The 56,154-nt window shown below is 73.3% G+C and carries 52 protein-coding genes (2 of these 52 only partly in view); 15 read left to right on the forward strand and 37 right to left on the reverse strand.

What is annotated here, in order from left to right:
- The 3 genes from ABZ249_RS20495 to ABZ249_RS20505 all read right to left on the reverse strand — a co-directional run.
- On the reverse strand, positions 1-75 hold the start of the coding sequence (locus ABZ249_RS20495) for a DUF4956 domain-containing protein (protein WP_355265221.1). The gene continues 612 nt to the left of window position 1, outside the view; the window shows 75 of its 687 coding nt (coding positions 1-75); it begins with the start codon at positions 73-75; its stop codon lies off the left edge, out of view.
- Positions 72-926, reverse strand: a complete 855-nt coding sequence (locus ABZ249_RS20500; protein WP_355265224.1) for a polyphosphate polymerase domain-containing protein — start codon at positions 924-926, stop codon at positions 72-74. The genes ABZ249_RS20495 and ABZ249_RS20500 overlap by 4 nt, the downstream gene beginning before the upstream one ends.
- A gap of 171 nt (positions 927-1,097) precedes the next feature.
- Positions 1,098-1,721, reverse strand: a complete 624-nt coding sequence (locus ABZ249_RS20505) for a TetR/AcrR family transcriptional regulator (protein WP_220560325.1) — start codon at positions 1,719-1,721, stop codon at positions 1,098-1,100.
- A gap of 62 nt (positions 1,722-1,783) precedes the next feature.
- Between ABZ249_RS20505 and ABZ249_RS20510 the strand changes: the two genes are divergently transcribed.
- Positions 1,784-3,190 carry a serine hydrolase domain-containing protein gene (locus ABZ249_RS20510; protein WP_355265228.1) on the forward strand — a complete coding sequence of 469 codons (1,407 nt, stop codon included), beginning with the start codon at positions 1,784-1,786 and terminating at the stop codon, positions 3,188-3,190.
- Here ABZ249_RS20510 and ABZ249_RS20515 read toward each other — a convergent pair.
- From ABZ249_RS20515 to ABZ249_RS20535, 5 genes are all read right to left on the reverse strand, one after another.
- Positions 3,141-3,902: an SDR family oxidoreductase gene (locus tag ABZ249_RS20515; RefSeq protein ID WP_355265231.1), complete on the reverse strand. Its 762-nt coding sequence runs from the start codon at positions 3,900-3,902 to the stop codon at positions 3,141-3,143. The genes ABZ249_RS20510 and ABZ249_RS20515 overlap by 50 nt on opposite strands.
- Before the next feature lie 78 nt (positions 3,903-3,980).
- Positions 3,981-4,745, reverse strand: coding sequence for an enoyl-ACP reductase FabI (fabI, locus tag ABZ249_RS20520; RefSeq protein WP_220560320.1), 765 nt, complete (start codon positions 4,743-4,745; stop codon positions 3,981-3,983).
- 54 nt (positions 4,746-4,799) lie between these two features.
- On the reverse strand, positions 4,800-5,504 hold the full coding sequence (locus ABZ249_RS20525) for a beta-ketoacyl-ACP reductase (protein WP_220560319.1): 705 nt from the start codon (positions 5,502-5,504) through the stop codon (positions 4,800-4,802).
- A 184-nt stretch (positions 5,505-5,688) separates the two neighbouring features.
- Positions 5,689-6,348: a response regulator transcription factor gene (locus tag ABZ249_RS20530; protein WP_220560318.1), complete on the reverse strand. Its 660-nt coding sequence runs from the start codon at positions 6,346-6,348 to the stop codon at positions 5,689-5,691.
- Complete coding sequence (locus tag ABZ249_RS20535; protein WP_355265236.1) at positions 6,345-7,613, reverse strand: histidine kinase; 1,269 nt, start codon at positions 7,611-7,613, stop codon at positions 6,345-6,347. Before ABZ249_RS20535 ends, ABZ249_RS20530 begins: the two co-directional genes overlap by 4 nt.
- Before the next feature lie 358 nt (positions 7,614-7,971).
- Here ABZ249_RS20535 and ABZ249_RS20540 point away from each other — a divergent pair, with 358 nt between their 5' ends.
- The 3 genes from ABZ249_RS20540 to ABZ249_RS20550 all read left to right on the forward strand — a co-directional run bounded on the left by ABZ249_RS20540 (position 7,972) and on the right by ABZ249_RS20550 (position 13,142).
- The gene (locus ABZ249_RS20540) at positions 7,972-8,742 is read left to right on the forward strand and encodes an ABC transporter ATP-binding protein (protein ID WP_255646463.1); all 771 of its coding nucleotides are present in this window, start codon (positions 7,972-7,974) and stop codon (positions 8,740-8,742) included.
- Between the two features lie 4 nt (positions 8,743-8,746).
- Positions 8,747-11,437 carry an FtsX-like permease family protein gene (locus ABZ249_RS20545; protein WP_355265239.1) on the forward strand — a complete coding sequence of 897 codons (2,691 nt, stop codon included), beginning with the start codon at positions 8,747-8,749 and terminating at the stop codon, positions 11,435-11,437.
- 100 nt (positions 11,438-11,537) lie between these two features.
- Positions 11,538-13,142, forward strand: coding sequence for an MFS transporter (locus ABZ249_RS20550; RefSeq protein ID WP_355265242.1), 1,605 nt, complete (start codon positions 11,538-11,540; stop codon positions 13,140-13,142).
- A 31-nt stretch (positions 13,143-13,173) separates the two neighbouring features.
- On the opposite strand, the gene ABZ249_RS20555 is transcribed toward ABZ249_RS20550, so the two are convergent.
- The 4 genes from ABZ249_RS20555 to ABZ249_RS20570 form a co-directional block, all read right to left on the reverse strand.
- On the reverse strand, positions 13,174-13,593 hold the full coding sequence (locus tag ABZ249_RS20555; protein ID WP_220560314.1) for a hypothetical protein: 420 nt from the start codon (positions 13,591-13,593) through the stop codon (positions 13,174-13,176).
- Positions 13,594-13,760: 167 nt separating this feature from the next.
- Positions 13,761-14,579 (reverse strand): polyprenol monophosphomannose synthase, encoded by an 819-nt coding sequence (locus ABZ249_RS20560; protein ID WP_220560312.1) that lies wholly within the window; start codon positions 14,577-14,579, stop codon positions 13,761-13,763.
- 117 nt (positions 14,580-14,696) lie between these two features.
- Positions 14,697-15,503 carry a DeoR/GlpR family DNA-binding transcription regulator gene (locus ABZ249_RS20565; protein WP_355265247.1) on the reverse strand — a complete coding sequence of 269 codons (807 nt, stop codon included), beginning with the start codon at positions 15,501-15,503 and terminating at the stop codon, positions 14,697-14,699.
- Positions 15,504-15,556: 53 nt separating this feature from the next.
- The gene (locus ABZ249_RS20570) at positions 15,557-15,724 is read right to left on the reverse strand and encodes a hypothetical protein (protein WP_220565935.1); all 168 of its coding nucleotides are present in this window, start codon (positions 15,722-15,724) and stop codon (positions 15,557-15,559) included.
- Between the two features lie 104 nt (positions 15,725-15,828).
- Here ABZ249_RS20570 and ABZ249_RS20575 point away from each other — a divergent pair, with 104 nt between their 5' ends.
- Entirely contained in the window at positions 15,829-16,590 is a 762-nt protein-coding gene (locus ABZ249_RS20575) for a 4'-phosphopantetheinyl transferase superfamily protein (protein WP_220560310.1), read from the forward strand.
- A gap of 36 nt (positions 16,591-16,626) precedes the next feature.
- Here ABZ249_RS20575 and ABZ249_RS20580 read toward each other — a convergent pair whose 3' ends face one another.
- On the reverse strand, positions 16,627-17,781 hold the full coding sequence (locus tag ABZ249_RS20580) for an acyl-CoA dehydrogenase family protein (protein WP_355265252.1): 1,155 nt from the start codon (positions 17,779-17,781) through the stop codon (positions 16,627-16,629).
- Positions 17,782-18,297: 516 nt separating this feature from the next.
- Here ABZ249_RS20580 and ABZ249_RS20585 point away from each other — a divergent pair.
- Positions 18,298-19,203, forward strand: coding sequence for a LysR family transcriptional regulator (locus tag ABZ249_RS20585; protein WP_355265255.1), 906 nt, complete (start codon positions 18,298-18,300; stop codon positions 19,201-19,203).
- Between the two features lie 6 nt (positions 19,204-19,209).
- Here the strand turns inward: ABZ249_RS20585 and ABZ249_RS20590 are convergent, their stop codons facing one another.
- On the reverse strand, positions 19,210-19,338 hold the full coding sequence (locus ABZ249_RS20590; protein ID WP_355265258.1) for a hypothetical protein: 129 nt from the start codon (positions 19,336-19,338) through the stop codon (positions 19,210-19,212).
- A gap of 394 nt (positions 19,339-19,732) precedes the next feature.
- On the opposite strand from ABZ249_RS20590, the gene ABZ249_RS20595 reads away from it, so the two are divergent.
- Positions 19,733-21,058: an ABC transporter substrate-binding protein gene (locus tag ABZ249_RS20595; protein ID WP_355265261.1), complete on the forward strand. Its 1,326-nt coding sequence runs from the start codon at positions 19,733-19,735 to the stop codon at positions 21,056-21,058.
- Between the two features lie 60 nt (positions 21,059-21,118).
- Here the strand turns inward: ABZ249_RS20595 and ABZ249_RS20600 are convergent, their stop codons facing one another.
- The 6 genes from ABZ249_RS20600 to ABZ249_RS20625 all read right to left on the reverse strand — a co-directional run bounded on the left by ABZ249_RS20600 (position 21,119) and on the right by ABZ249_RS20625 (position 28,244).
- Complete coding sequence (locus ABZ249_RS20600) at positions 21,119-21,763, reverse strand: VTT domain-containing protein (protein ID WP_355265264.1); 645 nt, start codon at positions 21,761-21,763, stop codon at positions 21,119-21,121.
- Positions 21,764-21,792: 29 nt separating this feature from the next.
- Positions 21,793-22,968: an AI-2E family transporter gene (locus ABZ249_RS20605; protein ID WP_355265267.1), complete on the reverse strand. Its 1,176-nt coding sequence runs from the start codon at positions 22,966-22,968 to the stop codon at positions 21,793-21,795.
- Positions 22,965-24,302, reverse strand: coding sequence for a HAMP domain-containing sensor histidine kinase (locus ABZ249_RS20610; protein WP_355265270.1), 1,338 nt, complete (start codon positions 24,300-24,302; stop codon positions 22,965-22,967). The genes ABZ249_RS20605 and ABZ249_RS20610 overlap by 4 nt, the downstream gene beginning before the upstream one ends.
- Positions 24,303-24,509: 207 nt before the next feature.
- Complete coding sequence (locus ABZ249_RS20615) at positions 24,510-25,301, reverse strand: TIGR03943 family protein (RefSeq protein WP_355265273.1); 792 nt, start codon at positions 25,299-25,301, stop codon at positions 24,510-24,512.
- Positions 25,298-26,365 (reverse strand): permease, encoded by a 1,068-nt coding sequence (locus tag ABZ249_RS20620; protein ID WP_355265275.1) that lies wholly within the window; start codon positions 26,363-26,365, stop codon positions 25,298-25,300. The genes ABZ249_RS20615 and ABZ249_RS20620 overlap by 4 nt, the downstream gene beginning before the upstream one ends.
- Before the next feature lie 328 nt (positions 26,366-26,693).
- Complete coding sequence (locus ABZ249_RS20625) at positions 26,694-28,244, reverse strand: alanine/glycine:cation symporter family protein (RefSeq protein ID WP_355265278.1); 1,551 nt, start codon at positions 28,242-28,244, stop codon at positions 26,694-26,696.
- Positions 28,245-28,461: 217 nt separating this feature from the next.
- On the opposite strand from ABZ249_RS20625, the gene ABZ249_RS20630 reads away from it, so the two are divergent.
- Positions 28,462-29,775, forward strand: a complete 1,314-nt coding sequence (locus tag ABZ249_RS20630; protein WP_355265281.1) for an MFS transporter — start codon at positions 28,462-28,464, stop codon at positions 29,773-29,775.
- An 85-nt stretch (positions 29,776-29,860) separates the two neighbouring features.
- Here the strand turns inward: ABZ249_RS20630 and ABZ249_RS20635 are convergent, their stop codons facing one another.
- The 6 genes from ABZ249_RS20635 to ABZ249_RS20660 all read right to left on the reverse strand — a co-directional run bounded on the left by ABZ249_RS20635 (position 29,861) and on the right by ABZ249_RS20660 (position 36,988).
- Positions 29,861-31,555: a DEAD/DEAH box helicase gene (locus ABZ249_RS20635; protein WP_355265284.1), complete on the reverse strand. Its 1,695-nt coding sequence runs from the start codon at positions 31,553-31,555 to the stop codon at positions 29,861-29,863.
- 347 nt (positions 31,556-31,902) lie between these two features.
- Positions 31,903-32,739, reverse strand: a complete 837-nt coding sequence (locus ABZ249_RS20640) for an enoyl-CoA hydratase/isomerase family protein (RefSeq protein ID WP_220560272.1) — start codon at positions 32,737-32,739, stop codon at positions 31,903-31,905.
- Positions 32,740-32,806: 67 nt separating this feature from the next.
- Positions 32,807-33,013, reverse strand: coding sequence for a helix-turn-helix domain-containing protein (locus ABZ249_RS20645; RefSeq protein ID WP_220560271.1), 207 nt, complete (start codon positions 33,011-33,013; stop codon positions 32,807-32,809).
- 230 nt (positions 33,014-33,243) lie between these two features.
- Positions 33,244-34,842 carry an ABC-F family ATP-binding cassette domain-containing protein gene (locus tag ABZ249_RS20650; protein WP_355265288.1) on the reverse strand — a complete coding sequence of 533 codons (1,599 nt, stop codon included), beginning with the start codon at positions 34,840-34,842 and terminating at the stop codon, positions 33,244-33,246.
- Positions 34,843-35,056: 214 nt separating this feature from the next.
- Positions 35,057-36,454 carry an AI-2E family transporter gene (locus tag ABZ249_RS20655; RefSeq protein ID WP_355265291.1) on the reverse strand — a complete coding sequence of 466 codons (1,398 nt, stop codon included), beginning with the start codon at positions 36,452-36,454 and terminating at the stop codon, positions 35,057-35,059.
- Between the two features lie 126 nt (positions 36,455-36,580).
- Entirely contained in the window at positions 36,581-36,988 is a 408-nt protein-coding gene (locus ABZ249_RS20660; RefSeq protein ID WP_355265293.1) for a YccF domain-containing protein, read from the reverse strand.
- Between the two features lie 876 nt (positions 36,989-37,864).
- Here ABZ249_RS20660 and ABZ249_RS20665 point away from each other — a divergent pair.
- On the forward strand, positions 37,865-38,164 hold the full coding sequence (locus ABZ249_RS20665) for a WhiB family transcriptional regulator (protein WP_017588640.1): 300 nt from the start codon (positions 37,865-37,867) through the stop codon (positions 38,162-38,164).
- A 141-nt stretch (positions 38,165-38,305) separates the two neighbouring features.
- On the opposite strand, the gene ABZ249_RS20670 is transcribed toward ABZ249_RS20665, so the two are convergent.
- Complete coding sequence (locus tag ABZ249_RS20670; protein ID WP_355265296.1) at positions 38,306-39,613, reverse strand: phosphoribosyltransferase family protein; 1,308 nt, start codon at positions 39,611-39,613, stop codon at positions 38,306-38,308.
- A gap of 128 nt (positions 39,614-39,741) precedes the next feature.
- Positions 39,742-40,302, reverse strand: a complete 561-nt coding sequence (locus ABZ249_RS20675) for a GNAT family N-acetyltransferase (RefSeq protein WP_220560266.1) — start codon at positions 40,300-40,302, stop codon at positions 39,742-39,744.
- A 308-nt stretch (positions 40,303-40,610) separates the two neighbouring features.
- Between ABZ249_RS20675 and ABZ249_RS20680 the strand changes: the two genes are divergently transcribed.
- Positions 40,611-41,804, forward strand: coding sequence for an MFS transporter (locus ABZ249_RS20680; protein WP_355265299.1), 1,194 nt, complete (start codon positions 40,611-40,613; stop codon positions 41,802-41,804).
- Positions 41,805-41,933: 129 nt separating this feature from the next.
- On the opposite strand, the gene ABZ249_RS20685 is transcribed toward ABZ249_RS20680, so the two are convergent.
- The 6 genes from ABZ249_RS20685 to ABZ249_RS20710 form a co-directional block, all read right to left on the reverse strand.
- A complete protein-coding gene (locus ABZ249_RS20685) occupies positions 41,934-42,731 on the reverse strand; it encodes a hypothetical protein (RefSeq protein WP_355265302.1) in 798 nt (265 codons plus the stop codon).
- 30 nt (positions 42,732-42,761) lie between these two features.
- On the reverse strand, positions 42,762-44,204 hold the full coding sequence (locus ABZ249_RS20690; RefSeq protein ID WP_355265305.1) for a hypothetical protein: 1,443 nt from the start codon (positions 44,202-44,204) through the stop codon (positions 42,762-42,764).
- Between the two features lie 373 nt (positions 44,205-44,577).
- Positions 44,578-45,396 (reverse strand): hypothetical protein, encoded by an 819-nt coding sequence (locus ABZ249_RS20695; protein ID WP_355265307.1) that lies wholly within the window; start codon positions 45,394-45,396, stop codon positions 44,578-44,580.
- On the reverse strand, positions 45,393-46,154 hold the full coding sequence (locus ABZ249_RS20700; RefSeq protein ID WP_355265310.1) for a hypothetical protein: 762 nt from the start codon (positions 46,152-46,154) through the stop codon (positions 45,393-45,395). The genes ABZ249_RS20695 and ABZ249_RS20700 overlap by 4 nt, the downstream gene beginning before the upstream one ends.
- Positions 46,151-46,978, reverse strand: a complete 828-nt coding sequence (locus tag ABZ249_RS20705) for a hypothetical protein (RefSeq protein WP_355265313.1) — start codon at positions 46,976-46,978, stop codon at positions 46,151-46,153. The genes ABZ249_RS20700 and ABZ249_RS20705 overlap by 4 nt, the downstream gene beginning before the upstream one ends.
- A 207-nt stretch (positions 46,979-47,185) precedes the next feature.
- The gene (locus ABZ249_RS20710) at positions 47,186-48,196 is read right to left on the reverse strand and encodes a YihY/virulence factor BrkB family protein (protein ID WP_355265316.1); all 1,011 of its coding nucleotides are present in this window, start codon (positions 48,194-48,196) and stop codon (positions 47,186-47,188) included.
- A gap of 491 nt (positions 48,197-48,687) precedes the next feature.
- Between ABZ249_RS20710 and ABZ249_RS20715 the strand changes: the two genes are divergently transcribed.
- From ABZ249_RS20715 to ABZ249_RS20735, 5 genes are all read left to right on the forward strand, one after another.
- A complete protein-coding gene (locus ABZ249_RS20715) occupies positions 48,688-50,385 on the forward strand; it encodes a nitrite/sulfite reductase (RefSeq protein ID WP_355265318.1) in 1,698 nt (565 codons plus the stop codon).
- A gap of 234 nt (positions 50,386-50,619) precedes the next feature.
- Complete coding sequence (locus ABZ249_RS20720) at positions 50,620-50,814, forward strand: hypothetical protein (RefSeq protein ID WP_255646456.1); 195 nt, start codon at positions 50,620-50,622, stop codon at positions 50,812-50,814.
- A gap of 2 nt (positions 50,815-50,816) precedes the next feature.
- The gene (locus ABZ249_RS20725) at positions 50,817-51,518 is read left to right on the forward strand and encodes a phosphoadenylyl-sulfate reductase (RefSeq protein ID WP_355265322.1); all 702 of its coding nucleotides are present in this window, start codon (positions 50,817-50,819) and stop codon (positions 51,516-51,518) included.
- Positions 51,515-52,357 carry a CbiX/SirB N-terminal domain-containing protein gene (locus ABZ249_RS20730; protein WP_355265325.1) on the forward strand — a complete coding sequence of 281 codons (843 nt, stop codon included), beginning with the start codon at positions 51,515-51,517 and terminating at the stop codon, positions 52,355-52,357. Before ABZ249_RS20725 ends, ABZ249_RS20730 begins: the two co-directional genes overlap by 4 nt.
- 171 nt (positions 52,358-52,528) lie before the next feature.
- Positions 52,529-52,954, forward strand: coding sequence for an Hsp20/alpha crystallin family protein (locus ABZ249_RS20735; RefSeq protein ID WP_355265328.1), 426 nt, complete (start codon positions 52,529-52,531; stop codon positions 52,952-52,954).
- 69 nt (positions 52,955-53,023) lie between these two features.
- Here ABZ249_RS20735 and ABZ249_RS20740 read toward each other — a convergent pair whose 3' ends face one another.
- The 3 genes from ABZ249_RS20740 to ABZ249_RS20750 form a co-directional block, all read right to left on the reverse strand.
- The gene (locus ABZ249_RS20740; RefSeq protein WP_355265331.1) at positions 53,024-53,347 is read right to left on the reverse strand and encodes a DUF5713 family protein; all 324 of its coding nucleotides are present in this window, start codon (positions 53,345-53,347) and stop codon (positions 53,024-53,026) included.
- 105 nt (positions 53,348-53,452) lie between these two features.
- Positions 53,453-54,649, reverse strand: a complete 1,197-nt coding sequence (locus tag ABZ249_RS20745; RefSeq protein WP_355265334.1) for an MFS transporter — start codon at positions 54,647-54,649, stop codon at positions 53,453-53,455.
- 1,213 nt (positions 54,650-55,862) lie between these two features.
- Positions 55,863-56,154 carry the 3' portion of a VOC family protein gene (locus tag ABZ249_RS20750; protein WP_355265337.1) on the reverse strand. 77 nt of this gene lie beyond the right edge of the window, so 292 of the gene's 369 nt are visible here — the last part of the coding sequence; its start codon lies off the right edge, out of view; its stop codon occupies positions 55,863-55,865.

The raw sequence follows: 56,154 nt of genomic DNA on the forward strand, positions 1-56,154 counted from the left end.
CAGGCCCATGGCGAGGGCGACGTCCATGACGCTGAACGTCCCGGACAGGTCGGTGAGGGAGAAGTCGAGGTTCATCGGGCGGGCTCCGGAGCGGTGCGGTGGTCGGCGGTCAGCGGTCGGGCCTCGGCAGCGGCGTCGCCGTCGGGCAGGTGGAACACGGAGCGCGGGGCGCGGCCGCAGGCCTCGACGCTCTGGCAGTACTTGGAGATGCGCTGGACCTGCAGGTCCATGCGGGCGGCCAGGTCGGTCACCCAGGAGGGGGCGCGCTCGTTGACCTTGACCTCCAGCACCGCCAGGTCGGGGCGGATGATGTACCGGTTCTCGGCCGGGACCCGCAGGTCGAAGTCGCGGTCGCGGCCGCGCACCCGGTGGTCGAGGGTGACGCGCAGCCCCAGGTCGGCGTCGACGCCGACGTAGGGTTCGCGGCGGTAGCCGGTCATGGCGACGGGGCGCAGGTCCAGCCGGTGGACCAGGTCCAGGACCTCGTCCACGAACGCCGGGTCGGCGTCGGGGTGGGCGACGCGGATCCGCCGGTCGCACAGGCCGCGGGCCAGGTGGTAGGGCAGGATGACCCGGCGCTTCTGGGTGACCCGGTTGACGCGCTGCTTGATCTCGACCGACACCGGGGTGTCCTCGGGGGCGTCCCCGAGTTCGCCGTAGCGGCGGATGCGGAGCTTGCGGCGGAAGCGCAGCCCCTCGATCTTCTCCCAGTAGAAGCGCAGGCGGTCGGTGTCGTAGTACAGGCTCCAGACCGCGTAGCCGTCGTCCCCGGCGTACGGATCGCGCCGCATGCGGGCGCCCAGCTCGGCGCGCACGCCGGCCAGCCGGGAGCGCGGTACCAGGTACTTGAGCTCGTAGCGGTTGAAGGCGTGCAGCCTGCTCGGTGCACGGAGGCGGTCGCCCGCCGAGGTCGTGTCCGTCGGCACGGTCGGTGTCCCCTCTCGGTTCGTTCGGTGACGACTCGAGGAACGGAACACGACGGGGCGGGGACCTTCCCGGGAGTTTCCTGGGAGTTCGCTGGGAACCGGGGAGTCCGCCCAGGTGGGAGGGCGGGTGCGGACCGGGGTTGGAATCGGGTGAGAGGGGTCCGGGCGCGGTCAGCCGGTGTACTGGCGGCACTCCCCGGTGAAGACCGCGTCGATCTCGGCGCGCAGGACGGCCAGGGCGCGGTCCCGCTCGCCGGGGTCGCGGTACAGGGCGGTCGCCAGGCCCTCGGTCGCGGCGGCCAGGCGGGCGGCGGCCAGGGCGGGGTCGGCGGCGGGGTCGACCTCGCCGCACTCGAAGCCGTTGGTGACCGCGCGGGCGATCTCGGCGCGCATGGTGGCGGCGGTGCGGGCGTCCACCTCGGCCAGGCGGGGGTTCTCCAGGGCGCGGCCCGCGAAGGTACGGGTGACGCGGAACTCGGCCCGGCGGCGCCCGTCCAGGGGCAGGTACTCGGCCAGGGCTGCGGCCAGGACGTCGGCGATGGAGCGCTCGTGCCGGACGCCCCCCGCGATCACGTCCGCGACCCGGGCGGCGACGGCGGCGCCCACCCGCTCGAAGGCGTGCAGGAGCATGTCGTCCTTGGCCGGGAAGTAGTGCTGGACCAGGCCGACGGAGATGCCCGCGCGGTCGGCGGTGCGGGCGACGGTGACCGCCGCCAGGCCGCCGGAGGCGATGAGGTCGGTCACGGCGTCCGCGATCTGGGCACGGCGCTGGTCGTGGTCTGCGGTTCGTGGCACGGGTTGACCGTATCAGCATACGGCTATAACAATATGCTCATACGGTTATCGAAAGGACGCCGATGCGCCTCCCCCTCGCCCTGCTGCTCACACTGACCCCCCTTCCACCCGCCGAGGCCGCGGACACCGGGGCCATGGACGCCCGCGCCGAGGCGCACGCCGCCGCGGTCGGCGTCCCCGGGCTGGCCTACGCCGTGGTCGGACCCGGGGGCGTGGAGCACGCCTTCCACACCGGCGTCGACGGCGCCGGGGAACCGGTGGACGCCGATACCGCCTTCCTGTGGGGGTCGGTCGCCAAACCCGTCACGGCCACCGCCGCCCTCGTCCTGGCCGAGGAGGGGAGGCTGGACCCCGACGCGCCGGTGGGCGACCACCTGCCCGCCTTCGAGGGGCGCGACATCACCGTCCGCCACCTGATGACGCACACCTCCGGGATCCCCGAACGCGCCGCCTTCGCGGTGGCGGACCACTACGGGCCGGACGCGATGGGCCTCGACGAGCGGGTGGAGCACCTGGCCGGGGTCGCGGCCGCGGAGCCCGGCACGCACGCCTACTCCAGCGCCAACCACCTGCTGCTCGGCGCCGTGATCGAGGAGGTCACCGGGGACCTGCACGGCCACCTGCGGGAGGCGGTGCTGGAGCCCGCCGGGATGGACGGCGCGTTCACCGACGCGGAGGAGGCCCGGGCCGCCGGACTCACCCCCGGCCACCGCTTCCTGTGGGGCGCGCCGGTGGCGGGCGCCGACGCCGGGAAGGTGGACGACGAGGGCGTCGCCTTCGGCTACCTCGGCGGGACACTGGACGACCTGGCCGCGTTCGCCCGCCTCCAGCTGGACCCCGATCCGCCGCTGCTGGACGCGCAGACCCTGGCGGGGATGCGCGAGGGCGTCGTCCCGGTGCCCGGGTCGGCGCAGACCTACGGGCTGAGCTGGCGGGAGACCGAGCTGTCGGGCACCGGGGAGCCGGTCGTGTTCCACGGCGGGGCCACCCCGGGGTACGCCGCGATCGTGGTGCTGCTGCCCGAACGCGACCGTGCGGTGGTGGTCGCCCAGAACGCCTACGCGATCGCCGCCGACGGGGAGATCCAGCGGATCGCCTTCGACCTGGCCCGGATGCTCTCGGGCACCCCGGTGGAGGAGCCCGCCGCCGCGTGGATCCCCCCGGCCGCGGCCTGGGGCGCGACCGCCGCGGCCCTGGGGCTGGGCGCGGCGGCCGTGCGGCCGGGCCGGGGCCGGACCCGCACCGCCCTGGGCGCCGTCGGCGTGCTCGCCGCCGTCGCCTCGGCCGCGCTGCTCTCCTACCTCGGGCCGCGCAGCTCGCTGCTGTGGATCCCCGACCTCGCCCTGGCCGTGGCGGCCGGGGGCCTGCTGGGCGCGGTCCTGGCCGTGCGGGGCTTGGCGCCCCTCCTGCGGGGCGGGGTCAGACCCGGTCCAGGAAGCCGCCGTCCACGACGAGGTTCTGGCCGGTGACGAAGGCCGCCGCCGGCGACGCGAGGAAGGCGACCGCGCGGGCCACCTCCTCCGGGCGGCCCAGCCGCCCGAAGGGGATGCGCGAGCGGATGCCCTCGTAGAAGTCCGGGTCCTCCTCCCGGCGGCGGGCCCAGCCGCCGCCGGGGAACTCGATCGGCCCCGGTGAGACGGTGTTGACCCGTACCCCCTGCGGCGCCCAGGCGCGGGCCAGGGAGGAGGCGTGGTGGTTCAGGGCCGCCTTGACCGCCCCGTAGGAGCGGGCCCCGGCGGGCGGGGTGACGTGCAGCGCCGAGGTGGTGGAGATCAGCACCGCCGCCCCGCCCCGGGCCGAGGCCGCCAGGTGGGGCTCCGCCGCCTCGGTCAGCCGCAGGAACGGCACGAGGTCGGTGTCGAAGGCCCGCTCCCACTGGTCGGGGGTGGGCGCGCTGCCGCCGGAGACGTTGGAGACCAGCACGTCCAGCCCGCCGAGGTCGGCGGCCGCGTCGGCCACGAAGGCGGTCAGCGCGTCGTGGTCGCGGACGTCCAGGGGCAGGGCGTACACCTTGACGCCCTTGGAGCTCAGCTCCCCCGCCGCCTCCGCCAGGGGCACCCCGTCCCGGGCGCACAGCGCCAGGTCGGCGCCCTCGTCCGCGAACACCTCGGCGATGGCCCGGCCGATCCCCCGGCTGGCCCCCGTCACCAAGACCTTGGCGCCCGACAGTCCCAGATCCATGTCCGCGTCCCTCCCTCTGCGACGAGTACGGCCGGCCCCCGGGGAGCGGGGACCGACCGCGTCAACCTAGCAGGGCGCTCAGGCCCCGGTGGAGTGGAACCCGCCGTCCACGTGGACGATCTCGCCGGTGGTGGCCGGGAACCAGTCCGACAGCAGGGCCACGACGGCCTTGGCCGCGGGCTCGGGGTCGCTCACGTCCCAGCCCAGCGGGGCGCGCTCGGGCCAGTGCTTGGCCAGCTCCTCGAACCCGGGGATGCTGCGCGCGGCCATGGTGCTCAGCGGGCCGGCCGAGACCAGGTTCACCCGGATGTTCTGGTCGCCGACGTAGCGGGCCAGGTAGCGGGCGGTGGAGGTGAGCGCGGACTTGGCCACGCCCATCCAGTCGTAGATCGGGTAGGAGACGCTGTTGTCGAAGTCCAGCGCCACCACCGAGCCGCCGTTCTTCATGAGCGGTGTCAGCGAGGTGGTCAGCGACTTCAGCGAGAACGTCGAGGTGTGCATCGCGGTGGCCACGTCCGACCACTGCGTGTTGAGGAAGTTGCCGCCCAGGGCGTCCTGCGGGGTGAACCCGATGGAGTGGACGATGCCGTCCAGGCCGTCGACGTGCTCGCTCACACGCGCGGCCAGGGTCCCCAGCTGCTCGTCGTCGGTGACGTCCAGCTCCAGGACCGGCGGCGGCTCGGGCAGGCGCTTGGCGATGCGCTCCACCAGGCTCAGGCGGCCGTAGCCGGTCAGGACGACCGTGGCGCCCTGCTCCTGGGCCAGGCGGGCGACGTGGAAGGCGATGGAGGAGTCGGTGAGCACCCCGGTGACGAGGATGCGCTTACCTTCGAGAAGTCCCATGGTGTCGGGTTGTCCGTCCTGTTTCTGGTCTGCTGTGCGGTGGGCCGGGTCGGCTCAGTGGCCCATGCCCATGCCGCCGTCGACGGGGATGACCGCGCCGCTGATGTAGGCGCCGCCGGGCCCGGCGAGGAAGGACACCGTGCGTGCGATGTCCTCCGTGGTGCCGTAGCGGCCCAGGGGGATGTTCTTCTTGATCTCGGCCTGGCGCTCCTCCGGCAGGGCGCCGGTCATGTCGGTCTCGATGAACCCGGGCGCGACCACGTTGACCGTGATGTTGCGCGAGCCCAGCTCGCGGGCGAGCGAGCGGCCGAAGCCGACGAGCCCGGCCTTGGAGGCGGCGTAGTTGGCCTGGCCGCCGGAGCCGAGCAGGCCCACCACCGAGGAGATGAGGATGATCCGTCCCGAGCGCTTGCGCATCATGCCGCGGACGGCGCGCTTGGCGACGCGGAAGGAACCGGTGAGGTTGGTGTCGAGCACCGACGAGAAGTCGTCCTCGCTCATGAGGGCCAGGAGCTGGTCCTTGGTGATCCCGGCGTTGGCGACGAGGACCTCGACGGGTCCCTGCGCCTCCTCGACCTCCTTGAACGCGGCGTCGACCTGGGCGGAGTCGGTGATGTCGCAGCGCACGCCCAGGAACCCCTCCGGGGGCTCGCCGGACCGGTAGGTCACGGCCACGTCGTCGCCGCCGGCGGCCAGTTCACGGGCGATGGCCAGGCCGATTCCGCGGTTGCCGCCGGTGACCAGTACCGAGCGGGACATAGAGGGCTCCTTGTTCTACCCGCGGCCGCCGGGGCGGCCACGGCACGTGACGGGGTCGGGGATCGCAATGCAGCGTACCGAGGTCGCGGGGGGTGGTCGCAATGCGGCCGGGTACAGGACTCCTCCCCGGCTTCCTGTGGGGTTCCGACATGCCGGACCGGCCGGGGTGAGGCGGGTCACGCCGTCAGGCCCACCCGGCGTCGTGGGCGAGGATGGCCGCCTGGACGCGGTTGGACATGCCGAGCTTGGCGAGGATGCGGCTGACGTGCGCCTTGACGGTGGCCTCCCGCATGCCCAGGGCGCGCCCCGCCTCGGCGTTGGACATGCCCTGGGCGACGGCGACCAGGACGGCGCGCTCGCGTTCGCTCAGCACCTCCAGGCGCCGCTCGGCGCTGGCCCGGCCCTCGGCGGAGTCGGCCGGGGCCGGAGCGGCGAACCGCTCCAGCATGCGCTTGGTGACACTGGGCGAGAGCATGGCGTTGCCCTCGTGCACGGTGCGCACCGCGGCGATGAGGTCGCGCGGCGGGGTGTCCTTGAGCAGGAAGCCGACCGCCCCGGCGCGCAGCGCGCCGTGCACGTACTCGTCCAGGTCGAAGGTGGTGAGCAGCACCACGTGCGGCGGGTCGGGCAGAGCGGCCAGCCGGGCGGCGGCGGTGAGGCCGTCCACGCCGGGCATGCGGATGTCGAGCAGGACCACGTCGGGGGCCAGCTCCTCGGTGAGGCGGATCGCCTCGGCCCCGTCGCCGCCCTCGCCGACCACCTCGATGTCGGGCGCGGAGTCCAGGATCATCCGCAGTCCGGACCGGACCAGTTGTTCGTCGTCGATCAGAACAGTGCGGATCACGGAACGGCCTCCTCGGCGCCTGCGGGTGTGTCGGTCGGCACGATAGCGCGCAACCGCCAGCCGCCGTCCGGGCACACACCGGCGGTGAGGTCCCCGCCCGCCAGCACGACGCGTTCGCGCAGGCCGGTGAGGCCGAACCCGCTGCGCGGCGCGGGCGCCCCGGCCCCGGCCGGGGCCGGGCCGTTGGCGACCTCCACCTCCATCCGGTCCGGGGCCCGGTGCAGGAGCACCGTGACGCGGGCCCCCTGGGCGTGCTTGGCGGCGTTGGTGAGCCCCTCCTGGACGATGCGGTAGACGGTGCGCTGCACGGATCCGGGGACGGGCCGGTCCCCGCCGGTCTCGGTGAGCCCGATCTCCATCCCGGCGGCGCGCCACTCCCGGACCAGGCGGTCCAGGTCGGACAGCACGGGCTGGGGCGCTGTGGGCGCGGCCGCGCCCTCCTCGCGCAGCACGCCGAGGATGCCGCGCAGCTCGGTCAGGGCCTCGCGGCCGGTGGTGCGGATGACCCCGGCGGTCTCGATGGTGCGCGGGTCGTCGGAGGAGACCTCCAGGCCGCCCGCGTGCAGGACCATGAGGCTGACCCGGTGGGCGACCACGTCGTGCATCTCGCGGGCGATGCGGGTGCGCTCGGCGGTGATGGCCTGGTCGGCGAGCAGGTGCTGTTCGCGCTCCAGGCGCTCGGCGCGCTCGTGGAGGCGGTCGATGAGCTGGCGCCGGGTGCCCACCCACAGGCCCATGACCGTGGGGGTGATCAGGAACCCGGTGATGAGGAAGAAGTACCCCAGGAAGACCGCCTGGTAGGAGGCGGTCACGGCCAGGCTCAGCGCGACCAGCCAGGCCACCAGGACACGGCGGTCGGAGAAGTAGACGGCGTAGGAGTACAGGGCGATGGCCGCCGGGACGAAGTTGCCGAACAGCAGCAGGATCACGAGCGCGCTGGCCAGCAGCCACCGCGGGTCGGTGCGGCGCAGCAGCACCATGGCGGCGGCCCACAGCACCGGGGCGCCGTAGAACACGAACCCGGCGAGGAGGGTCGCGAAGGCGTTGACCGGTGCCAGGGAGTTCAGGAGGAACACGAACGTGCCGCCCAGGATCCCGATGCTCCCCGAGGAGCCCGAGGACAGCTGGAACATGGCGCTGAACGGCAGCGGCGCCAGGGCGTAGAACCAGTCGGCGAAGACGAGCCTGCGCTCCCACCACCAGCGGCCGTTGCGCCGGCCCAGGGCGCCCAGCGCCCTGCCCGACTCCTTCACCCACTTCCACATGCTGCGGAGTCTACGGCGGGGCGCCCGGCGGTCCGGCGGGCGCGCGGGCGCGGCGCCGACTCGGGGGAGGACCGCCGCCTTTCGATGTCCTCGCAGTTCAGAGCGGATGAAAGCGGGCCTCCGTCACCTTCGGTGCCCGGGGGACAACCGACGAAAGTCGGGGGGCCGACAGGACGAAGGGGTCGGTCCGCCCCCGCGCCTCCTTCCTTTGGACGAGGGGGGAAACCGTCCTGGGGGCCGAGGTTCCGGGCTTTTCCCGGACCTAGCGTTGAGATCACCGGCGGCGCCGCCGGGCGGGACCCGTCCCGTCCGGTGCGCCCCGGTCCATCGTCACCGCACATCGTCTGGAGCAGTTCCCGTGAACGCACCCGCAGTGGATCCCCTCTCCTCCCCCGTGGCCCCGCCCCCGGTGGTGGTGGCCCGGGGTCTGACCAAGGTCTACGACACCGGGGAGACCCGCGTGCACGCCCTGGACGGGGTCGACGTGGAGTTCCACCGGGGCGCGTTCACCGCGATCATGGGCCCCTCGGGCTCGGGCAAGTCGACCCTCATGCACTGCCTGGCCGGGCTGGACGTGGCCACCTCCGGCAGCGTGCACCTGGGCCGGACGCAGATCACCGGGCTGCGCGACGCCGAGCTGACCCTGCTGCGCCGCGACCGCATCGGGTTCATCTTCCAGTCGTTCAACCTGCTGCCGATGCTCACCGCCGAGCAGAACATCCTGCTGCCCTCCCAGATCGCCAAGCGCAAGGTGGACCGGGAGCGGTTCGACCGCATCATCGGGGTGGTCGGGCTGCGCGAGCGGCTGCACCACCTGCCGGCCAAGCTCTCCGGCGGCCAGCAGCAGCGCGTGGCCGTGGCCCGCGCCCTGCTCAACGCCCCGGAGGTGGTCTACGCCGACGAGCCGACCGGCAACCTGGACTCGCGCTCGGGCGCCGAGGTGCTGGAGTTCCTGCGCGCCTCCGCCAAGGAGCTGCACCAGACCATCGTCATGGTCACCCACGACCCGGTCGCCGCCTCCTACGCCGACCGGGTGGTGTTCCTGCGCGACGGCCGCCTCGTGGACGAGGTGACCGAGCCCACCGCCGAACTGGTCTCCCAGCGGCTGCTCAAGCTGGAAGAGGCCTGATCCGATGCTGCGCACCACACTGGCCGGGCTGCGCCTGCACAAGTCCCGGTACGTCACGACCGTGCTGGCGATCATGCTCGGCGTCATGTTCACCACCGGCACCATGGTCTTCGCCGACACCCTGGAGGCCGGGTACGAGAAGACCGTCATGGGCTCGGCCACCTCGGTCGACGCCATCGCCGTCCCGGCGGAGGGGGGCGAGGAGGAGCCCGCTCCCCTGACCGAGGAGGCCCTGACCGAGATCCGCGCGCTCCCGCAGGTCGCGGGGGCCGACGGCCTGGCGGAGGGGCAGGTCGTCCTGCTCGACTCCGAGGGCCGCGCGTCCGGCTTCGTGCCGCCCGCGGCGGTGTCCTTCGGCGAGCACACCCGGTTCTCCGCCGAGGAGGGCGACCTGCCCGCCGGCGGCGACGAGATCGCCCTGGCCGTCTCCACCGCCGAACAGCTCGGGTTCGGGGTCGGCGACACCGTGACCGTCCTCGACCCGGACCAGGAGAAGCGGGAGTTCACCCTCACCGGCCTGGTCGAGTTCGGCGCCGACCCCCGGTACAGCTACAGCGGCGTGGTGGTCTTCGACCACGCGACCCTGGGCGGGATGACCGCGGCCGAGGGGTACGTCGAGATCGACGCCGTGGCCGCCGAGGGCTACACCGACCGGCAGGTCGCCGACGCGGTCGCCGGGGTCCTGGGGGCCGACGCCGAGGTGCTGACCGGCGAGGAGTTCGGGGTGGCCCTGGCCGAGGAGTCCGGCGCCGACACCGCGATGCTGCGCGTCGTGCTGCTGCTCTTCTCCTTCATCGCCATGTTCGTGGCCGGCATCGTCATCTACAACACCTTCGCCATCCTCATCGCCCAGCGCCAGCGCGAGCTGGCCCTGCTGCGGTGCGTGGGCGCCAAGCGCTCCCAGGTGTTCCGGTCCATGCTGGCCGAATCCCTGATCGTGGGCCTGGTCGCGTCCGCCCTGGGGGTCCTGGCGGGCATCGGCATCGGGATGGCCGGGGCCACCTTCGGGGGCCCGCTGCTGGGCATGGACGGAGCCGCGCTCACCGTCACGCCCCTGGCCGTGGCCACCGGCATGGTCCTGGGCACCGTGGTGACCGTGTTCTCCGCCCTGGTCCCCGCCACCCGGGCCACCCGGGTGGCGCCGCTGGCGGCGCTGCGCACCAGCGCCACCGCCGCCGGGCTGGAGAAGGGCACCGGCTGGGTGCGTGTGGTCCTGGGCCTGCTCGCCTTCGCCGCGTCCGCGGCCCTGGTCGCGGTCAGCCAGCTCGCCGGCCCGAACCAGCTGGGCCCGGTCATCGTCACCGGCTCCGCGCTGATCGCGTTCCTGGGGGTCGTGGTCCTGGGGCCGCTGCTGGTGCGCGGGATCGTGAACGTGGTGGGCCTGCCGCTGCGCCGGGTGGGGGTGCCGAGCATGCTGGCGGTGGACAACTCCGTGCGCAACCCGCGCCGGGCCGCCACCGCGATGATCGCGCTGACCGTGGGCGCCACGCTCATCACGGGCTACTCGGTGGTGAGCGCCTCCACGGAGACGACCCTGACCAAGATGCTGGACGAGCAGTTCCCGGTGGACTACCAGATCATGGCCCAGATGGGCACCGAGGCGGTCCCGGCCGCCGAGGACGCCCCCGCCGAGGGGACGGGCGAGGAGGCCGCCCCCGCGGAGGCCGCCCCCGCCGAGGGAGCCCCCGCCGAGGGGACCGCCGAGGAGCAGCCGGGGACGGACCCGGCCGCCACGGCGGCGGACTCCGAGGTCGAGGGCCTGGCCCTGCCCCTGGACCCGGGCATCCCGGCCGAGGTGCGGGACGCGCTCGGCGAGCAGGACGAGCTGGAGCGGGTGATCGCCGACCGCAACGTGTACGTGGAGCTCGGCGGGGACCAGAGCATGCCGGTCACCACGTACATCAACGGCCGGATCGGCGTCGACCTGACCGCGGACACCGTCGAGGGCGACCTCACCGACCTCGGCCCCGGCAGGGTCGTGGTGTCCGAGGGCTACGCCGACGGGGCGCGGGTGGGCGACACCTTCACCGTCCCGGGCCTGTGGGGCGCCGACGACCTGGAGCTCGACATCGTCGCGATCACCGAGAACGGGGGCGGCCTGACGGGCGCCACCGTCGACCCGGAGGACTTCGCCGCCGCCTACCCCGAGGTCCGGGAGGACCGGACGCTGTACGTGGTCGCCGACGCCGACGCCGAGGCCGACCGGGTGCGGGACGCCGTCCTGAGCTCCGTGGAGGACCACCCGACCCTCCAGGTCATGTCCGTGGCCGAGATGAAGGAGCAGTTCACCGGCATCCTCGACATCGCCTTCTACACGGTGGCGGCGATGCTGGGGCTGGCGATCATCATCGCGGTGTTCGGCATCGCCAACACCATGGCCCTGTCGGTGCTGGAGCGCACCCGCGAGTCGGCGCTGCTGCGGGCGCTGGGCCTGACCAAGGCCCAGCTGCGGCGGATGCTCAGCGTCGAGGCGGTACTGCTGTGCCTCATCGGCGCCGGTATCGGCATCGTGTTCGGGGTGCTGTTCGGCTGGGCGGCCGCGGACTCGGTGCTGCCGAACATGGTGTTCGCCGTCCCCTCCGGCCAGATCGCGGTGTTCATCGCGGTGTCGGTGCTGGCCGGGCTGGTCGCCGCGGTGCTGCCCGCACGCCGCGCCGCGGGCACCTCGATCACCGGGGCGCTGGCGAGCGAGTAAACACCGCCCACATCCGGCGTCAACACACGGAACGGAAGTGCTCGGGCCCCCGCCCACGGCGGGGGCCCGCGTCGTACCGTGGGGCCGGGGGGTGGGGCCGATGGGCGGTTCGACGGCGAGGCCGGTCGCGGCGGGGGGTGTGGCCTGGGGTTCGCCCGAGGCCCGGTGGATGCTCACCGCCACGGTGCTCGGCTCCGGGATGGCGTTCCTGGACTCGACGGTCGTGACGGTGGCGCTGCCCGCCATCGAGGGAGACCTGCGGACCGGGCTGTCCGGGCTCCAGTGGATCGTCAACGGGTACATGGTGACGCTGTCCGCGCTCATCCTGCTCAGCGGGTCGCTGTCGGACCGGTTCGGCCGGGTGCGGCTGTTCGTCTGGGGTGTGGCGGTGTTCGCGGTGGCGTCGGCCCTGTGCACGTTCGCCCCGACGCTGGAGTGGCTGGTGGCGGGCCGGATCGTGCAGGGGGTGGGCGGCGCGCTGCTGACCCCGGGCAGCCTGGCCATCCTCCAGGCGGGGTTCCGGGAGCAGGACCGGGCCCGGGCGATCGGCGCCTGGTCGGGGCTGACCGGGGTGGCCTCCGCGATCGGCCCGTTCGTCGGCGGGTGGCTGGTGCAGATCGGCGACTGGCGGCTCATCTTCCTCATCAACCTGCCGCTGGCGGCGGTCGTGCTGGCCATCGCGTGGTTCAAGGTGCCCGAGTCGCGCGACCCCGAGGCGGCGCGGCGGCTCGACTACCCGGGGGCGCTGCTGGGTGTGGTGGCGCTGGGCGGCACCACCTACGCGCTCATCCAGTGGGGCGCGGCGGGCGCCACCCCGGCGGTGTGGACGGGCGCGGCCGTCGGCGTGCTCGCCCTGGTGCTGTTCCTGGTGGTGGAGTCGCGGGTCGCCGACCCGATGCTGCCGCTGGGGATGTTCGCCTCCCGGGGGTTCAGCGCGACCAACGCGGCGACCGTGCTCGTCTACGGTGCGCTGGGGCCGCTGTTCTTCCTGCTGGTGATCTACCTCCAGGAGGTCGCCGGCTACCCGCCGATCGCGGCCGGGGCCGCCTCGCTGCCCATCACCGTGCTGATGCTGGCGCTGTCGGCCCGGTCCGGGAAGCTGGCCGCGCGGATCGGCCCGCGCCCCCAGCTGGTCGCCGGTCCGCTGCTGGTGGGGGCCGGCCTGTGGCTGCTCTCGCGGATCGGCACCGACGCCCCCTACCTCACCGACGTGCTGCCCGGGGTGCTGCTGGTCGCGCTGGGGCTGTCCACCACGGTGGCGCCGCTGACCGCGACCGTGCTGGCGTCGGTGCCGGAACGGCACGCGGGCCTGGCGTCGGGGGTGAACAACACGTTCGCGCGCGGCGCCCAGCTGATCGGCGTGGCCGCGGTCCCGGCCCTGGCGGGGATCGCCGCGGGCGGGGAGGCCGGGGGCGCCGCCGACACCGGGTCCCTGGCCTCCGGGTTCGGGACCGCGATGCTCATCCTGGCCGGGCTGTGCGCGGCGGCCGCGCTGTGCGCGCTGCTGCTGCCGCGGGGGCGGACGCCCGGCGCCTCCGGGGCCGCCGCAGGCGGCCCGTCGGCCGAGGAGGCCGCCGCGGCGCCCGCGGGCGCCGAGGAGCGGCCGCTGCGGTTCTGCGGGGTGGCGGGGCCGCCGTTGCGCTCCTGCCCGGGCTCCGCCGCGGGGCGGACCCAGGACGGCCCGCCTCCCGGACAGGGCGGCTGACGGCCCCGCGGCCCCTCGCGTCGGCGCCGGGTCAGGCGTCCGGCGCCCCGGTGTCCCTGGGGTCCTCGGCGTCGGGGACGTAGGCGTCCGTGTCCTCGGTGCGGTCGCCGCGGCCGTCGGGCGAGTCCGCCGGGTGCCCCTCCGTCCGGCCGCCCCCGGCGTCGCGGACGGCCGCCCCCGGCGCGTCCTCGTCCACCGAGTCGTCGTCCTCGACCCGCAGGGCGTCCTCCTCCGCGGAGGGGGCCTCCACGTCCCAGCTCTGGCGGGGCAGGACGTCGCTCCGCTCGTCGGCCACCGCGCGGTCGATCCCGCGCTCGCCGCGGCTGTCGTCGTCCTCGAACTCGTAGCCCTCGATGTCGTAGTCGTTCTCGACCCGCCGTTCGCGCTCCTCGATCAGGCTGCGCTCCGGGTCGTCCCCCATGTCGGTGTCCACGTCGTACGGCTCGGTCATCGTCTCCCCCGTCCGTGGTCGGCCTCTCCGCGGATCGCGTCCGCCCCGGCGGCCGGGCCGGCGCCGGCGCCGTGCGACCGATCCGCCGTGGGATCCCTCCTACCCCCGCGGCACCGGGATCATCACAGGCCGGGGCGAGGTTTTACGGGAGGCGGGGACGGCGCCGGTCAGCGGCGCGAGTTCTCGGCGCGGCGCAGCCGCAGCGGGCGCAGGGCCGCCTCCAGGGCGACGGCGCCGTCCAGCTTGCTCTCGCCCACGGCCCTCTCCTCGAAGTGGATGGGGATCTCGACGATCTTCTGCCCCCGGCGGAAGGCCCGGTAGTGCATCTCCACCTGGAAGGCGTAGCCGGTGCTCTCGATGCCAGGCAGGTCGAGCACCTCCAGGGCGGAGGCCCGCCACACCTTGAAGCCCGCGGTGACGTCGCGGACCGGGATGGCCAGCACCGTCTTGACGTAGGCGTTGGCCCACCCGCTGAGCAGGCGGCGGCGCAGCCCCCACTGCTCGGACAGGCTGCCGCCGGGCACGTAGCGGCTGCCGATGACGACCCCGGCGTTGGTCGCCAGCAGGGTGCCCAGCAGCTGGGGGAGGTAGCCGACGGGGTGGCTGAGGTCGGCGTCCATCTGCGCGACGTACTCGGCGCCGTCCTCCAGGGCCCGGGTCATCCCGGCCACGTAGGCGCGGCCCAGCCCGTCCTTGGCCGTGCGGTGCACCACCGAGACCCGGCCGGGGAACTCCAGGGCGAGCTTGTCGGCGATCTCCCCGGTGCCGTCGGGCGAGTTGTCGTCCACGACCACGGCCCGGAGCCCGGGCAGGTCGAGGGACATGAGCTGCCGGACCAGCACCGGCAGGTTCTCCGCCTCCTCGTAGGTGGGCACGACCACCGTCAGCGCGGCCCGGGACCAGGGCTCGGGCAGGGCGACCGGCTCGGGGGTGACGCGCACCGGCGCGGACGGGGGGTGCTCCGGGGGCGTCGCTGAGGAGGGCATGCGCGGAAGGCTCCTGAGGGTCGGTCGGCGTCGGGTGCGTCCAGGATCACCCATCGGGCACGGAACGCACAATGGGCGTGAACGGTAGGGTACGCCCTTTGCGGGCGCAAGCGGGGCTCACTGCCCCCGTTCACGTGCCACGACGGCGACGTGGACCAGGGCCCCGGTCTCCTCCAGGGTCATCAGGACCTCGGGATCGGAGCTACTGTCCGTGACCAGGTGGGCGATCTCCTCGGGCGGGACGGTGGCGACCATGGTGTCGGCTCCGATCTTGGTGTGGTCGGCCAGGACCACGGTCTCCTCGGCGCAGTCGGCCAGGGCGGCGTCCACGCCCGCGACGGCGGGGTTGGGGGTGCTCAGCCCGCGCTCGGCGCTCACCCCGTTGCCCGACAGGAAGGCGCGGGTGACGCGCAGCCCCTTGAGGCTCTGCTCGGCGGCGGCGCCGACCAGGGCCCGGGCGGGCCCGTAGAGGGTGCCGCCGGTGACCACGACCTCGACGCCGGTCGAGCCGGCCAGGGCCTCGGCGACCCGCAGCGAGTTGGTGACGACGGTGATGTCCGAGCGGGAGGCCAGCTCCCGGGCCAGGGCCTCGGTGGTGGTACCGGGGCCGATGGTGACGGCGTCGCCCGGGCGGACCAGCCGGGCCGCGGAGGCGGCGATGGCGGCCTTCTCCGCGGCGGCCTGGCCGCTGCGGCCGGTGTAGCTCTGCTCGTGGCCGATGCGCCCGGGCAGGGCCACTCCCCCGCGGCGGCGGTCGACCAGCCCCTCGGTCTCCAGGGCGCGCACGTCGCGGCGGACGGTGACCTCGGAGGCGTGCACCTTGACGGCGATGTCGCGCAGGGACATCGTGCCGTTGGCGCGCACGAGTTCGAGAATGCGCTCCCGGCGTTCGGCGGCGAACGCCGGACGGTTCTCCTCGACCATGGACCTGACCTTCCGTGCTCCGGGCTGGGGCACGGGCGGTGCCCGTGCCCGGTCTAGAGTACGGACCGGCCGGCGACCGGGCGCTCCTCCTCGGCCTCCTCGGCGTCGAGGGGCGTGTCGATACGGTCGGGGTCCTCGGTCAGGAGGGTCGCGATGATGACCGCGGTGAGGGCCACCAGTCCGACGAGCGCTCCGGCTCCGAACAACATCACAACGGACATCTCCGGCCTCCCCAGGGGACGGGCTGACCTGTCCTTTACCCGATTCCCGGTTCGGACCCCCCTCACACCACCGAACACCGTGCGACCGGGTCCACAATGGGGGCATGACTCTCCCTCCTCTGGCGCCCGAGGTCTGGTGGGCGCACACGTCCTCGGCCGCGGACCGGCTCTCGGACCTGTTGGACGAGCGTGAACGGGCCCGGGGCGACCGGTTCCTGCACCGGGCCGACCGGGACCGGCACCTGCTGGCCCGGGCGATGTCCCGGCTGGCGCTGGCGGAGCGGGCGGGCTGCGACCCGCGGGAGGTGGCCTTCGAGCTGCGCTGCCGCTCCTGTGACGAGAAGGAGCGCGCCGGGGCGGAGCGGGACGCCGAGCCGCACGGCAAGCCGCACCCGACCGGCCCGGCCGGCGGGTGGGAGATCTCGGTGAGCCACTCGGGCGAGTGGGTGGTGCTGGTGGTCTCCGAGGGCGTCCCGGTGGGCGTGGACGTGGAGCGGGTGTCGGCCTCGCGCGACCTGGGCGGGCTGGCGGCCTACACGCTGTCCGACACCGAGCGCGAGGCGTGGGAGGGGCTGTCGGAGGCCGAGCGCACGGGGGCGTTCTTCGGCTACTGGGCGCGCAAGGAGGCGCTGCTCAAGGCCACCGGCCTGGGGCTGGCCGGGGGCCTGCGCCGGGTGACGGTGAGTCCGCCGCACACCGGCGCGCGGCTGCTGGAGTGGACGGGGGGCGGCGACCCGGAGGCGGCGTGGCTGACCGACCTGGACCGGGGCGAGGAGTACCGGGCGGCGCTGGCGGTGCTCACCGACCGCCCGGTGGAGCCGGTGCTGCACCCCCCGTCGGCCGTCCGGGACCTGCTGCGCCGTTGAACCGCCGCCGCGGGCGGCCGCGGCGGCGGTGGCGGCTCAGGCGCGGCGGGCGAGGTGGCGGCTGATCACCAGGCGCTGGATCTGGTTGGTGCCCTCGACGATCTGGAGGACCTTGGCCTCGCGCATGTAGCGCTCGACCGGGAAGTCGCGGGTGTAGCCGTAGCCGCCGAAGACCTGGACGGCGTCGGTGGTGACCCTCATGGCGGTGTCGGTGGCCATGAGCTTGGCCATGGCGGCCTGCTCGGAGAAGGCCAGGCCGGCGTCGCGGCGGCGGGCGGCGGCCAGGTACAGCTCGCGGGAGGCGGCGACCTGGGTGGCCATGTCGGCGAGCATGAAGCCGACCCCCTGGAAGTCGCCGATGGCGGAGCCGAACTGGCGGCGCTCCCGGGAGTAGGCCAGGGCGGCGTCGAGTGCGGCCTGGGCGACGCCCACCGCACAGGCGGCGATGCCCAGGCGGCCGGAGTCCAGGGCCGACAGGGCGATGCCGAACCCCTTGCCCTCCTCTCCGATGAGGGCGTCGGCACCGACGCGGACGCCGTCGAAGAGGACCCCGGAGGTGGTGGAGGAGCGCATGCCCATCTTGCGTTCGGGCGCGGCCGCCGACAGGCCCGGGGCGCCGGCCGGGACGTGCAGGCAGCTGATGCCGCGGGCCCCGGAGTCCGGGGCGCCGGTGCGGGCGAACAGGGTGTAGTGGTCGGCCTCGCCGCCGTGGGTGATCCACGCCTTGGCGCCGTTGACCAGGTAGCCGTCACCGTCGCGTTCGGCGCGGGTGGTCATGGCCGCGGCGTCGGAGCCGGAGGCGGTCTCCGACAGGCAGTAGGCGCCCAGCCGGTCGCCGCCGAGCATGGCGGGCAGGTGCTCGGCCTTCTGGGCGTCGGAGCCGAAGGACGCCAGGGGGTAGCAGGACAGGGTGTGGACGCTGACGCCCAGGCCGACGGCGAGCCAGCCGCGGGCCAGCTCCTCCACGACCTGGAGGTAGACCTCGTAGGGCTGGCCCGAGCCGCCGTACTCCTCGTCGTAGGGCAGGCCGAGCAGTCCGGCCGCCCCCAGGGTGCGGAACAGGTCGCGGGGGAAGGCGCCCTCCTCCTCGTCCCGGGCGGCGCGCGGGGCGAGCTCCTTGTCCACGAGTTCCCGGGTCAGCTCCAGGAGCTGTTCCGCCTCGGGCGTGGGCAGCATGCGTTCGACCGCCATGAGTCCTCTCCACCGGTTCCTCGCCATTCCCCGGGATCTTCCGCGGGAATGTAGTAGGACGTCCAACTATATAGTGACGCACGGCACCATATCCCATGGCGACACCCACTCCGGGAGGCGCCCCTTGGACACCGGGGCCCCGGGGACCGAGGGGGCTGCACGGGGTGTTCCGCCGCGGCCGCCCGCGGAGGGCATCTGTACAGCGGCGCCCGGAACGCCTAGATTCCACGCCATGTCCCCTTGCAGACACCCACGGCGGAACGGCGGCCCCCGGCCCGCCGGCGCGCCCGTGTCCGCAGCCCGCGCCCGGCACGCACCGGAGCCCCGCCGGGACGCGTTGTACAGTCGACAGTGGCCGATGGGCGGCGCGGGCGGAACGGGAGACCGCGGCACGGCGCCCGGGAGGGGTCCGGCGGGCGCGTCCCCGCGCGCCCGCGGCGGACACGCCCCACACGCCCCCGACCGGCCCGGAGCAGCACCCCGACCACCGTCCGACGGCCGGCCCAGGAGGCCCTGATGGATCTCGAACTCCGCCATCTGCGCACCATCTGCCTCCTGGCCGACACCGGAAGCGTCACCAAGGCGGCCGCCGCGCTCTCCACCTCCCAGCCCGCGCTGACCACCCAGCTCCAGCGGATCGAGCGCGAGGTGGGCGGCGCGCTGTTCCACCGGGGCCGCTCGGGGGTGCGCCCGACGGAGCTGGGCGAGTTCGTGCTGGTGCGCGCCCGCGCGGTCCTGCTGTCCATGGACGACCTGCTGCACGACATCACCGCGCGGGGGGCCTCGCCCACCACGCTGCGCGTGGGCGGGGTGGGGCCGCTGGCGATCGACCTGGCGGCGCGGCTGCCGGAGATCTTCCCGAACGTGCCCGCCCACGTGCGCACCGAGTACTCCCCCAAGCTGGTCACCGACCTGGTCCGGGCCGGGCGCCTGGACCTGGGCACCACCATCGACTACGTGGACCGGGACCTGTCCACGGACGGCCCGCTGTCGTGGGCGATGCTGGCGGTGGAACCGCTGCACGTGGCCCTGTGGGCCGACCACCCGCTGGCGGACAAGCCGACGGTGGCCCTGAGCGACCTGGCGGACTGTCCCTGGGCGCTGACCCCGCCGGACGGCACCGGCTGGCCGGAGTGCTTCTACCTGGCCTGCCAGCGCGCCGGGTTCACCCCGCAGGTGCCCTACCGGCTCTACGAGCGCTCGGAGATCCGCGACCTGGTCGCCCGGCGCCGGGCGATCGCCCCCTGCCAGTCGGACTTCGACACCGGGGAGGACGTGGTGGTCCGCCGGCTGGAGGGCGAGCCCATACAGCTGCGCCACCTGCTGGTCTGGCGGCGCGACGGCGCGGTCAGCGGCTCCTCCGACGACATCGCGCGGCTGGCCCGCGAGATCCTGGGCCGGGCGCGCCCGGCCCAGGGCTGACGGGGGTCAGGACGCCCGGGGGCGGACGCGCGGGCGCCGCAGCCAGGGGGCGACCGCCCACAGGCCCGGTCCCGCCCCCGCCGCGAGGACCAGGGCGGTGACGACCCACTCCCCCGAGCCGTTCGGATGGACCACCCGGGTCCGGGCGCGACCGGCCGCCCCTCGGCGCGGCCCCCGCCGGGCCGGCCGGTCGCGGAGGGCCGACAGGCGGCGCGGACCGGTGGGCGCGGGTGCGCCGCGGCCCCGGGTGCGCCACGCGCGACGCACGGGGTGATCGCAGGGGAACTCAGGGGGTCCACGTCGGTTCGGGACGGCCGACTGTGGACAGCGGCAACATCACGAGTTCACTCAAACACCATCCGCAACATCTCGAACCTGTTACCAGTGGTCTCACACACGCGTATGGTGTTTACTCACGGGTAACGTACCGGCCAGTAGGTATCCCTGTCGGGCCCGGCAACGGCCTCGTTCCCCCCTTGGGCCACTCACACCCGCTCCGTGAAGGCACAACGAAGTCCAGGACAGCACCATGCGACCATTGAGAACGATCGCCACGGCACTGGCCGTCGCGGTACTCGCCACCTCCTGCGCGGAGGGGGCGTCCTCGGACCAGGCGGCCGAGGAACTCGCAGCCCAGACCCGAGGGGTCACCGACGACGCGATCGTCATCGGCACGCACCAACCGCTCACCGGACCGGCCTCCCCCGGTTTCCGGCACGTGTCCACCGGCGCCCGCGCCGTGTTCAACTACATCAACGACAACGGCGGCATCCACGGGCGCCGGATCGAGTACCAGGTACAGGACGACTCCTTCGACCCGTCCAAGACCGTCGAGGCCGCCCGCACCCTGATCGAGGACCAGGAGATCTTCGCGATGCTCGGCGGGCTGGGCACGCCCACCCACGAGGCCGTCATCGCCGAGATCAACGAGGCCGGCGTGCCCGACCTCTTCGTCTCCTCCGGCGCCCTGGCGTGGGACCAGCCGGACGTCTACCCCTACAGCTACGGCTTCCAGGTGGACTACTCCCGGGAGGCCAAGATCCAGGGGAGGTACATCGCCGAGAACTTCCCCGGCGACGACGTCGGCCTCCTCTACCAGAACGACGACGTCGGCCCCTCCTCCCAGGCGGGGCTGGAGCAGTACCTCACCGACGAGATCGTCGCCTGGGAGTCCTACGACCCCGGGGCCCCCGAACTCGCCGGCCAGATCGCCTCCCTGAAGGAGAGCGATGCGGAGGTCGTCGTGTGCCACTGCATCCCGGCCTTCCTGGGCCTGGCGATCCTGGAGGCCACCGCCATCGGCTACGACCCGCAGTGGATCGCGCCCAGTTTCGGCGGTGACGTGGAGATCGTGACCTCCCTCATCGAGGAGTACGCCCAGGGCACCCCCGCCGAGGACGTCCCGCCGGAGACGTTCCTGGACGGGCTGATCATCACCGCGTTCCTGCCGATGGCGGCCCAGCGCGACGACCCGTGGACCGAGTTCTTTCTGGAGATCCACGAGGAGTACAACGCCGACACCCCGTTCACCGACACCACGGTCTACGGCATGGTGCAGGCGGTCCTGCTCGCCCAGGTGCTCATGGAGACCGGGCCCGACCTGACCCGCTCGTCCCTGATCGAGACCCTCAACTCGCACGAGTGGACCGGGCCGGGGCTGGTGCCCTTCGCCGCCTCCGAGACCGACCACAGCGGCTACGGCGGTGTCATGGTGGTCCGGCACAACGCCGGCGAGAGCCCGGAGATCCTCCAGGAGCCGATGGTCACCGACAGCGACGGCGGGGAGATCCTCCCGTTCGACATGGAGCGGCCCACTCCCGACGAGGTCGCGATCTTCGGCGGCGAGGGCTCCTGACCCGCCGCGCGCCGGGCGCGGGAGGGGGCCCGGTGCCCTTCCCCCGCGCCCGCCGGGCCGTCAGGCCTCCCCCGCCCGCGGCCCGCGGTGGGCGCGCACCCACCACAGCAGCCCCAGCAGGGCCGCCAGCGCGATCCCGCCGACCGCCGCGGGCAGCCCCAGGTCCGCTCCCCCGGACCCGAGCAGCACCATCGCGGCGGTCGCCGGGACGCCGCCCACCAGCGTGCCCAGGGCGAACGGCCCGACCCGCATCCGGGTGAGGCCGCACCCGTAGTTGACCACCTGGTACGGGACCACCGGCAGCAGCCGCAGCTGGAGCACGGCCTTGAGCGCGTGCTCCCCGGCCACGGCGTCCAGCCGCGCACGCGCGCCCGCGGGCAGCAGCCCGGCCACGGCGTCCCCGGCGACGTACCGGGCGACCGCGAACTGCGCCAGCGCCGCGGCCACCCCGCCGGCCAGGGCCAGCGGCAGCCCCGCCGCGAGCCCGAAGAGCAGCCCCGCGGCGAGGTTCAGCGCGGGCCGGGGCACCAGCGCGAAGACCGCCACCGTGTACAGCACCACGTAGGCGACGGGGGCGGCCGGTCCGGACGCCTCGATCCAGGCGCGCACCTGCTCTGGCTCGGGCCCGTAGACCAGGGCGGCGACCAGCGCCGCCGCCCACACCACCACGAGTACCGCCCGCACCCGCACCCCTCGTCCGTCCACCCGGGCAGCCTACGCGGCGCCCGGGCCGCTCAGGCCTCCTCCAGCCGGGGGAACACCACCTTGTTGAGGACGATCGTCAGCGACGCGGCGACCGGGATCGCCAGCAGCGCCCCCACCAGGCCCATCATGGCGCCGCCGACCAGGGCCGCGGTGATGTTGGCGGTCGGCGAGACGTGCACGGCCCGGCGCATGACCCGGGGGGAGATCACGTAGCTCTCGATCTGCTGGTAGACGAGGAAGAAGGCCAGGGTGAACAGCCCCAGCCAGGGGTCCACCACCACCATGGCCAGCGAGGCCGCCAGCGCGCCGATGGTGGTGCCCACCAGCGGGATGAGCGCCGTCACGCCCACCACCAGGGCCAGGGTCAGCGCGTAGGCGGATCCGACCGCCCACAGGAACAGGAACGCCACCAGCCCGGTGATCGCCGCCACCACCAGCTGGCCGGCGATGAACGCGCCGATGCGCAGCACGATCTCGTCGCCGATCTCGCGCACCCCGTCGCGCCGCGAGCGGGGCACCAGCCGGTAGCAGACGTCGAGGATGCCGTGCAGCGACGCCATGAAGAACAGGGTGAGGATGAAGATCGTGAACGAGGCCACCAGGGAGTCGACGACCACCTGCCCCACCCCGACCAGGCCGCCGAACAGCTGCCGCCCCACGTCGGGGTCGACGACCGCCCCCTGCAGCTTGTCCAGCAGGTCGTAGCGCTCGTTCAGGTCGGCGAAGAAGGGGTTCTCCTGGAGGTCGCCGATCATCGCGGGCAGCCCGGCGGCCAGGCCGGCGATCTGCGCGCTCAGCGGCGGGACGATCGCCCACACGAACACGGCGGCGAACGCCACCAGGGCCAGGCACACGGTGACGATGGCCGCCCACCGCGGCATGCGGGCGCGGACGTGCAGGAACTCGATCATCGGATTGAGCCCGACGGCGAGGAAGAGCGCCACCAGGATGTAGACGAGCACCCCGCGCACGCCCACCAGTGCCTGCACCATCAGCCAGGCGACGAGCACGCCCAGGGCCCCGACGAACCCGATCCGGAAGTAGGCCGGGCGCCGGGCCGGGGGTCCCGGACGGTCCTCCGCCGCCGTCTGCGGCTCCTCCCGGGCCGTGTGCTCTTCCCGTCCGGCCCCCTCCCCCCGCGGCCCCCTCCCCTCGCGCGGTCCGCCCCTGCCGCCGTTCGGCTCCGTCGACGCTCCGTCGCTCATGCCGTCTCCGCCCCCTTCTCCGCTGGAACGCGCAGGGTGAACAGCGCACCGCCGAGCAGGTCGCTGCGACCGGCCACCAGGGTGCCCCCGTAGGCCTTGGCGATCTCCCGGGAGATGGCCAGTCCCAGGCCGCTGCCCTCGGGGTCCAGGTCGCGCGACTCGCGCAGCCGGGCGAACCGCTCGAAGATCCGCTCGCGGTCGGCCTCGGGGACCCCGGACCCGTCGTCGTGCACCTCCACCACCGCGTATCCGTCCTCGTCGAGGTCGACGACGATGTCGATCCGCTCGTGGGCGTGGCGCTCGGCGTTGGCGACCAGGTTGGTCAGCAGCCGGGTCACCCGCAGCCGGTCCATGCACACCGGGACCTCGACCGGGGCGCGGACGTGCAGGTCGGCCACCTCCTGGCGGTCCCCGAACTCCTTCCGCACCAGGGCGGCGAGGTCGAAGGGCTCGCGGGAGGCCGCCAGGTCCGATCCCATGCGGGCGAGTTCGAGCAGGTCGGAGACGATGTTCTCCAGGCGCTCGGTGTCCGAGAGCAGGTCGGTCAGCAGCCGCTCGCGCTCCCGGGGGTCGGGGCGGGGGTCCGACAGCTCCACCTCCAGCTTGGCGCGCATCCCGGCGATGGGGTTGCGCAGCTCGTGGGAGGCGTCGGAGACGAACCGGCGCTGGCGGGTGACGGCCTCCTCCAGCCGGTCGAGGCTGGCGTTGGCGGTACGGGCCAGGTGCGCGATCTCGTCCTCGGTGCGCGGGACCCGGAGCCTGCGGTGCAGGTCGGTGACGGAGATGGCCTCCATCTGGTCGCTGATCAGCTCCACCGGGCGCAGGGCGCGGCCCACGCCGACCCAGATGATCAGCGCGGTGACGGCGAGCAGCCCGAGCGAGGTGCCGATCAGCACCGCCTCCAGGGTGCCCGTGGCCAGGACCGGGGGCGTCCGGGACGCCGCCAGCACCATGACGTCGCCGTAGGCGGAGTCGGCGACGGCGTACCCGACCACCAGGTAGCAGTCGGTGTAGTCCTCGTCTTCCCGGTCCACGCAGGTGGTGGTGTCCACCCGGAAGTCGCCCCGGCTGGGGTGGTCGTGGGTGAGCGGGGGGAGGCCGCGCATGGCGTCGCTGGCAGCGAGCACCTCGCCGGAGTGCCAGTCGACGACCTGGAGCCGCAGGACCGGTTCGGGGGCCGGGACGGGCCCCGGGTAGCGCTCCGTGCTGATCTCCTCGACGACGTGGCGCGCGGAGATGGCGGCGCGGTCCCGGGCCTGGGAGGTGATGAGGTCGCGCAGCAGGAGGATGGAGACGGTCAGGCCGATGGCGACGACGACCACGAGCGCGATCATGGCCCCCGCGGTGACCCGTCCTCTGATCGAGCGGGGACGCACGCGGTTCCAGATCCGTCTGCGGCCACCGCTCCTGTCCGACACCCGCCCATTGTCACCCGCCGTGGCCGTGAACCGCCGAATTGGGCCCGGTGTGGCGCAGTGGGTGCACGGACAGTGACCCGTGTCCCGATTCGGGGCGTTCCGGTCGTCCGGGGGCCCGCGGCATCACTCGTAGGGGTCCGGCGGGTCGGTCACCTCCTCCCGTTCGGTGACCGCGAACCGGTGCTCGCTGACGTCGTACAGCTCCCCCTCGGGCTCCACCCAGGTGCCCCGGACGGTCCACCAGCTGTCCGCCTCCGGGACGGGGCCGTCGGTGATCAGCACCTTGTTGACCACCGCGTCGGCGGCACAGCAGGCCATCTGGAGCCGGGCCAGGTACCATCCCTCGCCGTCCTCGGCGGGGACGGCGAACCCGGTGAGCTCGACGGTGCGCCCGGCCATCGCGCGCTCCTCGTCGATCCAGGCGCGCATGACGAACTGGCGCAGTTCCAGGGGGACGACCTCGCCCTCGGCGGCCTCCTCCAGGCCGTCGTCGAACTGCCCCGACCGCTCCCGCTGGGGCGGTGGCGCTGAGGACTCCGAGGCGGTGCTCTGCACGGTGTAGGAGCCCAGCGCCGGCGGGGCCACCACGAACACGGCGAGCACCGGGAGCAGCAGCAGCCAGGCCACGTGCGGGGCGCGCGAGTGGTCGTGGCCGTGGCCGCCGCCGTGCCCGTACGCCTCGGCGACGGCCTCGTCGTCCCCGGGGTGCGCGTGGTGCGCGTGCTCCTCGGCCTCCCCGCGCAGCTCGGCGATGACCAGCCACACGCCCAGCACCGCCATGACCGCGCCGGCGGCGATGAGGAACGGCTGGAAGGCGGGTTTGACCCAGTTGAGGTACATGTCCGTGGGCACGGTGGCGGTGAGCGCCGAGGTGCCCAGCAGCACCAGTGTGAGCCCTTGCGCGATGCGGTTCACAGGATCAGGCCTCCGATCAGGAAGGTGGCCGCCAGGGCGACGATCAGGCACAGGGGGACGAAGCGCACCACGAACCGCCAGCCGAACATCCCGGCCTGCATGGCGATGAGCTTGAGGTCCACGATGGGGCCCACCACCATGAACGCCAGCTTGGCGGTGGGCGAGAAGTCGGTGAGGCTGAGCGCGACGAACGCGTCGGCCTCGGAGCAGATCGACAGCAGGATCGCCAGCAGCGCGAGCACCAGCACCGAGACCACCGGCATCCCCGCCACGGTCAGCAGCCACTCGCGGGGGACCATGACGTTGATGGTGGCGGCGGCCAGCCCGCCGACGACGAGGTAGCCGCCGGCGTGCATCATGTCGTGCACCATCGACTCGCGGAAGACCCGCCACTTGGACTCGCCCGGGTCGACCGGCCGCGAGGGCAGGCGCAGCCACTCGGTACGGCCGAAGCGCACCCAGATCCAGCCGATGACGACCGCGGCCAGCAGCGAGGCGACGAACCGGGCGAGCACCATCTCCGGCTGCCCGGCGAAGGCCACGGCGGTGGCGATCATGACGACCGGGTTGATGGCGGGCGCCGCCAGCAGGAAGGTGAGCGCTGCGGCGGGGGCGACCCCGCGCCGGATCAGGCTCCCGGCGATGGGCACCGACGCGCACTCGCAGCCCGGCAGCAGCGCGCCGGACAGCCCGGCCACCGGGACCGCGTGGCCGGCCTTGCGCGGGATGAACCGCTGGTAGACGGAGGTCGGCACGAAGGCGGTGAGCGCCGCCGACAGCGCGACCCCGAAGACCAGGAAGGGCAGCGCCTGGAAGCAGATGGCGGTGAAGATGGTCGCCCAGGTCAGGAACGCCGGCCCGGTCAGCTGGTCGGAGAACCAGGCGTGGCCGACGGCCATCGCGGTGATGAGCGCCGCGAACAGCCAGACCGTCCCGGTGCGGCGCCCGCCGCGGCGGCGCCCCCAGTCGTCGGGTGGCAGCTCGGAGTCCCGTGCGGGGACGAACGGGTCGCCGGGCGGGGGCTCGCCCCCGTGGGTGTGCTGGGGTGTGGTCCGTTCGGACACGGTGGCACTCCGTGATGGATCGTGTGGGTCTTCGGGCATAGTACCGAAAACCGTTTTCGTCCTGGACCGGTCCGGGACGGCCTGTGGACGACTCCTCCGCACCGTGGCACGGGCATGGCGAGGCCGCCCGGCCCGGACCGCACACCCGCCCCCGCGTGCCGGGCCCCCGGCACGGCAACGGGGGGCACCGTCCACAGCGTGGCACAGGCGTAGCGGGACCGACCGGCCCGGACCGCGCACCCGCCCCCGCGCGCCGGAGGAGTCCGGCACGGCAACGGGGGGAGCGCCGTCCGCTCCCCCCGTGTCCCCGCCGCGCGGTCCGCGGGCCTCAGTCGCCCCGGCGCTCGTCGTCCTCGGGCCCCTCCTCCGGGGTCTCGTCGTGCTCGGCCAGGGCCTCGGCCGGGTCGGCCGGGGCCTGCCCTTGGCTGCGGTCCACGTCCTCGGGCAGCGCCCCGCCGGGCTCGCCCCAGCACTGGACCCCGCGCAGGTCGGGCATCTTGGACAGCGTGAACTGCGGGTCCAGCCCGTTGCGCAGCTGGCGGCTGTAGTCGGCCAGCAGGCGGAAGGCGACCGCCGACAGCGGCGCCAGGGCCAGCAGGTTGACGGTGGCCATGACGCCCATCGCGATGTCCGCGAGGTTCCACACGACGGTGAGCGGGGCGACGGCGCCCAGGAAGACCGCCGCCAGCACCGCGTAGCGGAAGTACGCCATGTGCTTGGGGTCGGCGTCCAGGAACCCGAGGTTGGTCTCGCCGTAGTAGTAGTTGCCCAGCACCGACGTGAACGCCAGCAGGAACAGGATCACGGTCAGGGCGTGCAGGGACCAGCCGCCCAGGGTGCTCTCCAGCGCCCGCTGGGTGACCTCGGCCCCGGTCTCCGTGGTGAAGTCGGGCCCGTAGACCAGGATGATGAACGCGGTGACCGAGCACACCAGCCAGGTGTCGAAGTACACCCCCAGGGTCTGCACCAGGCCCTGCTTGGCGGGGTGGGAGACCGACGCGGTGGCGCCGGCGTTGGGCGCCGAGCCCAGGCCGGCCTCGTTGGAGAACATGCCCCGGCGCATCCCCTGGAGGATCGCGGCCCCGGCACCGCCCGCCACGAACTCGCGCACCCCGAACGCCCCGGCGAAGATGTCGCCGACCACCCGGGGCAGCTCCTCGATGTTGAGGGCCACGACGGCCAGGCCGAGCAGGATGTACAGGATCGCCATCAGCGGGACCAGCGCCTGGGCGACGGTGGCGATGCGGCGCACGCCGCCGAAGATGACGGCCGCGGTCAGGCCCACCAGCCCCAGGCCGACGACGACGTCGAGGAACCAGCCGGCGGGGAGGCCCAGGTCGCCGACGGAGGTGGAGACGGCCCCGGCGATGCTGTTGGACTGCACCGTGTTGAAGACCAGGCTGAAGGTGACGGTGATGACGACCGCGAACAGCACGCTCATCCACCGGTTCTCCAGGCCGTAGCGGATGTAGTAGGCGGGGCCGCCGCGGAAGCCCGTGGGGGTGCGCACCTTGTACAGCTGGGCCAGGGTCGACTCCACGAACGCGGCCGCGCCCAGGACGCAGGACATCGCCCACATCCAGAAGACCGCGCCCGGACCGCCGAGCATCACCGCGGTCGCCACGCCCACGATGTTGCCGGTGCCGACCCGGGAGGCGGCCGAGATCGCGAAGGCCTGGAAGGAGGAGATCTCCCTGCCGCCGTCGGGGGCCGTGCCGGGGCTGCTGCGCAGGACCCGGAACATCTCCGGCAGCAGCCTCAGCTGCACCACACCGGACCGGACCGTGAAGTACACGGCCAGCAGGACGAGGAGTGGGATGAGGAAGTAGGACCAGAAGACGTTGTTGACGGCGACGAGAAAGGTGTTGAGGACGGGCACGCGTTTCCCTTCCGGCGACCGGGTGGCCCCGTTGACGGCACCGGGGTCTGCCCGCCACTGTCCACCGCGGCCCGGCCGGAACGGGACGCGGACACGCGAAACCGCGGTAAAGGACCTTAATGTCAGCGCCGCACGGGGCCATCACCCATACCGGGGCGGTCACATATGGCGCATGTGACCATGGTCACTGCCGATCGGCGTCTCTACCGTTCGGAACATGAGCACGACCACCCCAGACCCCGCCGCCGCGAAGCGCACCCCCTTCATGCGCGTGGTGACCGCCAGCCTGATCGGCACCACCATCGAGTGGTACGACTTCTTCCTCTACGGGTCGGCCGCCGCCCTCGTCTTCAACCACGTCTTCTTCCCCGAGTCCGATCCGCTGGTGGGCACCATGCTGGCGTTCACCACCTACGCGGTCGGCTTCATCGCCCGCCCGCTGGGCGGACTGGTCTTCGGCCACTTCGGCGACCGGATCGGCCGAAAACAGCTCCTGGTCCTGAGCCTGCTGCTGATGGGCGGCGCGACCTTCGCGATCGGCCTGCTGCCGACCTACGCCGCCGTCGGCGTCGCCGCGCCGCTGCTGCTGACCCTGCTGCGGGTCGTCCAGGGGTTCGCCCTGGGCGGCGAGTGGGGCGGGGCCGTCCTGCTGGTCGCCGAGCACGGCAGGCCCGAGCACCGGGGCTTCTGGGCTTCCTGGCCGCAGGCGGGCGCGCCCGGCGGCAACCTGCTGGCCACCGCGGTGCTGGCGGTCCTGGCCGTGGCCCTGCCCGACGAGGCCTTCCTGGACTGGGGCTGGCGCATCCCGTTCCTGCTGTCCGGGGTGCTGGTCCTCATCGGCCTGTGGGTGCGCCTGGCGGTGACCGAGTCCCGGGTGTTCCAGGAGGCGCGGGCCCGGGCCGAGGGGTCGGGCGAGCGGGAGCGGGCGCCCATCGTCGGCGTACTGCGCCACCACTGGCGTGAGGCGCTCGTCGCGATGGGCGTGCGGATGGCCGAGAACGTCTCCTACTACGTCGTCACCGCGTTCATCCTGGTCTACGCGACGCAGCAGGCGGAGATGCCCAACGGCCTGGTGCTGAACGCGGTGCTCATCGCCTCGGCGGTCCACCTGGTGACGATCCCGCTGTGGGGCGCGCTGTCGGACCGGGTGGGGCGCCGCCCGGTGACGGCGGTCGGCGCGGCCGGGGTCGGCCTGTGGGCGTTCGCGTTCTTCCCGCTGATCGACACCGGCGCGTTCTGGGCGGTGACGCTGGCCGCGACGATGGGCCTGGTGATGCACGGTGCCATGTACGGCCCGCAGGCGGCGTTCTTCTCGGAGCTGTTCAGCACGCGGACGCGCTACTCGGGGGCGTCGGTGGGCTACCAGCTGGCGTCGATCGCGGCGGGCGGGGTGGCCCCGCTGATCGCGACGGCCCTGCTGGCCGCGTTCGGGTCGAGCCTGCCGATCTCGCTGTACGTGGCGGCGATGGGCGCGCTCACGCTGACGGCGGTGTGGGCGTCCCGGGAGACCCGGGGCCGTTCCCTGGACTGATCGGCACCGCGTCCGAGAGGAGTCCTCACCCCGGTAAGGGCCCGGGCCCGGCAGGTGATCCTGCCGGGCCCGGGTCGGTGCTCGCTCAGTACTGGCGGGCGGAGTCGAAGCGCTCGCCGCCGCGGCGGTTGCCGCGCGGGCCGCCCCGGGAGTCGTCCCGGTAGCCGCCCCGGCGCTCGCCGCCGCGGTAGCCGCCCTCACGGCGGTCACCCCCGCGGAAGCCGCCCTCGCGGCGCTCGCCGCCGCGGAAACCGCCCTCGCGGTCACCGCGGAAGCCGCCCTCACGGCGGTCCCCGCCGCGGAAACCACCGTCGCGGTCGCCACGGTAGCCGCCCTCACGGCGCTCGCCGCCACGGAAGCCGCCTTCACGGTCGCCACCGCGGAAACCGCCCTCGCGGTCGCCCCGGTAGCCGCCCTCACGGCGGTCCCCGCCGCGGAAGCCACCGTCGCGGTCACCGCGGAAGCCGCCCTCACGGCGCTCGCCGCCGCGGTAGCCGCCCTCACGCCGGTCGCCGCGGTAGCCCCCGCGGTAACCGCCGCCGCGCGGGCCGCCGCGGCCGCGGCGCTCGCGCACCGGCTCCGGCGGCTCGATCCACGGCTCCCAGGAGGGCTCGCGGGCTCCGGTCACCTCGGCGAGCAGCTCGTCGCCGGGGTTCACCAGGTGCTGCTGGGCGTCGACGCCGGCGTCGCTGAGCAGGCGTCGGGCCATGCGGCGCTGGTTGGGCGCCACCAGGGACACCACGGAGCCGGAGGAGCCGGCGCGGGCCGTGCGGCCGCCGCGGTGCAGGTAGTCCTTGTGCCCGGTGGGCAGGTCGACGTTGACGACCAGGTCGATGCCGTCGACGTGGATGCCGCGCGCGGCGACGTCGGTGGCGACCAGGGCCTGGATGCGGCCCTCGCGGAACTTGGCCAGGGTGCGGGTGCGCACGCTCTGGGTCTTGCCGCCGTGCAGGGAGGCACTGGGCACGCCGGCCTCGGCCAGCTGCTCGCTGATCGTGTCGGCGCGGTACTTGCTGCGCACGAACAGGATGGTGCGGCCCTCGCGCGCGGCGATCTGGGCGATGATCTTGTTCTTGTCGCGGGGCAGCACCTTGAGCAGGTGGTGCTCCATGGTGGTGACCTGGGAGACCGGCGGGTCCACCGAGTGGGTGCGCGGGTCGTTCATGTACTTGCGCACCAGCTTGTCGACGTCGCCGTCGAGCGTGGCGGAGAACAGCAGGGTCTGGCCCTCGGGCTTGACCTGGTCGAGCAGCTCGCTGACCTGCGGCATGAAGCCCATGTCGCACATCTGGTCGGCCTCGTCCAGCACCGAGATCTCGACGTCGCCCAGGTCGCAGGCACCCTGCTCGATCAGGTCGGTGAGGCGGCCGGGGGTGGCGACCAGGACGTCGACACCGCGGCGCAGCTCGTTGATCTGGCGGGTGTAGGAGCTGCCGCCCACGACGTCGCCGACGCGGGCGCCCACGATGCGGGCGTAGGTGCGCAGCGCGTCGCGGACCTGGTGGGCGAGTTCGCGGGTGGGCACGAGGATCAGGGCCCGGGGGCGGTTGGCGGCGGCCCGGCGCTCGGCGGCGCGGACCAGGACCGGCAGGCCGAAGGCCAGGGTCTTGCCCGAGCCGGTGCGGCCGCAGCCGAGGACGTCGAGTCCCTCGAGGGCGTCGGGGATCGTGGCCGCCTGGATCGGGAACGGGTTGGTCACACCGTTCTTGGCCAGCTCTTCGACGATGTCCTGGGGAAGCCCGAGGCTGTCGAAGGCAGGCTCTACGGCAGTGTCCGTCAAGGTGACGTGTACCTTCCTCATCGGTTGGCGGCGTTTCGAGGAAGGCTCCACACGGAAGGCCATCGCGGTCCCGGCGAAGAAATCACACAAACGCGCCTGATCACACGCGGATGTGGGCCCCTACGTCGGACATGGGGCTTGGTCTCTTCGGGAAGAGTCGCGCCGAGGTGATCGGCGTACGAGATCCGCGTCTTGAGCGGTCTCGGCGCGCCCTGATGCGCGCGGCATTGCGAACGACCGCTTGGTGAAGCCTACTAGAGATCGCTCCGAAGTGGGGACGGGACGGGCGTTTTTCACCGGTGATCCGGGTCTCTCCGTCCCGCCCCCCGCCTTCGGGCGGCGCGGGGTCAGGCCCCGGCGCCCATGGCCTTGGCCAGGGAGGTCAGCCGGTCGACCTGCGCGCGGCGCTCGGCGCGGGCCTGCTCCTCGAGCGTGTTGCCCGCGGCCTGCTGGAGCAGCGCCTTGGTGGCGGCTGCCGCCTCGGGGTTGGTCGCCAGCAGCGCGGCGACGACGTCGTCGACGGCGCCCTCCAGCTCCTCCACGGGGACGACCAGCTCCGCCAGGCCCAGCTCGCGGGCCTCGGCGGCCTCGACCCGGCGGGCGGTCAGGCAGATCTCGACGGCGCGGTTGACGCCGACGATGTCGACCAGCGGCTTGGTGCCGGTGAGGTCGGGGACCAGCCCCAGGGCGGGCTCCTTCATCGTGAACTTGGCGTCCTCGGCGAGGATGCGGATGTCGCAGGACAGGGCCAGCTGGAACCCGGCGCCGATGGCGTGCCCGCGGACGGCGGCGACGCTGACGATGTCGGGGCGGCGCAGCCACAGGAACCCGGCCTGCAGCTCGGCGATGTGGCCCTCGATGTCGTCGGCGTCGGCGCTGCCGTCCAGGACGCCGGCCACCAGGGAGCGCTCCCCCTCGACCCCTTCGGGGGTGAACATGTTGAGGTCGATCCCGGCGGAGAAGATGTCGCCCTCTCCGGCGATCACGACGATTCGGACATCCTCGGGAAGGGTCTGGCCGATGTGGGCCAGGGTCGTCCAGGTGCGCCCGGTCATCGCGTTGCGGCGCTCGGGGCGGCTGATGGTGATGCGGGCGACGTGCCCGTCCACCCTCAGCCGGAGCCCGGCCCGGGAGAGCTCGTCCTCGGTGGGCGGCTCACCGGCGCCGTTCGCGGCCTGTGCCATGGGGGTTCCTTCCGTGGGTGTGCCGTGTCACCCCGAATATTACCCATGGGTAACCGCCAGGGCGCGCTCAGGCCTTGCGTGTCGCCCCGCCCCGGCCGCGCAGCTCCACCCCCGCCTCGCCGAGCAGGCGGTGCACGAAACCATAGGAACGCCCGGTGGCCGCCGCCAGCTGGCGGATGCTCTCGCCCGCGTCGTAGCGGCGCTTGAGCTCGACGGCGAGTTCGGAGCGGTTCTCACCGGCCACCCGGGTGCCCTTTCCCAGCGCGTCGTTCACAGGTTCACTCCTCGAGGGGTCGACGGTCAGGGACCCTCATGATGGGACATCGGGATCGCGGACCGCCACATTGACCGCCCGCCACGCCGGACACGCCGGGCGATCGCCCATTTTCGGAACGCCGCAAACGCCGACCGAAAAGAGGAAGGGTGAACCTCACCGGTCCCCCGGGCGTCCACCCCCGTCCCGGGGCGCCCGGGCGCCCGGGCGCCCGGGCGCCCCGCCGGCGCTCACGCCAGCGCGATGAGGTCCTCGAACTCGGCGTTCCACACGTCCTCGACCCCGTCGGGCAGCAGGATGACCCGCTCGGGCTGGAGCGCGTCCACCGCCCCCTCGTCGTGGGTGACCAGCACGATCGCGCCCTTGTAGTTGCGCAGCGCCGCCAGGATCTCCTCGCGGCTGGCCGGGTCCAGGTTGTTGGTCGGCTCGTCCAGCAGGAGCACGTTGGCGCTGGAGACCACCAGCGTGGCCAGGGCCAGCCGGGTCTTCTCGCCGCCGGAGAGCACCCCGGCGGGCTTGTCCACGTCGTCCCCGGTGAACAGGAACGAGCCCAGGGTGCGCCGCGCCTCGACCTCCGGCAGGTCCGGGGCGGCGCTCATCATGTTCTCCAGGACGCTGCGGTCCACGTCCAGGGTCTCGTGCTCCTGGGCGTAGTAGCCCAGTTTGAGCCCGTGCCCGGGGACCACCCGCCCGAAGTCGGGCTGCTCGATCCCGCCCAGCAGTCGCAGCAGGGTCGTCTTGCCCGCGCCGTTGAGGCCCAGGATGACGACCCGGCTGCCCCGGTCGATGGCCAGGTCCACGCCCGTGAAGATCTCCAGCGACCCGTAGGACTTGGACAGCCCCTCCGCCATCAGCGGGGTGCGCCCGCTCGGCGCCGGGTCGGGGAAGCGCAGCTTGGCGACGCGGTCGGCCTGGCGCACCCCCGCCACGCCGTCCATGATGCGGTCGGCGCGGTTGAGCATCTGCTGGGCGGCGCGCGCCTTGGTCGCCTTGGACCGGAACCTGTCGGCCTGCTTGCGCAGGGTGTCGGCCTGCTTCTCGGCGTTGGCCAGCTCCCGCTTGCGGCGGCGCTCGTCGGCCTCGCGCTGGGCCAGGTACTGCTTCCAGCCCATGTTGTAGATGTCGATGACGCTTCGGTTGGCGTCCAGGTAGAAGACCTTGTTCACCACCTGCTCGACCAGCTCCACGTCGTGGCTGATCACGATGAGCCCGCCCTGGTGGGACTTGAGGAAGTCGCGCAGCCAGGCGATGGAGTCGGCGTCCAGGTGGTTGGTGGGCTCGTCCAGCAGCAGGGTGTCGGCCCCGCTGAACAGGATGCGCGCCAGCTCGATGCGGCGGCGCTGGCCGCCGGACAGGGTGCGCAGCGGCTGGCCCAGCACCTTGTCGGGCAGGCCCAGGCTGGAGGCGATGGCGGCGGCCTCGGACTCGGCGGCGTAGCCGCCCAGCACGTGCAGGCGCTCCTCCCAGCGCCCGTAGGCGCGCACGCCCTTGTTGCGGGTCTTGGTGTCGGTGCTGGCCATCTTCTTCTCGGCCTCGCGCAGCCCGCGCAGGGCCTCGTCGATGCCGCGGGCCGACAGGATGCGGTCGCGGGCCAGCACGTCGAGGTCGCCGGTGCGGGGGTCCTGGGGCAGGTAGCCGATACTCCCGGAGGAGGTGACCGTGCCGCCGGTGGGCAGGCCCTCGCCCGCCAGCACCTTGGTCATCGTGGTCTTGCCCGCGCCGTTGCGCCCCACGAGTCCGATGCGGTCACCGGCGGCGACGCGGAAGGTGGTCGGCTCCAGCAGGAGGCGAGGACCGACGCGCAGTTCGAGGTCGGTGGCGATCAGCATGATGGGGCTTCCTACGAGGTGGAGACGGTTCGGGCGGCCGTGCGCGCCGGTCCGACGGCGGTGCGGGCGGACGGGGGAGCGGTGGCGCGGGGGCCGACCGATCCAGCCTAACGGCAGCGGTCGGGGGCGCCGCCAGGGGTTTTCTCCCCGGGACGACGGCGTCCCCGTCCTGTCGAACAGGAACGGGGACGCCGGACATTCCCGGGGGGCGGGGTCAGCCGTCGGAGGGCGGGTCCTCCGGACGCTCCTCCTTCTTGTCCCCCTTGCCGGGCTTGGGAGCGGCCTTGGCCCCGGTCTTGGCGGTGCCCTCCCCCGGGGAGGGCGTCGTGGCCATGACCCCCTGCTTCTTCTTGGCCTTCTCCGTCGGCGCGGAGCCGGGGTCGTCGGGCTCGGCCTCCTCCTGCTCCTCCGGTGCGGCCGGCGGCCGGTCGCGCAGCAGGGCGGCGAGCACCGCGGCCACGGGGGTGGCCAGGAACATGCCGGGGATGTTCCCCAGGACGGCGCCGATGGAGATCGCGATGAGCACGACCGGCGAGGGCAGTTCCAGCGCCTGGCCGTAGATGCGCGGCGCGAAGAGGTTGCTCTCCAGCTGCTGGATGAGCAGCACCCAGCCGAGCACGACCAGGGCCATGACCCAGTCCACGGTCACGAACGTCACCAGGACGGCGACCAGGCCGCTGAGGAACGCACCGATGATCGGCAGGAACGCGCCGATGAAGGTGAGCACGATCAGCGGGATCGCCAGGCTGGGGTCGAGGATGAAGATCAGCAGCACACCGATGCCGATGGCGTCGATGGCGCCGACCGCCGCCACCCCGCGCACGTAGTTGCCCATCACCTTGTAGGTGACGTGCCCGGCGTGCTGCAGGCCGGGGCGCGACCCCGGCGGGAGCAGGGTGAGCAGCCAGTCCATGAGCAGGTCGCCCGAGTGCACGAAGTACACGGTCAGGGCGATGATGAGGACGATGCCGACCAGGATCGAGACGACCGCGGCGCCCGCGGTCCACGCGCCGCTGATGAGCTGGCTGCTGTTCTCCTCGATCATGGTGGTGATCTGCCGGGTGGCGTCGGCGATCATGTCGTCGAGCTCGAACATCTCGGGGCTCAGCCCGAACGGCAGCTGGAGGTTCTGGATCTCCTCCAGGCCCTCGGTGACGCTGGAGACCAGGGCGTCCGAGCCCTGGACCGCCGGCATGATGATCATCGTCAGGACGCCGCCGAAGACGATGAGCGCCACCACGATGGAGATCGTGGTGGAGAGCCCCCGGCCGAGCCCCTTGCGGCGCAGCCAGTTGGCGAGCGGCATCAGCAGCGCGGTGATGAAGACCGCCAGGATCAGCGGCAGGGTGACCACCGACAGGTACACCAGCGCGTAGATCAGCAGGCCCGCGACGAATCCGATGAGCAGCATCCGCCAGGCGACGTCGCTGACCCGGCGCAGCAGGTCCGGCGGGGCGGCCTCGGCCTGCGCCGCCGCCTCCTCGGCCCGGCGCCTGGCCTCGGCGATCTCGCGCTCCTCGGCCTCCAGCCTGGCCCGGCGCTCCTCGTTGGCCCGGCGCGCGGCGAGCCACTTGTTCAGGAGCGCCCAGACTCCCGGCCGTTGGGCTTGCACATCGACTCCATTTCTTCACTTCTGCGGGTGCCCCCCGTCACGGGGTGGAGGGGTGCACGGGGGTTCTTGTAGAGGGTGATGCGTCCGGGGGATGGGGGGTTCGCACCCGTCGGCGTGAGAACGGTGTCAGAACTGCCAGGGTTCCCGGGGACGGCCGCTCTCGACGATCTCGTTGCCGAAGGGGGCCAGCGCGACCGGGATCATCTTGAGCGAGGCCCAGGCCATGGGGATGCCGATGATGGTGATCGCCAGGCCGATCGCGGTGGCGATGTGCCCCAGGGTGAGCCACCAGCCGGCGACGATCAGCCAGATGACGTTGAGGACGGTGCTGCCCGCGCCCGCGCCGGGCTTGCGCACGAGTTCGCGGCCGAAGGGCCACAGGGCGTATCCGGCCATCCGGAAGGAGGCGACGCCGAAGGGGATCGTGACGATGAGGATGCAGCAGATGAGCCCGGCGAAGGCGTAGCCCACCGCGAGCCAGAAACCCGCGACGAAGAGCCAGATGACGTTGAGGATGAACCGCAGGAGGGCCACGGCGACTCGAACTCCTTGTGGTGGTGCCAGAGGACGACCCGGTATCGGGGTGTCCTTCGCTTTCTATCGCGTGTGACGCCCGGACACCACGACCTGTTCCTCCTGCGCGCCCCTGGTCCTTCCCCTAGGGGCCCGCCCGTCGCCCGCCACCACCCTCAACGGACGGCCTACAGCCGCAGCCCTCCCGCCCGTCGCCCGCCACCACCCTCAACGGACGGCCTACAGCCGCAGCCCTCCCGCCCGTCGCCCGCCACCACCCTCAACGGACGGCCCACGGCCGCGGCCCCTCCCAGCCGTCGCCCGTCGGCCGCCGTCGGCCCCCAGGGGGCGGGGGTTCGCGCCGGCCGCCACCCCGGGGGCGGCGACGGAGGGTGAGGACATACGGTCCCACCCAATCGCGGTGACGTGTCGTGTCCGCAATGTGATCGGCGTATCAGGGGGAGCCCCTAGGCAGGAGCGACATCGCCCCATACGATGTGCTGTGTCCTTCGCAAGGCACTCGTTCTTGCAATAAGTGACGAACTCGGACAAACGACCGGAGATCCGCCGCAAGGCATCAGATTTCGGTAACGGTTGGGCGAGTAATTTCCCCACCCCCCGTGCACGATCGGGAGTGGGGATGGCATGATTACGTACCGGCTCGGACGGATGGCCGTCACCGCCTCCGAGAGCCGTTCGCGTGAGAACACACCCGCAGTCGGCGATCACCGCCGCTCGGTTCGCGTGCTTCTCGTGGTCTCAGCCACACCGGGGAACATCGCCTGCACCGTTCGGCGTTTGCGTCGTGCGGGGTCGCTCACGCCGCATGACCGACTTTTGGGTGACTGAAGCTTTTTCCGACAGCTTACTAGTGATTTCAGTAGAGGTGGTTCAAGCATGTCTCAGGTACGTCGGCAGGCCGCGCTGCGCCCCCGCCCGAGCTGGGGGTGGCAGGATGCCGCCGCGTGCCGGGGCGAGGACCTTGTGCTCTTCTTCGGCCCGGATGGCGAGCGCCAGCCGGAGCGGGAGATCCGCGAGCGCAAGGCCAAGGAGATCTGTGCGGCCTGCCCGGTTCGAACCGACTGCCTGGACTATGCGATCTCGCGTCCGGAGAAGTACGGCACCTGGGGCGGCCTGAACGAGGACGAGCGCGCCTCCGAGCGCCGTCGTCGTATGCGTCGCGCCAACGCCGCCTGAGTCCTCAGGCGGTCGCGCAACCGCGATCCGGCCGATCTTCCTCCTCGGCGGCCCCGGCCCCGTGCGAAACCCGCGTCGCCCCGACACTCCGTCGGCGGCGGCGCGGGTTCTTCGTTCTCCGGCGCCCTCCGGGCCCGGGCCTCAGCCCCGGCCGCGCGGGAGGTAGCGGTCGAACCAGTCCTGGGCCTCCACCGCCACCTGCCGCCATTCCCGGGCGCCCCGGAGCAGTTCCTCGGCCCCCGACAGCACCTTGAGGTCGGTGGGCCCGCCCATCCGGCCCCGGGCCCACTCCCCCAGTTCGCGCACGAACGAGTCGCGGCTCTCCAGCATCACCAGGACCGGGGCGCGCACGTCGGGCAGCGCGGGCTCGGCGAGGTCGATCCGGCCGCCGTGCACCACCGCCGCGGCCACGTCGCCCGGCCGCCGCGCGGCGGTCACGAGCGCCGCCGGGGCACCGGCCCCCGAGCCCAGCACCCCCACCGGCTCGCTGGCGGCGTCGGTGGCCCGGCGCAGCCAGGTGACGGCCGAACTCAGCCGCTCTCCCAGCACCTCCGTCGCGGCGCCGCCGCCCACCGAGGAGCGCTCCTCCCCCACCAGCAGGTCGAGCATCAGGGTCGCGTACCCCGCCCGTTGCAGCACCGAGGCGATCGCCCGCCAGCGCGGATCGCCGCGCGCCTCCCCGAACGCCAGGACCACCGCGCCGCGCAGCGCCGCAGGGAGGGTGAGGTCGCCGTCCAGGTAGACGTCGCCCGCGCGCACCCGCACGCCCCGGGCCGTGCCCGGCCGGCTGTGGCTGCGCCCCACCTCCGACATGATGGCGGTGACGTGGCCGTCGGAGAGCTGGTCGAAGTCGCGGTACCACTCCCCCACCGCCCGGAAGTTGTCCGGGACTCCGAGCACCACGACGGCGTCGGCCTCCTCCTTGAGCATCGCGATCGCCTCCCTGGAGGCGACCGGGACGGCCAGCACCAGCTGGGCCGGGCCGGCCTGGCGCACCATGCGCAGGGCGGCGCGGGCGGTGCCGCCGGTGGCCACCCCGTCGTCGACGACCACGCAGTCGCGCCCGGCGATGTCCGGGGGCGGGCGCTCGCCCCGGTAGACCCGGCGGCGCCGGTCGAGTTCGGCGCGCTCGGCGTCCACCGTCCCGGCCAGGGCCTGGCGGGGCACCCGCATCCGGGCCAGGGCCAGGTCGTCGAAGAGGACGCGCCCGTCCTCGGCGATCGCGCCGACCCCCAGCTCGGGGTGGCCCGGAAGGCCGATCTTGCGGACGACCAGAACGTCGAAGTCGGCGTCGAGGCGGCGGGCCAGCTCCGCGCCGACCGGGACACCGCCCCGGGGCAGGGCCAGGACCAGGGGGTCCGAGACCGCGTACGGCCGGACCCGCTCCGCCAGGCGGCGGCCCGCCTCGGAGCGGTCGGTGAACGGCAGGGAAACGGGTACCGGATTCATGTGCCTCACCGGCGCCGGGCTCGGGCGCCGCTCCTCTCGCCGTGTCGAAGGGAGCCGATGGAAAAGTGGTACCGGACATACCCCGGGAGCCGGAGGTTGCAACCCCGGCCACGGTCAAAACCCCCGGGTCAGGTCCTGCGGTACCCGTTCCGCAGCACGGCCATGAGCAGGGCGTCGTGGCGGCGCCCCTCCCACAGCAGCGAGTCGCGCAGCCGCCCCTCGACGGAGAAGCCGCAGGAGCGGTACACGGCGATGGCCCTCATGTTGAAGGCGTAGACGTACAGCCACACCCGGTGCAGGCCGACGTGCTCGAAGGCGTACTCCAGCACCATCCGGGTGGCCTCCCGGCCCAGCCCCTGCCCGGTGAACTCCAGGGCGGACAGGGCGATGCGGTACCCGGCGCTCTCGTTCTCCGGGGCCACCGAGTACAGCGACAGCTCGCCGAGGTAGCGGCCGTCGTGCGGGGCCGTGATGGCCAGGTCCAGCCGGTCCGGGCTCCGCGGGCGGCCGCGGCACCACTCCCGGGCCTCGTCGTAGGTGAGGTGGTGGTGGGTCCCGGTGAGTCTGCGGATCTCCTCGTCGAGTCCCGCCGCGAAGTAGGCGTCCGTGTGCTCGGGGCCCAGCGGCACCAGGCGCACGTGCTTTCCGGTGAGTGTGGGTTTGTCTCGCAGCGCGCTCGTATTGATCATGGGCTCTTCCGGTTCCGGCCGGGCGCCGCGGAACGGCGGCCGGGGCGAGGGAGTCGGCGTCGGGGGCCCGTGCCCTGTGCGTGAGCGGGTCGCTGGGGGCGGGGACCGGGTGCGGTGGTGACCGTGTGCAGTCGTCGGGGGTCGTCGGGGGCTTCTCCGTTACTGAGCGGAATCCCCATGTAAATCGGAACGGCGGCGGATCGCAAGCCCACCGGAGGGGAGATCGCGGGGGCCGGGAAACGCATGGCCGGACCCGGACCGGAGTCGATAGCATCCGCAGGCACCGAACGGCCACCCGTGGGAGACGCATGAACAGCCCGAAGACCACCGCCCCGCCCCGGCAGGCCCGCCGGGCCAGGCTCGCGGTCTCCGCCCTCTTCTTCGTCAACGGTTTCACCTACACCAACGCGGTCCCCTGGCTTCCGGCGATCAAGTCGGGGCTGGGGCTGAGCAACGCCGAGCTGGGGCTGGCGATCGCGGCGATGCCGACCGGCGCGATCCTGACCGGGATGCTCGCCGGGCCGCTGATCCACCGCTTCGGAAGCGGGCCCACAGCGGTGGGGACCAGCCTGTTGTCGCTGGGAGCGCTTCCATTCATCGCGCTGGCGCAGAACTGGTGGGCGCTGGCGGGGGCCCTGTTCGTCATGGGCTGTGCCGACGCCTGGACGGACTCGGCGCAGAACTCGCACGGGCTGCGGGTGCAGCGCCGGTACGGGCGGACCATCATCAACACCTTCCACGCGGTGTGGAGCCTGGCCGCGGTCTCCGGCGGCCTGCTCGGCGCGGTCATGGCCGGCTCCGGGGTGCCGATCCTGTGGCACCTGGGCGGTACGGCGGTGGTGCTGGTGGCGGTGAACCTGACGGTGAGCCGGATGCTGCTGCCCGGCCCCGAGGACAGTGAACGCGCCGACGGCGCGCGGGAGGCGGACGGGCGGCGACCGCGCATCCCCGGGCGCGCGGTGCTGCTGCTCGTCGCGCTGGGCGTGCTGCTGATGCTGGCCGGGGGCATCGAGGACTCCGCGGCGTCCTGGGGCGCGGTGTACATGGCCGACGAACTGGACGCCTCCCTGTTCCTGGCGGCGATGCCGTTCGTGGCCTGCCAGGCGATGATGGTGGTGGGCCGCCTGCTGGGCGACCGGGTCACCGACAGGTTCGGTGCCGCGACCGTGGGCCGGGCCTGCGGCCTGCTGGCGGCGGGCGGGATCGCGCTGGCGCTCGCGCTGCCGCACCAGGCGACGACGGTCATCGGGTTCGGGGTGATGGGGCTGGGAGTGTCCACGCTGTTCCCGCTGACGCTGGCGGCGGCCGGGAACGTGCCCGGGGTGCGCACCGGCGACGGGGTGACCATCGTCGGGTGGCTGGGCCGCGCGGGCTTCCTGGCGTTCCCGCCGGCGGTGGGCCTGATCGCGGACGCGACGGCGCTGGGGACCGCGCTGTGGACGATCGCGGCGGCCGGGGTGTTCGCGTTCCTGCTCGCCCCGGTGCTGCGCCCGCGCGCCTGAGAGGGAGCGCGGAGGCGAAGGGCCGGAGGAACGGTGCGGGCCCCCGGACGCCGAGGCGTCCGGGGGCCCGTGCACGTGGTCCGCGCCCTCACCGGGCGACGGCCGGCGGAACCGTGCCGATCCGCCGTGTTACTCCGCCGGCATCGCGGAGGGACGGCGCGCGCCCGCCCAGAGGGCGATGGCGCCGATGCCCGTGACGATGGCACCGCCCAGGACGAAGCCCTCCATGTCGACACCGGTGGTCGGCAGGGTGGGGGTGGTCCCGCTGGAACCCGAGGTGCCGGCGGTCACCGGGGAGGTGCTGCCGGGAGTGCTGGTGCCGGGAGCCTGGCTCTCGTCACCGTCGTCGTCACCGGGGTTCCCGCCGTCACCCGGGTCGGGGTTCTCCCCGCCGGGGTTCTCACCACCGGGGTCTTCACCGCCGGGGTCCTCCCCGCCCGGGTCTTCACCACCCGGGTCCTCGCCACCGGGGTCCTCCCCGCCGGGGTCCTCCCCGCCCGGGTCCTCACCACCGGGGTCCTCCCCGCCCGGGTCCTCACCACCGGGGTTCTCACCCTCACCGGGGTCACCACCGCCGGGGTTCTCACCCTCGCCAGGGTCACCGCCACCGGGGTTCTCACCCTCACCGGGGTCACCACCGCCGGGGTTCTCACCCTCACCGGGGTCACCGCCGTCGTCGCCGCCACCGGGGTCCGGGGAGGGCGGGGTGTCGAAGAGTTCTCCGACGCCTTCGGCGATCCCGCCGACGATGGGGGTGACGACCGGGACCTCAGGAAGGACCTGGGGTTCGGTGACCTGCTGGGCCGCTTCGGGAGCGGCCGCAGGGGCGGTCTCCTCGATGGTCTCGGCGAACGCAGGGCTCACCGAGAACCCGGCCATGAACAGGCCGGCCGCGGTCACGGTCAGTGCACGCTTCTTGGGGGTCATCCCACTCCTTTCTTCTTTTATCGGGGGTTGCTACTGAGAGGGGATGGCATAGAGGTGGTCCTCGTGGACCACGATGGCGTTGCCGCCGAGCAGGCCGGCGGGCTGGGCCGAGGCCGGGTCCGGCCTGCGGACCTCGCCCGCGGTGTCCACGGCCGCCGGGGCACCGCCGAGCTGGCCGAACACGGTGGCGCCCACGGCCACCTGCGGCTCGAACCCGGGAACGACCGCGGTGGTGCCGGCCTCGGGGTCCATCACGACCGGGCCGTAGGAGACGGCGGCGGTGCCGATGGGGCCGGAGCGGTGCCGCACGTCCTCCAGGTCGGCCGGGTCGATCTCGGCCGCGCCGATGACGGAGCCGTCGCGGCTGTCGTGGAAGGCCAGCACGGCCCCCTCGCCGCGCAGCGGCTCCCAGCGGACGATCACGTACTCGCGCAGGGCGGTGACCACCGACTCCATCTCACCGGCGTTCTCGGGGCGGCGGGCGGTGACCTCGGCGACCTCCCCTTCGGGGTCGACCCAGGTCCAGGCGCCGGTACGCACCGCGGTGAGCACCTCGGCGCCCTCGGCCAGCATCGGCGCCGCCCCGCCGGGGACCTCGACCGGCGCCAGCTCGCCGCCGACCGGTACGAGGGCGTCGTCGCCGCTGCGGACCAGCGCGGAGGAGCCCACGTACTGGGTGGAGGCGTCCTCCGGCAGGGTGATGCTGGTGTGCTCACCACCCGCGACCGGCCAGAACCACAGGGTCCCGGTGGTCTCCATGACCACCGCGGGCTCGCCGTCGTAGTCGACGAACCGGGGCGGGCCCAGGAACTCGGTGGAGGCGGCCGGGAGGGCGGCCGACCACAGGCGCTCGCCGGAGGCGTCGAACAGGGTGAGCCGCTCGTCGGGGTCCATGAAGGCCATCAGGTCGCCGTCGCGGGAGACGCCGGGCTGGCTGCCGGGGGCGAGCGCCTCGGAGAACTCCACGGTGTCGCCGTAGCCGGGCGGGGCCGGGTGGCCCAGGACCTGCGCCTCGGTCGTGGTGGTCTGCGCGGCGGGGTCGTCGCCCGGGATCAGGTTCCAGGCGACGAAGCCGGCGCCGCCCAGGAGCACCACGGCGAGCGCCGCCGCACCCGCGATGACCAGGCCCCGCCTGCCGCGTCCGGGCCGCTCGGCGGGCGCCGGGGGGCGGGCCGCGGCGGGGGCGGGCCCGGCCGTCGGGGGGAGCCGGTCGGCGGCCTGCACGACGCCGTCGGGGGTGGCGACCAGGTTCCAGTAACCGTTGCTGTCACGGGCGTCGATGAGCACCGGCTGGCCGATCCTGGCGGCGTAGCCGGTGGCGACGTCCAGCGCCGCGCGCCGGGTCTCCTTGGGAACGCTGCCGGTGACGACCTGGCGCTGTCCCTCGATGACGATCTCGGCGCTGCGCTCGTCCGGGGCGATGGCGATGACGGCGGTGGGCCGGGGATGCCCCGGACGGGACGCCCGGCTCATGGTGCCTCCGAAGGCATGGGAAGGGTGGACCTGTTCGTGTGCGGGTGACGGGGAACGTCGGTCGGGGGCGACGGCGGGACCGGGCCCGGGAGATCACCGGGCGCCGGTGTCGACGTGCACGAAGCCAATGCTGAACGCGATGATACTGATCGTGACGGACACGGCCCACCCGGGTACGGGCGGCCGGTAGCGGACACGGCGCGCTGTGCGGTCAACGGTGTTCCCGCTCCCCTTCCCCCTGACCTGGCATGTCTTCGGAACGCGGGGAGGGCCGCCCGGCCCGTCCTCCCGTGGTCACGTTCATATGGACACGCGGATGTGTCGATGAGTTCACACCGTAACTGGCCGAATCCGGCCACCGGTCTCCCACGGTTCACGCCGGGCCCTGGCCTCCCGTGGGCCCCGTGACATGCGGAAGGATGCGGAAGCCGGGGCCGTGCGGACCAAAGTTCGGTTCGCTGGTGACCGTGAAGTGCACGATACCGCCAGGTACGACCGAAAAGGGGCACGGGGGTGACCCCCGGCGCTGCACCCGGACGGTGTGGGCGCCGGGCGGCAGGCCGACGACGAGGGTGCCGCCGGAGGCGAGGAAGCCGACGTGGCCGCCGTCCACCTCCAGGGGCGGGTCCTCGGCGAAGCCGCCGCGCGCGTGGAACACCACAGGGCTCCAGCCGGAGGGCATCCGCGCGGGGTCGCGCAGACCGATGAGCTTGGGCGCCTCCGGCGGGGCGGCGACCGGCTCGCGCTCCGCGTCGCGCCGCCCCCGGAGCAGGAGGACCAGGGCCCACACGGCCGCCCCCCACGGGAAGAGCAGGAGCCCGGAGAAGACCAGTGCGTCGCGCAGGGCGGTGATCCACAGCGCGACGGGCGCGTTGGCCGCGCACAGGGCCAGGAAGAGCAGGGACCTGCGCAGGTCGGCGTCGGTCCGCGCGTCGCGGGGCCGCGACCCGGGAGCCCTGACCGCGTGGACCAGGCGGACCGCGAGCGTCGTCCACGAGGCCAGGAGGACCATGAGCACGAGGGTGAGCCCGCCGGGTTCGAGCGGTGCGCCGGAGGCCGGTGGGAAGACGAGGGCCAGGTCGTACAGGACCGACCCGAGCAGCGCCGCACCGGACACCGCGAGCACGGTCCGGGCGGTGTGGTCGCCCACCCCGGGCAGTGGACGCCGCCGTTCGGGGGGCGCGGGGGTCATGCGGAGTGCTCCTGTCGCGTGACGGTCGGGTTCCACAGGGCGATACGGCTGTCCGCGCCGACGTAGAGGTGGACGGTGCGCCCCGGGACCGCCGCGAACCGGAACGGGTACTTACCGGGCGAAACCGGGATCCGTGCCGTGTGCTCCCCCGGCGGTAGGCCGATGACCAGGCTCTCCCCCGGCGGCAGCTCCCCGACCCGGTCCCCGTCGATCTCCAGGGGGTGGTCCCTGAGGTTGTGCGGGAACAGGTCGGATCTGTAGAACACCACCGGAACCCATCCGGGAGGCATCCGGGCGGGATCGCGCAGGCCGAGGAGCTTGGGCACCTCCGGACGGTCCGCCGCCCGTTCCCGATGACGCCAGGGCCGCTGCCACAGCAGCACGGCCAGGGCGGCGAGCCCGATCGTCTCGGCGGTCACGAGCAGAGGAAGCAGGCCCAGGCTTTCGTAACGCACGGTGTACCAGAGGCCGAGCGGCAGGAGGAGGACATGGCCCGCGGCCAGGACGAGCGCTCCCGCTCCGACCGCGGGCCTCACCGCCCGGGCCGAGGAGCCCGGACGCCCTCGGGTCCCCTGGAAGGGGAGGAGGGAGAACGCGATCACCAAGAACAGGAACCAGCTCAGGGCGAGACCGGCTCCGAGGGTGATCTCGTGCGCCGCGGACTCCATGGAGGTGAGGATCCAGTTGTGGAGCAGCATGCCGAAGAACGCGTGTGTGGTCACGGCGGGGAACCAGCGGAGGTCCTTCAGGGCGATCACCTTCCGGATCGGGGCTCGGGGGCCGGGGGCGCGGCGGGTTCGCCGGGGGTGAGGAGGATGTACTCCTCCGGCCGGGGCGTGTGGCCGGCGTAGGGCGTGCCTCCGGGGCCGCCGGGCTCGACGGTCAGGTGGGACACGGTGTCCGCCGCGACGGCGACCGTGACGGGCGCGCCGGTGCGGCGGCCCAGGCGGCCGCGCACCCGGTGCTCTCCCGGCGGCAGGCCGATGACCAGGATCTCCCCCGGACCGATCGTGCCCACCCGGTCGCCGCCGACGTGGATCCGGTAGTCGACGGCCGCGTCGCGGAGGACGTGCCCGGGGCGGTGGACCACCAGCGCGGCCCACCCGGAGGGGACCTCCTCAGGGGAGCGCAGGCCGACGAGCTTGGGACCGGTCAGCAGCGGCTCGGCCAGGGATTCCCCGAACTCCCGGCGTTCCCGCCGCGCCCGGACCACCGCGAGGGCGCAGCCGGTGAGGGCGACCAGCACCAGGGGCGACAGGCTCAGGGAGGCGCCGGGCAGCATGAACACCACCGCCATCAGCAGGTTCAGCCCGATGACGGCGAAGTCCGTCCGCGGCCGGTCGGTGAGCGGCCAGGGCACGGCCCCCGTGTGCAGGCGCCGTCGCTCCCCCGGTGTGGGATCCGGGTCGGCGTCGGCGACCAGGGCGAGCGCCAAGGCCAGGAGGAGGGCGGGCGGCACCGTGGCCGGCCACGGGACCGTGCCGGGGTAGCCGGGGTAGAAGGCGCGGAAGGACGCGGCCAGCATCACGGAGACCAGGGCCGCCGCCATCGCGATCTGCCGCAGAAGCTGGGAGGCCTTCACCGGCGCCCCCTCCCCCCGGCGGAGGCGCGGGGAGCGGACGGGGCGGAGATGCGGGGCGCGGACGGGGCGGGGGTCATGGGGGATGCCCTTTCCAGCCGTCCGGGTGCGGGGGGGCGGCGGGGGCGCGGCCCGCCCGCCGGAGGCACCTCGAACATACCGACGCGCCGTCGCGTTCGGGTGTACGGCGTACGCTCTGACCGGTTCCGGTCAGCGGCCGTTGTTCTCGACGATGGTGTCGATGACCGCCTGCTCGCGGCGGCGGACCAGGCGGTCGGCGCGCTCGAAGCGGCGGTTGGCGATCTCGGCGCGGGCCGCGGCGGTGCGCACCGTCGGCCACATGGCGTCGATCTCGGCGTTGAACGACGACCCCACAAGCACCGCGACCGCCATCACGAACAGCCAGGCCAGGATCGCGATCGGCGCGGCCAGCGAACCGTAGAGGCTCACCTGCGCCAGCGAGGCGTCCAGGTAGGCGCGCAGCCCGATGGACCCGGTGATGAGCACCGTCGTCGCCAGCAGCGCCCCCGGCAGGTGCCGCCACAGCGGGGTGCGCACCGGGATGCTCAGGGTGTACAGCATCGTGACGGCGGCCGTGGCCAGTACCGCGACGGTCGGCCAGTACAGCAGGTTGAGCCGCCCCACCGTGATCGGCAGCAGCCGGTGGACCAGGTCGGGGCCGGCCACCAGGACCGGCAGCACCAGCAGGGCGAACGCCAGCCCGCCCAGGTAGGCCACGAAGGCGAGCACCCGCTGGGTGATCCAGCCGCGCAGCTCCTCCAGGCCGTAGGAGATGGTGATGGAGCGGATGAACACGTTCATCGCCCGCGACCCCGACCACAGCGACACCAGGAAGGTCACCGACAGCACCCCGCCCCGGACGCCCTGGAGGAGGTCGTCCACCAGCGGGGCCACCACGCTCTCGACCGTGTCGGGGGTGAGGATCTGGGCGGTGCTGTCCAGGATGAGCCCGCGGATCTCCTCCACCGTGCCCTCCCCCAGCACCGGCGCCAGCGGGACCAGCACGCCCAGCAGTCCCAGCAGCAGCGCGGGCAGCGAGATCAGGGTGAAGAAGGCGGATTCGGCGGCCAGGCCGACGACCCGGTCACGCGAGAAGGCCCGGATGGTGCGCAGCACGAGCAGCAGACCGCCGCGCAGCCGGGGGCGGCGCCTCAGCCAGGCGTCGGTGATCCGCCACAGCCCCTCCCAGAAACCCACCACGGGGAGAACGTTAGCGGTCCGGGGGCGGACGCCGGGACCGCGCACCGCCCGGGGAGTGGTCTGCGACGTGCGGTGAGCGGTGAGTGGGCGGGCGGGCCGCGTGGCGCGGCGGGCAGCGGGTGGCCTGCGGCGTCCTTCGCCGAGTGACGTGACTCACTCGGGAGCCCTCCGGACCCGCCTGGACAAAGGACGCGCGCACATGACATTCTCATTTCATGATCGCTGCCCTGGACCCCATGCTCTGCGTGCGTCGCCACGTGGACTTCCTGCGGGTCCGCAGCGCCATCTGTTGCAGCGTCGGTTAATCTCGCCGCCTTTTTGACGCACCCCAGGGGTGCGCGCGGCACCGGCGCTCTCCCCTTTCTCTTCGCATCCCACACACGCGGATTCCGACCCGTGGCACCTGCACGACGATGTGCGGCGCCGACGGGCCGTAGCGGTGCGGGCGCCGGGGCCGTACGGACCCCGTGACCCCATCGGAGACACCCGCGATGCCTCCCTCTTCCGCGCAGAACGGTCGGACGGCGACGGCGGCCAAGCCGCGTCGCCGCCGCGGCGAGGGCCAATGGGCCCTCGGCTACCGCGAGCCGCTGAACAAGAACGAGGAGAACAAGAAGAACGACGACGGGCTCAACGTCCGCGATCGGATCATCAACATCTACTCCAAGCGCGGTTTCGACTCGATCGACCCCGCTGACCTGCGCGGCCGTTTCCGGTGGTTCGGCCTGTACACCCAGCGCGCCCCCGGCATCGACGGCGGCAAGACCGCGGTCCTGGAGCCGGAGGAGCTGGACGACCGCTACTTCATGCTGCGGGTGCGCATCGACGGCGGCCAGCTGTCGGTGGCCCAGCTGCGCGCCGTCGCGGGGATCTCCCGCGACTTCGGCCGCGACACCGCCGACATCACCGACCGGCAGAACGTCCAGTACCACTGGATCCGGGTCGAGGACGTGCCGGAGATCTGGGACCGGCTGGAGTCGGTGGGCCTGTCCACCACCGAGGCCTGCGGTGACACCCCCCGCGTCATCATGGGCTGTCCGCTGGCCGGAGTGGCCGAGGACGAGGTGCTGGACGGGACGCCGGAGATCTTCCAGATCTACGAGGAGCACATCGGCAGCCCGCTGTACTCCAACCTTCCGCGCAAGTTCAAGACGTCCATCGCGGGCTGCTCGGTGTACTGCACCAACCACGAGATCAACGACGTCGCGTTCGTGGGCGTGCGGAACGAGGCGGGCGAGGCGGGCTACGACCTGTTCGTCGGCGGCGGGCTGTCCACCAACCCGATGTTCGCGCTGCGGCTGGGGGCCTTCGTCCGCCCCGACCAGGTGAGCGAGGTGTGGGCGGGGGTCTGCGCGATCTTCCGCGACTACGGGTACCGCCGGCTGCGCACCCGCGCCCGCATCAAGTTCCTCATCAAGGACTGGGGCGCGGAGAAGTTCCGGCAGGTGCTGGAGGAGAAGTACCTGGGGTACGCGCTGCCCGACGGCCCGGCCCCGGTGCTGGACCAGGGCCTGCGCCGCGACCACGTGGGCGTGCACCGCCAGCGCGACGGAAGGTTCTACGTGGGGTTCGCGCCCAAGGTGGGCCGGGTCTCGGGCACGTCGCTGGACCGGATCGCCGACATCGCCGAGGCGCACGGCTCCGACCGCATCCGCACGACCGCCGACCAGAAGCTCGTCATCCTCGACATCGAGGAGGGCCGCGTCGAGTCGATCACCGCGGCCCTGGAGGCGGAGGGCTTCCAGGTGCGGCCCAGTACCTTCCGCCGCCAGACGATGGCGTGCACCGGCATCGAGTTCTGCAAGCTGGCGATCGTCGAGACCAAGGGGCGGGCGTCGACCCTCATCGACGAGCTGGAGAAGCGGCTGCCCGACTTCGAGGAGCCGCTGACCATCAACGTCAACGGGTGCCCGAACTCGTGCGCGCGCATCCAGGTCGCCGACATCGGCCTCAAGGGGCAGTTGGTGATGAACGACCGCGGCGAGCAGGTGGAGGGCTACCAGATCCACCTGGGCGGCGGCATGGGCCTGGACGCGGCCTTCGGCAAGAAGATCCGCGGGCTCAAGTCCACCGCCGAGGAGCTGCCCGACTACGTGGAGCGGGTGCTGCGCCGGTTCCAGGACCAGAGGAAGGACGGGGAGTCGTTCGCGGCCTGGGTGGGCCGGGCCGCGGAGGACGACCTGAAGTAGGGAAGCAGGGCGGGGCTGTTCGGGCTCGGTTCCGGGTTCGGGCTCGGGTCTGGGGCCGGGTTCGGGTCTGGGCTCGGGTCTGGGTCTGGGTCTGAGGTCGGGTCCGGGTTCGAGCTCGGGTTCAGGTTCGGGCTTGGGACCGGGTCCGAACGGCTCCGGGTGGGTCGGGCGCGTGTGCGCGTCCGGCCCGCCGAATCCACCATCCGCGACATCCCCGATTGGAGGAGGTGCGCCGTGTCCGAGAGGGCCGCACCCTACTACTGCCCCTACTGCGGGGACGAGGACCTGGTGCCCGAGGAGGGCGCCCCCGTCAAGGGCGAGGGCTACCCCTGGGCCTGCCTGTCCTGCGCCCGGGTCTTCCGTGTCAAGTACGTGGGCCTGCGGTCCGCCTCGTTCGGCGACGCACCTTCTAGACCGACGGAAGGGTAGGAATGAACGCCACCATCACCCCCGTGGGCGGTCCCGAGCTCGCCGAGCGCGCATCGCGCGAGCTGGAGGAGGCCACCGCCCAGGAGATCATCGCGTGGGCCGCCGAGACGTTCGGCGACGGCCTGTGCATGACCTCGTCCATGGCCGACGCCCTCATGGTCGACCTGGCCTCCAAGGTGATCCCCGGCATCGACGTGATCTTCCTGGACACGGGATACCACTTCCCCGAGACCATCGGCACCCGCGACGCCGTGGCCTCGATCTACGACATCACCCTGATCAACGTCGAGCCGACCCGCACCGTGGCCGAGCAGGACCTGGCGCTGGGCCCGCGGCTGCACGGGCGCGACCCGGGCATCTGCTGCCACCTGCGCAAGGTGGAGCCGTTGAAGAAGGCGCTGGCGCCCTACAGCGCGTGGCTGACCGGGCTGCGCCGGGCCGACTCGGTGACCCGCCGCGACACCCCGATCGTGCAGTGGGACCGGCGCAAGCGGATGACCAAGGTCAACCCGATCGCCCGGTGGACCCAGGAGGAGGTCGACGCCTACATCGAGGAGAACGGGGTGATCATCAACCCGCTCCAGTACGACGGGTACCCCTCCATCGGCTGCGAGCCGTGCACGCGGCGGGTGGCCCCGGGCGAGGACCCGCGCAGCGGCCGCTGGGCCGGCAGCGGCAAGACCGAGTGCGGGATCCATCTGTGACCGGCGACGGGCCCCGCCCCGCGCCGCCGCTGCTGGCGGTGGCGCACGGCAGCCGCGACCCGCGGTCTGCGGCGGCCGTGGAGGCGCTGTTCGAGCGGGTGCGCGCGCTGCGGCCGGAGGCCGACGTGCGGGTGTCCTACCTCGACCACACGGCCCCGTCGGTGCGGGACGCCCTGGCGTCGCTGGCCGCCGAGGGCGCGGGCGAGGTCGTGGTGCTGCCCGCGCTGCTGACGGCGGCCTACCACAGCAAGGTGGACCTGCCGAAGGTGCTGGAGCGGGCGCGCGAGACCGGACCGTGGGTGCGGGTGCGCTACGCCGGCACGTTGGGACCGCACCCGGGCCTGGTGGCGGCGGTGGAGCGGCGGCTGGCCGAGGCCGGCGCGACCGCGGCCCCGGACACCGCGCTGGTGGTGGCCTCGGCGGGGTCGAGCGACCCCGGGGCCAACGCGACGGTGGAGTCCGTGGCCGCGGAGCTGGCGGCGCGCGGGCCGTGGCGGGAGGCGGTGGCGGCGTTCGCGTCGGCGGCGCGGCCCACCCCGGCCGAGGCGGTCGCCGCGGCGTACGCCCGGGGGGCGCGGCGGGTGGCGGTGGCCACCTACCTGCTGGCCCCGGGGTTCTTCGCCGACCGGGTCCGTGAGCAGGCGGAGGCCGTGACGGTGGCGGAAGCGGAGGCCGTGGCGGAGGTGGTGGGACCGGTGGGATCGACCGAGGTGGCCGGTGCCGAGGGAGCGGCCGGGTCGACCGTGGTGTCGGAGGCGCTGGGCGCGGCTCCGGAGCTGGCGGAGATCGTGTGGGAGCGGTACGACGCGGCACTGGCGGAGCGGCACGTGCTGGTCTGAGTGCTGACGTATAGAGCTCTGACGTGCCGTTATGCGAGGCGGGCGGGACCTTCCGGGTCCCGCCCGCTTTGTATGTTCGGGACTTGACAAGCCTTGGGTGATCAATAAAGTTGAGTGTGTTCGCATCAAGTCATCGACGATGATGTCGAAGGCACTTGGAGGTGACGAGCGATGCTGATGCGCACCGATCCGTTCCGGGAGTTCGACCGGCTCACCCAGCGTCTGCTGGAGAACGGCCGACCGGCCGTCATGCCGATGGACGCCTACCGTGAGAACGACGACTTCGTGGTCCACTTCGACCTGCCGGGGGTCTCCCCCGAGAGCATCGACCTCGAAGTCGAGCGCAACGTCCTCACCGTCAAGGCGGAACGCCCCGGCCTGCGCCGCGAGGGCTTGGAACTGATCGTCAACGAGCGGCCGAACGGCACGTTCAGCCGCCAGGTCTTCCTCGGGGACACCCTGGACACCGACCGGATCACCGCGAACTACGCCGACGGCGTGCTCACGCTGCGGATCCCGGTGGCCGAGCAGTCCAAGGCCCGCAAGATCGTGGTCGGGCACGACTCCGGGCGGGAGCAGGCCTCGATCAAGGCGTGACGGGCGGACGCCTCTCTTTTTCGCTCCTGTGGGGCGGGGGCCGCGTGAGGGCGCGGCCCCTTTTGCGCGTCACCAGTCGCGGGGGGCCAGAGCCTCTTCCAGGTCTGCGTCGGCGAATCCGTGGGCTTTCATGACGCGCTCGAAGGAGAGGGCGATGGCCTCCCGGATGACGGTGTCGATGTCGCTGCCCGCCTCCCAGAACTCCTCCTGGAGAGCGTTGAACTCCTCGGTGGCCGCATGGGTGAGCACGTAGAGCTCGGGCAGGTCGGCGGGGCGCTGGGACCCGATGCGCTCGTGGAGAGCGTGCAGGATCGACCTGCCCTTGGCCACCAGGTGGTCGGGGAAGGCGGGGTCGTCCTCCATGCCCTTCAGGTAGACGGGGTCGTCGGCCATGGCGTCTCCTTGTCGGGGGTGGGGTCGCGCGGCCATCCTGGCGGTCGGGTACGACAAGCACCGTTGGTGGGGACGGGCCGGACCAGCGGGTTGTGGCGGTTGTGGTCAGCGGGCGGTGACGGCCGCGGTGATGAGGACGGCGGCGGAGAACAGCAGGGCGCCGGGGGCGCCCACCGCCCCGGCGACCGCGGACGCGGCGGCGGGGATGGCGACCTGGCCCAGCCGGTTGCCCCAGATGCGCAGCGCCAGGGCGGAGCCGCGTGCGCCCTCCGGCGCCAGGGTGGTCACCTCGGCCATGGTCAGCGGCTGGCCCAGGCCGAGCAGGAACCCGCCCAGGCCCAGCACGAGGGCCAGCGCCGCGAACCCGCCCAGCGGCAGGGCCACCAGGATCAGCGACAGTCCGGCGACGGCGGTGCTGGCGACGATGAGGGTCTTGCGCGACCAGCGGCGCAGCATCCAGGGCAGGGTCAGGCGGGAGAGCAGTGAGGAACCCGCGCGCAGGCTGAGTAGGACGCCGACGAGCACCGGGGGGATGTCCCGGCTCTCGGCGATGAGGGGCAGGTAGGCGGTGAGGATGTCCACCGCGGAGAGCAGCGCCAGGCTGGCCAGCAGGGCGGAGGGCATCCGGCGGCGGCGCAGCAGGTCCAGGGTGGGCACCGGCGGCGCGGCCTTCTGTTCGGCGGTGCGCCGGACCGGGCTCAGCCGGAACAGGGCGAGGAGCGGCAGCGCGCCCAGGGCGGCGACGGCCCCGGCGACGACCAGGGCGGTGGAGGTGGCCGCGAGCAGAGCGTCCCCGGAGGCGTCGGCGAGGATGGCGCCGGAGATCAGGGGGCCGGCGAGCTGGCCCAGGGAGGCGGCGGCGGTGAACCAGCCGAAGTCGCGGTCCAGGTTCTCCGGGCGGGAGTGGCGGGCGATGAGGCCCTGCCCGGCGACCATGCACAGCAGGTGGCCGACGCCGACGACGGTGCTGGCCAGGGCCAGGCCCGCCAGCCCGTCGACCAGGGAGAGCAGGAGACCGCCCGCAGCGAGGATGACCGAGCCCAGGCCGACGATCCAGGCGATGCGCGCCGAGCGGTCGGTGGCCCTGCCCAGCGGGACGGCGATGACCAGGGGCAGGAGCGCGTAGGCGGCGGTGATGAGGCCGACCTCGACGGCGTCGCCGCCGACGGCGATGGTGCGGTAGGAGATGAGGGGGCGGGTGAGGTTGAGGGCGGTGTGGGTGAGGACCACACTGCCGAGCAGGGCCCAGAGCCAGCGTGTGCGTTCGGGAGGTTCTGCGGCGGACTCCGTCGGCTCGGCCATGGTCTCCTCTCGCGCCGTGCCCCCTGGCGCTGCATCCCGGGAGTGGTCCCATCACGGGATCACTCGTCCCTCGGTGGTGTCGGACGTTGGACGTCGGAGGTTTGGTGGTTAGGGCGAGGGAGGTGGGCGGGTGAATGGTGAGGGGGCGACAGGGGGAATCGTATCGGGGGCGTTGTGTGGGGATACGGGTGGGGGTGGGCGGTTCTTTCTTCGGGGTGGGGCGGGGTGGGGTCACGGTTCTTTCTCCCCGGGCCCACGTGGCGATGTCGCGGGGGCGCGGCCTTCGTCCCTCCGGGGCGGGGTCGCGGTCCTGTTCCCGGTCTTGGGATGGGGACGCGGGGATGTGCGGCGGTACCTTCGGGGGCGGGGGTTGTGGTTCTTCCTCCCCTGATCCCCCTCGGGTTGATGCCGCGGGTGTGGGCGGCCTTCATCCCCTGGGGCTGAAGGTGTGTGGTTCTTCTTGCCCGCACCCCCTGGGGCTTGGGGCTGTGGGTATGCGCGGCCTTCACCCCTGTGGGCTGAGGTGCGCGGTTCCTCTTCCCCACACCCCCTGGGGGTTGGAGCTGTGGGTGCGGGCGGCCTTCACCCCCTGCGGTGGAGGTGCGCGGTCCTGTGCCCGGTCTGGGGCCAAGATCGCGGGTACGTGCGGCTTTCACCCCCGCTCCCGTCCGTACCGCGGTCATCCGCGGGAGTAGGCGACAGCGTGGAGCCCCCTCACCGCCGCCGGCGCCCCCAACCTTTCCAGGCGGTGCGGGTGCGCGCGCTCCGCGTGCACCCGGCTCCGGCAGTCACACCCCCACCACCCGCCACGCGCGCCCAACGATTCCGTCTGGCGGTCTGCCGGACACCGACTGCGGCCGGGGCCGGGCCCACCCGGCGCGGACCGCCGTTCCCAAGCGGCCGAGCTCTTGGAAACCTACAACTACCTCGGCGAAGACCCCCTGGGGTCGGGCACCCTACTGGTGTGACACGGCTGGAGCTGAGGTTTCCAATCGGGTGAGAAACCCCCTGGGGCAGAGGTACTGCGACGCCTTCCGGTTGTGGCGGAGGTCCCGGTCGGGTGGGAAACCCCCTGCGGCGGGGGCGCTGCGATGCCCTCCGGGTGTGGCCGGCCCCCGGGTGGGGATCCCCGGGGCGGAGGAGGTGCGATGCCCTCCGGTTGGAGTGGGCCCCGGCGGGTGGGTGGGGTTCCCTGGGGTGGTGGTGCTTGGGGTCAGGAGCGGCTGGAGTCGATGATGCAGAAGCGGTTGCCCTCGGGGTCGGCGAGGACGACGAAGTCGGGGTCCTCGGGGTAGAGGTCCCAGTCGACGCGTTCGGCGCCCAGGGCCACCAGCCGTTCGACCTCGGCGGCCTGGTCGGCGGCGTCCTTCGCGTAGAGGTCCAGGTGGACCCGGGGGTGCTCCTGGACGGGTACGTCGCTCAGGCCGAGCGCGATCTGGACGCCCGGTCCCCTGGTGGGGACCAGGACGATCCAGCGGTCGGTGCCGGGGTCGCGGGGCGTGTAG

Origin of the sequence: Nocardiopsis sp. NPDC006139 (assembly GCF_040614155.1) — a bacterium.
In the GTDB taxonomy this organism is placed as follows: domain Bacteria; phylum Actinomycetota; class Actinomycetes; order Streptosporangiales; family Streptosporangiaceae; genus Nocardiopsis; species Nocardiopsis changdeensis.

What these genes read in the sequence shown, in the direction of transcription:
- ABZ249_RS20650 (WP_355265288.1), bottom strand. Translation starts at nt 34,842, where the DNA reads ATGCTGATCGCCACCGACCTCGAACTGCGCGTCGGTCCTCGCCTCCTG.
- fabI (WP_220560320.1), bottom strand. Translation starts at nt 4,745, where the DNA reads ATGGGACTTCTCGAAGGTAAGCGCATCCTCGTCACCGGGGTGCTCACC.
- ABZ249_RS20690 (WP_355265305.1), bottom strand. Translation starts at nt 44,204, where the DNA reads ATGAGCCGGGCGTCCCGTCCGGGGCATCCCCGGCCCACCGCCGTCATC.
- ABZ249_RS20555 (WP_220560314.1), bottom strand. Translation starts at nt 13,593, where the DNA reads ATGACCGAGCCGTACGACGTGGACACCGACATGGGGGACGACCCGGAG.
- ABZ249_RS20545 (WP_355265239.1), top strand. Translation starts at nt 8,747, where the DNA reads ATGCTGCGCACCACACTGGCCGGGCTGCGCCTGCACAAGTCCCGGTAC.
- ABZ249_RS20575 (WP_220560310.1), top strand. Translation starts at nt 15,829, where the DNA reads ATGACTCTCCCTCCTCTGGCGCCCGAGGTCTGGTGGGCGCACACGTCC.
- ABZ249_RS20740 (WP_355265331.1), bottom strand. Translation starts at nt 53,347, where the DNA reads ATGGCCGACGACCCCGTCTACCTGAAGGGCATGGAGGACGACCCCGCC.
- ABZ249_RS20565 (WP_355265247.1), bottom strand. Translation starts at nt 15,503, where the DNA reads ATGGTCGAGGAGAACCGTCCGGCGTTCGCCGCCGAACGCCGGGAGCGC.
- ABZ249_RS20550 (WP_355265242.1), top strand. Translation starts at nt 11,538, where the DNA reads ATGGGCGGTTCGACGGCGAGGCCGGTCGCGGCGGGGGGTGTGGCCTGG.
- ABZ249_RS20595 (WP_355265261.1), top strand. Translation starts at nt 19,733, where the DNA reads ATGCGACCATTGAGAACGATCGCCACGGCACTGGCCGTCGCGGTACTC.
- ABZ249_RS20560 (WP_220560312.1), bottom strand. Translation starts at nt 14,579, where the DNA reads ATGCCCTCCTCAGCGACGCCCCCGGAGCACCCCCCGTCCGCGCCGGTG.
- ABZ249_RS20515 (WP_355265231.1), bottom strand. Translation starts at nt 3,902, where the DNA reads ATGGATCTGGGACTGTCGGGCGCCAAGGTCTTGGTGACGGGGGCCAGC.
- ABZ249_RS20675 (WP_220560266.1), bottom strand. Translation starts at nt 40,302, where the DNA reads ATGATCAATACGAGCGCGCTGCGAGACAAACCCACACTCACCGGAAAG.
- ABZ249_RS20665 (WP_017588640.1), top strand. Translation starts at nt 37,865, where the DNA reads ATGTCTCAGGTACGTCGGCAGGCCGCGCTGCGCCCCCGCCCGAGCTGG.
- ABZ249_RS20580 (WP_355265252.1), bottom strand. Translation starts at nt 17,781, where the DNA reads ATGGCGGTCGAACGCATGCTGCCCACGCCCGAGGCGGAACAGCTCCTG.
- ABZ249_RS20715 (WP_355265318.1), top strand. Translation starts at nt 48,688, where the DNA reads ATGCCTCCCTCTTCCGCGCAGAACGGTCGGACGGCGACGGCGGCCAAG.
- ABZ249_RS20535 (WP_355265236.1), bottom strand. Translation starts at nt 7,613, where the DNA reads ATGTGGAAGTGGGTGAAGGAGTCGGGCAGGGCGCTGGGCGCCCTGGGC.
- ABZ249_RS20640 (WP_220560272.1), bottom strand. Translation starts at nt 32,739, where the DNA reads ATGGCACAGGCCGCGAACGGCGCCGGTGAGCCGCCCACCGAGGACGAG.
- ABZ249_RS20680 (WP_355265299.1), top strand. Translation starts at nt 40,611, where the DNA reads ATGAACAGCCCGAAGACCACCGCCCCGCCCCGGCAGGCCCGCCGGGCC.
- ABZ249_RS20630 (WP_355265281.1), top strand. Translation starts at nt 28,462, where the DNA reads ATGAGCACGACCACCCCAGACCCCGCCGCCGCGAAGCGCACCCCCTTC.
- ABZ249_RS20525 (WP_220560319.1), bottom strand. Translation starts at nt 5,504, where the DNA reads ATGTCCCGCTCGGTACTGGTCACCGGCGGCAACCGCGGAATCGGCCTG.
- ABZ249_RS20685 (WP_355265302.1), bottom strand. Translation starts at nt 42,731, where the DNA reads ATGACCCCCAAGAAGCGTGCACTGACCGTGACCGCGGCCGGCCTGTTC.
- ABZ249_RS20670 (WP_355265296.1), bottom strand. Translation starts at nt 39,613, where the DNA reads ATGAATCCGGTACCCGTTTCCCTGCCGTTCACCGACCGCTCCGAGGCG.
- ABZ249_RS20745 (WP_355265334.1), bottom strand. Translation starts at nt 54,649, where the DNA reads ATGGCCGAGCCGACGGAGTCCGCCGCAGAACCTCCCGAACGCACACGC.
- ABZ249_RS20605 (WP_355265267.1), bottom strand. Translation starts at nt 22,968, where the DNA reads ATGAGCGACGGAGCGTCGACGGAGCCGAACGGCGGCAGGGGCGGACCG.
- ABZ249_RS20585 (WP_355265255.1), top strand. Translation starts at nt 18,298, where the DNA reads ATGGATCTCGAACTCCGCCATCTGCGCACCATCTGCCTCCTGGCCGAC.
- ABZ249_RS20510 (WP_355265228.1), top strand. Translation starts at nt 1,784, where the DNA reads ATGCGCCTCCCCCTCGCCCTGCTGCTCACACTGACCCCCCTTCCACCC.
- ABZ249_RS20570 (WP_220565935.1), bottom strand. Translation starts at nt 15,724, where the DNA reads ATGTCCGTTGTGATGTTGTTCGGAGCCGGAGCGCTCGTCGGACTGGTG.
- ABZ249_RS20610 (WP_355265270.1), bottom strand. Translation starts at nt 24,302, where the DNA reads ATGATCGCGCTCGTGGTCGTCGTCGCCATCGGCCTGACCGTCTCCATC.
- ABZ249_RS20725 (WP_355265322.1), top strand. Translation starts at nt 50,817, where the DNA reads ATGAACGCCACCATCACCCCCGTGGGCGGTCCCGAGCTCGCCGAGCGC.
- ABZ249_RS20695 (WP_355265307.1), bottom strand. Translation starts at nt 45,396, where the DNA reads ATGACCCCCGCGCCCCCCGAACGGCGGCGTCCACTGCCCGGGGTGGGC.
- ABZ249_RS20735 (WP_355265328.1), top strand. Translation starts at nt 52,529, where the DNA reads ATGCTGATGCGCACCGATCCGTTCCGGGAGTTCGACCGGCTCACCCAG.